Raw genomic sequence first — 57671 nt, forward strand, 5'->3', positions numbered from 1 at the left:
AAGGGGTAAGGATAGAATGGCGAGTGATTTTTTATTTTCTGATGAGTCAGAGCAAGCACCGAAACAAGTAAATAACCACGGTACTTGGAAAGTTATTATTGTTGATGACGAACCGGAAGTGCATGCGGTAACGAAACTCGCATTGAGCGATTTCTCATTTCAAGACAAGCGACTCGAATTTATTAGCGCCTATTCAGGTAAAGAAGCAGAAGAAAAAATTATAGCGCATCCAGATGCAGCCATTGTGTTGCTAGATGTGGTTATGGAAACCGATGACGCGGGTTTAAGAGTTGCTCAGTTTATTCGCGAAACTGCTAAAAATAACCATGTGCGAATTATTTTACGAACTGGCCAACCAGGGCAAGCGCCGGAGCGCCAGGTCATTGTTAACTATGATATTAATGACTACAAATCTAAAACCGAATTAACAGCACAAAAACTATTTACGGTTGTTATGTCGAGTTTACGTTCTTATCGCGATATTTTATCAATAGAGCACTCTCGCCAAGGTCTTGAGAAAATCATCACCGCTTCACGCGATATCTTTTCATCTCATTCTATGGACACTTTTATTCATGGCGTAATGCAACAACTTACCTCGATTTTAGGGTCAGTTGATGAAGCGATGTATGCAACCTCACTTGTTGCAAGTAGCCCTGATGAAAAACAGCAAGAGCTGATTGTGTTTGCAGGACAAGGCGAGTTTGAAAAAAGCGAAGGTAAGCCAGTTAACCAGGTGCTATCTGAAAAGCAATTGTTAGCGTGCAAGAAAGCACTCAGTAACAAAACCATTGTTTATGAAGAAGATTACCTTTTTGCCTATTGTTCAAGCCGTTTTAACCATAACTCAATGCTTTATGTATCGGGTATTCCACGCAGTCTCACTGAAACACATAAAGATTTGATTGAAATTTTCTCGCAAAATGTACAAATTGCCTACGAAAATGTGCAACTGCAATCTGAAATTGAAGATACTCAAAGAGAACTGGTTTATCGCCTAAGTGAAGCGGTTGAACAGCGTTCTTCTGAAACCGGCAATCATGTAAAACGTGTATCACTCATTAGTTATGAACTTGCAAAAGGTTATGGCTTGAGCGACGAAGAGGCCGATGTACTGCGTTATGCTGCACCACTGCATGATGTTGGTAAAGTTGGTATTCCCGACACCATTTTGCATAAACCAAGTAAATTGGATGAGCAAGAATGGAAAGTGATGCAAACTCATGCCATGAAAGGACACAATATTTTAGCGGGGTCTCGTCGGGATATTATTCAAGCAGGAGCGATTTTAGCCCGCGACCATCATGAAAAATGGGATGGCACAGGTTATCCTCGTGGCTTAAAAGGTGAAGAAATTCATGTTTATGGCCGTATTGTCGCGTTAGCAGATGTGTATGATGCACTTCGTCATAAGCGCTGTTATAAAGAAGCGTGGAGCGTAGAGCAGGTTACAACTGAATTACAAAATCAACGTGGGCTGCATTTTGAGCCTAAGTTAGTTGATGTGTTACTTAACAACATCGATAGATTCGAACAAATTCTTAATAATTATCCAGGGTAGTAAAATGGAATATATTGCGTTAAAGCATACACATATGTTGTTAGCTGTACTGAGTGTAGTGCTTTTTTATACGCGTGCATTTGCTCGCATCAAGCAGTTACAACTTGCTAAAAATAAAGTACTGTTTATCGGTAGCCATAGTATTGATACCTTGTTGCTTATCTCAGCCGTAGCGCTGGCAGTGACACTTGGCATGAGTCCTCATAATCAACCTTGGTTACTTGAAAAAATCGTACTTGTGGTAGCGTATATTGTTGTTGGGGTGTTTATGGCGAGGCAAAAACATATAAAAGGGCAGATATCGCTTTTATTACTTGCTACAACCGTTATTTTCGCTATTTTTTATTTAGCGAGATTTAAAACACCATTTCTTTTCTAAAGGCTGATTATTCAGCCTTTTTCTTTTCTATCTGGGCTTTCACGTTCATACAAGTGAACTATATCGATTAAAGGATTATTGATACAGAACATTAAGTTAGTCTCTATTCTTTATCTATTCGCCGATCTTCATTGGTATTCATTTTAAAACACGATAAACTGGCATTAATTTTTAGTTATAGAGAGACCGAAGGATATTGATGTTTGATATCTCTGAGGAAGAATATACAGCGGCAATAGAAGCGCCGGTATTTACATGTCTAAATCATGAATCATCGTGGCTGACTAAGTTCGATTACGCCCTTTGTCGGGATAAATTGTCTGAACTGGTTCTGATGGCGGTAAAAACGCAAAAGTCTGAAAACACTATAGAGCAAAACCTAAATTCGCTACTCGATAGTTTTTACAGCGACTTTGCCTTTAGCGGGACGAGCCAAAAAGTGCCGATGAGTCTGCTTAATAGTGTGGCCTATGCACTTAATTACCGTACTGGCAGCACTATATCGCTTGGCATGATCTTAACTTATGTGATGGAACAACTTGGTTTTGATGTTGAGATGTTGGTATTTGAAAACGACATTCAAGTATTGCTAGAAGTAAGCCAAGGTGAAGGGTATTTAATCGACCCATGCTCGGGTGGGCAACGCTGGTATATCAAACCAGAAAATGACGATGAAAATAGCCTAGATAACGCATTTCAACAATTGTTTGAAGACGATGTTGTGAAGTTATTTTTGGCTCATCAAAAATGGGCATTTATTAGTGAAAAACGCTACGGCGAAGCGTTTAAATGTGTTGAAAAATTGATGGTTCTTACCGATGGTGATCCGTATGAATTGCGCGATCGCGGTTATTTATTACATAATTTTAACTGTGATGAACTCGCCATTAAAGACTTTGAAAAGTTTATCGAAGAGTGCCCAGATGACCCATCAATTGATGTGCTGCAAAGCCAAATTGAAGAAATGGACTCGCACTTTAGAACAATCCACTAAAAATAACTTAATACAGGAAGCAACTTCATGGACTCTCACAGCGTGATGTTCACCAACGATGCCGTCGTTATGGGTATGTTGGCCATAATCTTAGGTTTCGTGTTTTATACCTCAAATCTTAAAACCGGATTTTGGGCAAAATTTTACAAGTACGTTCCCGCATTATTGATGTGTTATTTTTTACCATCGCTCTTAAATACATTTGGTATTGTCGACGGTGAAGGCAATAGCGTATATACGGTTTCAAAATATTACTTATTACCTGCCTGTTTAGTTTTACTAACATTGAGTATTGACTTAAAAGCCGTTGCAGCGCTTGGACCAAAAGCCATTATAATGTTTTTAACTGGCACAGTTGGCGTCGTTATTGGCGGACCAATCGCGTTATTAGTAGCGGCCACCTTTATGCCAGAATTGCTAGGTGTTGATGGTGCCGGGGAGCTTTGGCGGGGCATGGCAGCATTGGCTGGTAGTTGGATCGGCGGCGGTGCAAACATGGTAGCGATGAAAGAAATCTATCAAGCTAACGGCGATATTTTTACCATTATGGTAACCGTAGATATCGTAGTAGCAAATATTTGGATGGCAGGACTTTTATATTTAGCGGCTCGTCATAAAGAGATTGATAAGCACACAGGCGCAGATACTTCATCTATCGATAAACTAATCGATACGGTATCGCAGTTTGAAAAGAAAAATTCACGCAAGCCAGAACTGCGTGATCTAATGATTTTAGTGGCATTTGGTTTTGGTGCGACAGGCTTTGCACATTTAATTGCAGACACTGCAGTGCCTTTTTTCCAAGCAAACTACCCAGCACTTGAGAAGTTCTCGCTGCATTCAAAATTGTTTTGGATTATCTTTGTTGTAACCACAATAGGCTTAAGCTTATCGTTTACAAAAGCACGTCAATTTGAAGCCGTAGGCGCATCAAAAGTAGGCGGCGCATTTTTATATATTTTAGTGGCGACCATTGGCTTACATATGGATATCGGCAAAGTATTTGAAGCACCAAAATACGTTATTATTGGCCTAATTTGGATGGCAATTCACGTTATTCTATTATTTGTTGTTGCCAAGATTATTAAAGCGCCGGTGTTTTATGTTGCCGTGGGCAGTAAAGCGAATATTGGCGGTGCTGCATCAGCGCCTGTGGTTGCATCTGCATTTCACCCGGCATTAGCACCTGTTGGTGTGTTACTGGCTGTACTTGGTTACGCACTTGGAACATATGCTGCGTGGTTCTGTGGCCAAGTGCTGCAGCTGGTCGGTAGTTAATTATTCTGTTAGGAATTTAAATGAATACACAAATTATTAAAGTGGGTAACTGTGAAGTTGCTAACGACAAGCCGTTTGTACTATTTGGTGGTATGAATGTGCTTGAATCACGTGACTTAGCAATGCAAATTGCAGAGCATTATGTTGAAGTGACAACAAAATTAAACATTCCTTACGTGTTTAAAGCGTCATTTGATAAAGCAAACCGATCATCAATTAACTCTTATCGTGGTCCAGGTATGGAAGAAGGGTTAAAGATTTTTGAAGAGATCAAAAATACCTTTAATGTACCAGTGATTACTGATGTACACGAACCTTATCAAGCGGCACCCGTCGCTGAAGTTGTAGATGTAATTCAGTTACCTGCATTTTTAGCACGTCAAACCGACTTAGTAGTAGCGATGGCAAAAACCGGCGCAGTTATTAATGTGAAAAAACCGCAGTTTTTAGCACCTCATGAAATGCGACACATTATTAAAAAGATTAACGAAGCGGGTAACGATCAAGTAATCTTATGTGAGCGAGGCTCAAGCTTTGGCTACAACAACCTAGTAGTTGATATGCTAGGTATGGATGATATGAAGCACCAAGCGCCCGTTATATTTGACGCAACACATGCGCTGCAGCGTCCGGGTGGACGTGCCGATTCAGCCGATGGCCGTCGTGCTCAAGCTGCAGAACTTGCACGAAGCGGTATGGCACTCGGGCTAGCAGGCCTATTTATTGAAGCTCACCCAGATCCGAACCTTGCCAAATGTGATGGTCCATGTGCATTACCACTTGCTAAACTTGAAGGTTACTTAAGCCAGATGAAAGCGGTTGATGACCTTGTAAAAAGCTTTGAGCCACTTGATACATCTGCAAGTTAACGTTTGAAAACTTGGTGCTGATTCTTGTCGGCACCTATCTCCTTAATCAAATAATTTGATTCAACCTTTGCTCCGTTAATCACACTGTAATAGATTGTTATAAAACTTTTTCGATTTTGTACTATAACTAAATTAATCAAGATTTTGATAATGTGATTTAGGAAATGGATTTTTGTACACTCGAATTTCAGTTTGATGTAAAAAAACTTCAGTTAGAAGTAAATGAAATACTGAAATGTGATTGGGTTGCGCATGTCAATCAAAGGGCCTACCAAGGCCAGTGGGATGTGTTCCCTTTAAGATGCGCTGTAGTTCATGAAGACTCACATCCTATTCTGCAAGCGTATTCGATAGAAAATAATAGTAAGTGGGTAAATTTGCCCGCTTTGAGCAACTCTCCGTATCTCTCTAAAGTTATCAATTCGCTTAAATGCCCGATACAATCAGTTCGTCTGATGCGATTAAAAGCAGGCGCGTCTATATTACCACACAATGACGCTGGGCTTGGTTTGGCGCATGGCCAGGCCCGCCTCCATGTACCTATCTTTTCTAATAATAGTGTTACCTTTTATGTGGCGAACCAGTTAGTCCCTATGCCTGCGGGTAAAATTACATATATTAACGCAGATCTAGTTCATGAGGTACGTAATCAAAGTGCAGAAGACCGCATTCACTTGGTAATTGATTGCGTGAGTAATGCTTGGCTTGAAGAAAACATCAGAGAATTAGCCCATGTGTAATATTGGTGTAAGGGTATTAACGGTATTAGTAAGTTATTTTAAGGCATTAAAATGCGTCAAATAAAATGTCTCACTCGTTTTATTTCAAAATTGACTGTGTAATGAAATCAAACAAAATAAACAGAATAAGGAGCTAAAATGGACATCCTGAAACGCGAAGAAATTGACAGTTTGGTTAATGAGAATTTAATACTAATAGACCCCGAAGGTACCCAAGTAGAGCTCAAGGTTGTTGAAGTTGAATCAACCATTCTTAATGGTGATGAGTGGGACTCGTTTCACGTGATTTTAGAAGGGACAGAGGCATTTCATGTGCCGCAAGGAACCTATAAATTTGCACATGAAAAACTCGGTGAGATTGACATGTTTATGTCACCGAACAGTCAAACAGAATATGAGATTGTGGTTAGTCGTAAACGCGACGCTTAACGGTTTACGACATAATATTAGCGCTACAATAAAGTGTTAGGTCGCCACTCCATTAGCAGATAGACGTCATCGCGTTCTGTTTTGAGTTTGAAACCTAACCTTTCGTATAAAAAGCGCGCTGGATTGTTACGCTCAACATGTACAGAGACTGGCAAACTCAACCGTTTACCGTCATCCAATACTTGTTGAAATAAATGTGTACCTAACCCCTGGCCGCGATGCTCTGGCATCAGGGCAATATCGACGATACGGATTTCGTTATCCCAATGGTCGACAAAAATTCTGCCAACGGGTTGGCCTGCGATTTCAACAATAAAGAATTTGTCAGTGCAATAGTGTTTTGTGTAATGAATGTATTGAGCCATAAATTGTTGGCTTATAAATTCATGTCGCTCTTGGGTATTAAAGTTAGTCATGGCTAATTCAGGTTCCCGAATAGAGGCATATAACGTTTGCATAAACGCAATGTCATAAGTGGTGTATTTGCGCAAATGTAGATGATCGCGCCAAGACTGTGTGGTAGTCATAATCGTCCCTAATAAATGGAAGGTTTTGTAGGCATTCTGGGTAAAATATAAAATAAAGTAAAGTTAAAAAGGAATGAGCAATGGCGGATCCTTATGTAAGTGAAATCAGAATGTTTGGTTTCAACTTTGCGCCTCGCGGTTGGTCTTTATGTGACGGCCAAATTTTACCAATCAACCAAAACGAGACACTATTTTCGTTAATAGGTACTGCGTTTGGCGGCGATGGTCGCACCACGTTCGGTTTACCTGATTTGCGTGGCCGAACGCCGATTCATCCTGGAGTTGGCCCGTTCGGTTTTCATTACGATCGAGCGCAGAAGGGCGGGGAAGAAGAAGTCACGCTAACCACTGCGCAAATCCCACAACATACCCACTTAGTGCACGCTTCAACTGAAGAAGCGGATGGTGCTGCGCAGTATAACGATGCATTCTTTTCTGCTAGCTCTGATCAAAAGGGATCTATGGAAGGTAACTCATATCGCGCTGCGACCAACTTAGTGCAGTTGAATGCTGGCACAGTGACTTACACGGGGGGGAGTCAGTCACATAATAATATGCAGCCGAGTTTAGCCGTATCATTTGCAATTTCATTAACGGGTCTATTCCCGTCGCGTAACTAGGGAGAAGTAAAAATGGCAGATCCATTTATTGGTGAAATTCGCATGTTTGCTGGCAATTTTGCTCCTCGTCAATGGGCTATGTGTAACGGGCAGGTGATCGCTATATCACAAAACGATGCGTTATTCTCGTTGATTGGTACTTTTTATGGTGGAGATGGTCGCTCTACTTTTGCCATTCCTGATATGCGTGGTCGTATTCCAATGCAGTGGGGGAATGGTCCGGGCTTAACACCACGTCCTATCGGGCAAAAAACTGGTGAAGAGACAGTTACTTTGCTTCCTACACAAATCCCATCACATACCCATGCATTTCAGGCTAGTCTGGACTCAGTTTCATCGGTTGATCCAACGAACACTGTGTTGGGAACTTTTGCTGCGTCAGATCAAATGTATACAGAAACATTTGAGCAAGCTGATAAAGGTACTATGAATAGTAGTAGTGTTATGAATGCTGGAGGTTCGCAAGCACACACTAACTCAATGCCTTTCCAGTGTTTAACTTACATTATTTGTTTATTGGGCGTTTACCCTTCACGTAACTAAGGAGATTATCATGTCAGAACCGTTTATTGCCGAAGTTCGTATTTGGGCAAATACCTATGCACCACGAGGTTGGAGTATGTGTGACGGCCAAGTAATGCAAATTGTACAAAATACTGCGCTATTTTCATTGGTTGGGACCACGTATGGTGGTGATGGTCGTACTACATTTGGTCTTCCTAACTTAAAAGGTCGAGCCCCCATGCACTGGGGTACAGGATCAGGTCTGACGCCAAGGGTATGGGGTCAAACAGGCGGTATTCCAGCTGTAACCTTGGTTGAGTCGCAAATTCCAGCACATAATCATGAGATTAATGGGCAAAATGTAGCTGGTGATACAAACGCCCCTGCGAATCGTTACTTAGCAACAGACAAGCGTGCAGGCCTGAAGATACGTAACCTTAAAGTAAATGCTACCCCCAATACGAGTATGTCATTAAATACATTGACGTATACTGGGGGGACTCAGGCACATGAGAACCGCCAGCCGTATTTAGCGTTAAATTTTTGTATTGCGACAATAGGTCTATACCCAAGTCGAAACTAGCGAAGTTAAAAGTAGGGGCAAAGTACTGATTTGCCCCTTTTCGTTAATCTATTCATTCTATGAATTTTTATAATTGTTAGCTGAGATTGTGTTTTGAGCTAGTAATAAATTAAGGAACTAAATAGTTGTCACATTTTCATTTTATTTCAGGTTTGCCTCGATCCGGCTCAACGTTGCTTTCCGGCATTTTTCGTCAAAATCCTTCATTGCATGCAGCAATATCGAGTCCTGTCGCAGGGTTAATGAATTCATCTTTGGAGCTAATGGGAGCTGGTGGAGAGTTTTATAGTTTTTTTAGTCAAACTAAGCGCCTTGCCATGTGTCGAGCGGTTTTTAATGCATACTACGATGAACAGAAGAGCAAGCCGGTTATTTTTGATACTAACCGTGTTTGGACGGCGAGAATGCATCAACTCGTTGAGTTATATCCAAGTTTTAAAATGATTTGTTGTATTAGAAATCCCGCTTGGATTGTTGATAGTTTTGAATCTATATATCGAAAAAACCCCTTTGATTACAGCCGTATGTATAACCATCAATCTCGACAAACTGTCTACAGTAGATGTGAAGCTATGATGAGTATGACGGGGATCATAGGGACTGCATGGACAGCGCTAAAAGAGGCATATTATGGCGAGCACTCAGATAAGTTATTGCTGCTTGATTACGACCTGCTAACTCAACACCCACAGCGCTCAATGCAACTCATTTACCAATTTTTAGACTTACCCGAATTCGCACATGATTTTGACAATATCGACTATCAAGAAACAGAGTTTGATGCGCAGCTAGGCGTTAAAGATTTACATACGGTCAAGAAAAAGATCGAATTTACGCCGAGACGCAGCATATTGCCGCCAGATCTGTTTAGGCAATATAGCGAAATGGCGTTTTGGCAAGATACCGCTGGCACAAACGCCAGCATTATTGCGCCAAAGGCAAGTGATTAGTAGAACTAAAGTTGCTAGCAATAGATATTTTATTTAAACGACCAATCAATATTAAGTAAAACGGAAATTTAGGCGGGAAGATAAATGAAAAAGTATCCTTTAAATGCGTTTACTGTGGCACTGTTGCCACTTGGTATACAGAGCTCTATTGTCCAGCCTGCAGGCAGTTATACTTATATTGGTATTAATGCAGGTCGGCAAAGTACTTATGTGCAAGCAGCAGATAAGCGCAATAAGGCAAACAGAGAACAAGCAGTAACTGGCGTCTCTTCAGATTTATCTGCATCTGCTCTGATTCAGCGGCCTAGTGCGCTGGATGATATTGAGCTAATTGAGCCAGCTAAGTTAGCGCTAGAAAGTGCGCTAGGCGGAGCCTCAGTGGAAGGTAGGTTGGGATTAACTCAACCTGAGCTGACCTTGCAAGCTGGTAATCATGTGCAAGAGCTGGTGATCATTGATCAAGGCGTGCCAGACAAGCTCCTTTTTTATAAACAAATACAGCCTAGTGTTGATGTTAAAGAGCTAAATTCGAACCAAGATGGCCTATTCCAGCTTAATCAGATTCTCTCAAATTATAAGAACCTAACAACTCTGCATTTAATCTCACATGCCGATGATGGTGTTTTATATCTAGGTAATAGTAAGGTTACTGAGCAAATATTAAGGGAGGATATAAGCTCCCTTGGCGTACTGAGGGCTGCGATGAGCCGTGGTGCAGATATAAAGCTTTACGGCTGTAACTTAGCTGCTTCTAGCGAGGGAGAGTCGCTAGTTGAGCTAATCGCTACCCAAACCGGCGCTGATGTCGCTGCGTCGAATGACTATACCGGCTCGGGGCTCTTAGGTAGTGACTGGGACTTAGAGGTTAGGGTTGGTGAGATTGATGCCAGTACCCCGTTTAACCAAGCTGTACTGAATCGATTTTCCAGTGTGCTTGCGCCTACGCTGCCAGCAACAATTACTTTCAGCGATAGTTCGGCTGATTGGGATGGGAATAGTGGGTATGCCAGTGGCGCCAATCCCTCGTTACAAGGGGAAGGCATGAAGGCCTATATTACAGGGGGGAGCTCAGGCAATAGTGTAGACGTGACAGGCTTAGTGGGAATTAGTGCTTACAATTATGATGACGCTCTCAGTGGTTCAACAAAGTTCCTGATCGGTTCAGATGACGGTAGTGAATTTGGTATCACCTCGATTCAAGCCCGACAATATAACTCATCATCTCTTACTATTACCGGATATAAAGATGGAAGTTCAGTCGGAACGAAAAGTGTTACTGGGCTCACGACAGGTAGTTATACAACGATAGATTTAACCAGCCCGACCACAGGGTCGTTTGCTGACGTTGATGTTTTGAGGTTCAACCCTGGTGCAGGAACAAACACAGGGGTTAGGTTGGATAATATGGTGCTAATTGCCGCGGCAGTTGTGGATGATGTCGCGCCTACGGTTTCTACTGTTTCTGCCACCACAGCAAATGGTACCTACAACGTAGGTGATGTCATTGCAATTACTGTGCAGTTTGATGAAGTAGTGAATGTAGCTGGCACACCTCAGTTTACCCTAGAAACGGGCATCATAGACCGTACAGTTAATTATTCTTCTGGTGATGGAACAGACACATTAACCTTTAATTACATAGTCCAAGCGGGCGATAGCAGTGCCGATTTAGATTACGTGTCGACTACGGCGTTGGTGTTAAATGGCGGTACGATTCAAGATGACGCTGGGAATGACGCGACGTTAACACTGGCAACGCCAGGGACTGCAAATTCGTTGGGAGCAAATAAGGCGTTGGTGATTGATGGGGTAACACCGACAGTTACCTCAGTATCATCGAGTACGTCAAATGGCACGTACAAAGTGGGCGATGTAATTGCGATTACCGTCCAATTTGATGAGGCTATCACGGTAACAGGAACGCCACAACTTACATTAGAAACGGGCACCACCGATCGCACGGTAAATTATGCTTCAGGCAGTGGCAGCAACACACTAACTTTTAACTACACGGTACAAGCTGGCGATACATCTGCCGATTTAGATTATGTTGCGACCAGTGCGCTGGTATTAAATGGTGGGACGATTAAAGATATCGCAGGGAATGACGCGACGTTAACACTGGCGACACCTGGCGCTGCAAATTCGTTAGGAGCTAATAAAGCATTGGTGATTGATGGGATAACACCGACAGTTTCCTCAGTATCATCGAGTACGGCAAATGGCACCTATAAAGCGGGTGATGTGATTGCGATTACGGTCCAATTTGATGACGCTGTCACGGTAACGGGCACGCCACAAATTACATTAGAGACGGGCACCACCGATCGCACGGTAAATTATACTTCAGGCAGTGGCAGCAATACACTAACTTTTAACTATACGGTACAAGCTGGCGATACATCTGCCGATTTAGATTATGTGACCACCAGTGCGCTGGCATTAAATGGTGGCACGATTAAAGATGCCGCTGGGAACAACGCGACGTTAACACTGGCAACGCCAGGGGCGGCAAATTCGCTTGGGGCGAATAAAGCGATTGTGATTGATGGTGCAGCGCCAGCAGTTTCTTCAGTGTCGTCGAGTACGGCGAATGGCACTTACAAAGCGGGCGATGTGATTGCGATTACGGTTCAGTTTGATGATACAGTCACGGTTACTGGCACACCACAACTTACATTAGAAACGGGCACCACCGATCGCACGGTTAATTATACTTCAGGCAGTGGCAGCAACACACTGACCTTTAATTACACGGTACAAGGTGGCGATACATCTGCCGATTTAGATTATGTTGCGACCAGTGCGCTGGCGTTAAATGGTGGAACGATTAAAGATGCCATAGGTAATGATGCTACGCTAACATTAGCAACCCCAGGAGCGGCGAATTCGCTTGGGGCGAATAAAGCGATTGTGATTGATGGTGCAGCGCCTACAGTATCTTCAGTGTCGTCGAGTACAGCGAATGGCACCTACAAAGCGGGTGATGTGATTGCGGTCACAGTACAGTTTAGTGAATCAGTTTCAGTAACGGGCACACCACAACTTACATTAGAAACGGGTACCACCGATCGCACGGTAAATTATACTTTAGGTAGTGGCAGCAACACACTGACCTTTAACTATACGGTACAAGCAGGCGATACATCGAACGATTTAGATTATGTTGCTACCAGTGCGCTGGTGTTAAATGGTGGAACGATTAAAGATGCCGCGGGTAATGATGCTACGCTAACATTGGCAACCCCAGGAGCGGCGAATTCGCTTGGGGCGAATAAAGCGCTAGTGATTGACACCAATGTACCTATAGTGACCTCAGTGTCGTCGACCACTGCTAATGACACATACAAAACGGGCGATGTGATTGCGATTACGGTCCAGTTTGATGAGGCTATCACGGTAACAGGAACGCCACAACTTACATTAGAAACGGGCACCACCGACCACACGGTTAATTACAGTTCAGGTAGCGGCACTAACACGCTGACCTTTGACTATACGGTACAAACCGGCGATACGACGGCGGATTTAGACTATGTGGCGACCAATTCGTTAGCGCTAAACGGTGGCACTATAAGAGATGCGGCAGGCAATGATGCAACACTAACATTGGCGACACCTGGTGCTGCAAATTCGCTTGGGGCGAATAAAGCGATTGTGATTGATGGTGCAGCGCCTGCCGTTTCTTCAGTGTCGTCGAGTACGGCGAATGGCACCTACAAAGCGGGCGATGTGATTGCGATTACGGTCCAATTTGATGACGCTGTCACGGTAACGGGCACGCCACAAATTACATTAGAGACGGGCACCACCGATCGCACGGTAAATTATACTTCAGGCAGTGGCACCAATACGCTGACCTTCAGCTACACGGTACAAGCGGGTGATACATCGGCCGATTTAGATTATATCTCGACTACTGCACTTGCACTGAATGGTGGCACGATTAAAGATGCTGCGGGTAACGATGCAACATTAACATTGGCGACACCTGGGACTGCAAATTCGTTGGAGCCAATAAAGCGTTAGTGATCGATGGAGCCGCACCAACTATTTCATTTGTTAGTGTACCAGCGAATGCAACTTATTCATTGGGGCAGCAGCTAGACTTTACAATTAATACATCAGAGAGTGTGATAGTAAATACAACAGGAGGTACCCCACAATTAGATATAACTGTTGGGGGAGCTACGCGCCAAGCAGTGTATGTTTCAGGCTCAGCCACAACGGCGTTATTGTTTAGATATACGATACTTGCTGGTGACTACGATAGCGATGGAATTACCGTCAATACATTATCTGCTAATGGCGGTACGTTAAAAGATGCAGTTGGTAACGATTTAGTGACCACTTTGAATTCCGTGGGAACGACTTCAGGTGTACTTGTGGACACTGTTGCTCCTGCGATAACAGTTAGCTCAGGCAATACCAGCCCAACGGATAATGCAGAAGGGATTGCGGTTGCGAGCAACTTAGTGCTTGATTTTGATGAAGACATTTTATTAGTTAACGGCCAAACCATTACCTTGGTGGATGTTACTAACGGTGGTACACGTGAAGTGTTTACAGCAACAAGTACAACAGCAGCTACGGGGTCCACGGGTGGTGCGATTGCAATAGGCAGTGGTGATATCACTATAAATCCAGGCGTTGATTTAAAAACGGGCACTCAATACGCCATCCAGTTTGGTGCAACTAGCGTGACCGATGCTGCGGGCAATGCCCATGTTGCGATTTCAGACACTACCACGTACAACTTTACAACTTTACCAGAAATCACCATAGCGGTGGCCCCAGCGAATATTCAAGAAAACGGCGGTGTCGGGACCTTTACAGTGTCTTTGGTGGATGGCAATGGTAACCCATTTACCGCGACAGAGAATGTCGGTATTACGGTGAACTTAAGCACCGGTAGCGCGACCTTAACCTCTGACTACACCTTGAGTGGGTTTAGTGGCACATCGGATACGGTCACCATTACGACAGGTAATTCAAGCACGACCTTTACGGCAACAGGGGTAAATGATGTAATAGTTGACCCAGCTGAATCCTTAGTGGCGACCCTTTCGGGTAGTGTCTCTGAGGGTACGGCTGTGGTATCAACAACGAACAGCGCGACACTCACCATCAATGAAAACGAATTACCTGTGGTCAATGGCCTACCAGCAACGTTATCGGCCACTGAAGACACCGAAAGTCAACTTGATCTCTCGGCGGTGACCTTTAGCGATGGTAATCACAATGCATTGACCATTACCTTAAGTGTGGATAGCGGGACGTTATCTTCACCACTTGGGAGTTCAGGTGGCGTGACGGTGAGTGGTGATGGTACAACGTCACTGGTGCTGACGGGTGATAAAGCCGACTTAAACACCTTTGTGACCAATGCTAATGCGGTTACGGTGACGCCAGAAGAAAACGCGACAATGGACATTACACTTACTGTGACCGCCAATGACGGTGCAGCAGATGGCAATGCAGCAAACAGCACTATTAATGTGAGTGCCGTGAATGACAACCCTATTTTGATTTCCACCTTCACCGGTGAGTTTGATATGACAGGTTCAGGTGGTGGCACTAGCACCTTCACTGAAACCGACAACGGCATCACCATGACGGTGAGCCTCGATAGCGGTACTTGGACCAATGATGCCAGTGGTGGTGGCAGTTCAATTGGGAATTCAATTTACACTGGCGCAACAGGGCCAACACTCACTACGTTCAACTTTGACCGTGCGATTGACGTCAATTCTTTCTTACACTTTGTGAATGGCGCTGCCGATGGCGGCACATTCACTTATGATGTGACCTCAGGCACAGGCTCTAATGTCACAGAAACGGGCGCAAACGTCGCAAGTGGTGTGACTATTACACCGACTGATTGGACGAATGTAACCGCCTTTACCGTCATCAATGATGGTGGTGCGTTTAACCCAGCCTTTGATACCTTGGCATATACAGGTAATTTAACATTACCAACATCGCTTAGCTTTACCGAAGAAATTCAAGGTAATGTAGATCTCTCTGAATTTTCTTTTGCTGATGTAGACAATACATCAATTACACTTACCCTAAACGTTACAGGTGGTACCTTTGGTACGCCAGCGGATGGTGCAGGCGTGGGCAGTGGTGTGACAGGAAACTTAGTCTCACCGACCAGTATCACCCTTGTTGGTTCACCTGCCGACATTACCACCTACCTTGATACCACAAGCAACATCACCTTTACCGGTGCCCTTGATGTACAAGGCACAGGTGCGGGCAGCTTAACGATTTTGGGTAACGATGGCGAAAGTGGGAACATTCCGCTCACTACTTTAAGTATTGATATTACCAATGTGAATGATGCACCGACCATCACAGGCACACCAAGTACGTCAGTGAATGAGAATCAAGCATATAATTTCTCACCAGTTGGTGAAGATGTAGATGGAGATGCGTTGTCATATAGCGCAACTGGTTTACCAAATTGGGCGAATATCAGCTTGTTGACAGGTGCGGTCACTGGTACTCCGAGTTTTGATGATGCAGGTACGACATCTAATATTGTCGTGTCGGTTAGCGACGGTCTATTGAGCAGTTCGTTAGCGCCATTTAGTATTACAGTGAATAATGTAAACAATGCTCCTGTTGCAAATGACGATAACGTTTCAACGATTGAAGATACAAGTGTTTCTTTTAACATAATTGCAAACGATATTGACGACGAAGGGCTATTGTTAGCTTCATCCGTAAATATTGTTAATCAGCCAAGTAAAGGTGTTGTTACCGTTTTAAACGGAGTGATAAATTATTCACCAAATGAAAATGTTAATGGTTCGGATAGCTTTACTTATACTGTAAAAGATCAGTCTCAAAATACGTCAAACATTGCGAACGTATTCATCCAAATCACATCAGTAAACGATGCACCATCAATTTCCGGTTCGCCTTTCACGACTATAAAAACAGGTCAAATGTATCAGTTTGTGCCTACCAGCGACGATATTGATAGTGAAAATTTGACATTCACAATTCAAAATAAACCAAGTTGGGGGTTATTTGATCAAAATGTAGGAAGCTTATCAGGGAGCCCTAGCGATAACGACATTGGTTCTTACGAAAATATTGTTATCTCGGTAACCGACGGCGAACTTTCTGCGTCACTTTCTGCATTTAATATTTTGGTCAAAGATGGAAATGATGCACCAAACGCTAATGATATGCAGGTTGTTGTAAATGAAGATGAAGCTAAATCGATAATCCCAGATGTTAATGATAACGAAGATGACTTATTGGTAATTTCACTTGAAACACAAGCAGAATTTGGTGTAGTCGATATACAAAATAATGTATTTATCTATACACCTAATCAGGATTACTTTGGTGAAGACACGTTTACCTATAGTGCATCTGATGGCAAGAAGACATCTAACATAGCGAGTGTTGCTATTAATGTTAAGCCCGTTAATGACTTACCAATAGCTGTTAATGACGTTATTTCATTACCCGTGACTGAGTCTGGTGTGTATACCATTAATGTGACCAATAATGATACTGATGTTGAAGATGACGTAGTAACTTTATCGGGTGCTGATGCGAATATTGGTCAGGTAGAATTAGTTGAAAACAACATTCAATTGACATTATTACCTTCCATAAATTCACCAATTACCATTAATTATCGAGTACGTGATTCAGAAAAAGCTGAAGCAAACGCATCAGCAATAGTCACGTTAACTGACGGAAATAACAATGCTCCAATAATTACCGTGCCGGAAGACGTCATTATTGATTCGACTGGGTTGTATACAAAGGTAGATTTAGGCGCCGCAACGGCAGTGGATAGCTCAGGTAATCCTGTGTCGGTATCGCTTGTTGAAGGTCGTACTTTCTTCAGACCTGGACGCCATGAAGTGTTTTGGCAGGCTACTGACAGCCAAGGTAATACCTCGGTTGCATTACAGAATGTTGTTGTTAACCCACAGGTCTCATTAAGTAAACCATCGGTGATGAGTGAAGAGCAAACAGGCAATGTATTTGTTCATTTAAATGGTAAAGCGCCTAGTTACCCCCTTACTGTTAATTTCAGTATAAGTGGCTCTGCTGATAGTAGTGATCATAACTTAGAAAGTGGTCAAGTGATCTTTGATAACGGTACTGTAAAAGCTATTCCTTACACCATTTTTGCAGATGGAGTAAATGAGGGCGACGAACAAATCGTTATTACACTATCTGAGCAATTAAACTTGGGAATTCAGTCCTCTACAACGATAGATATTGTTGAACGAAACGTTGCGCCGCGGATAACGCTTTATGCCTTACAAAATGATGAGTTACGCACGTTAATAAGTAGGCAACAAAGTGAAGTGATTGTTAAAGCGACTGTTTTTGATGCAAATTACCAAGACACTGTAAATTATACATGGTCGTCTAACGACGGGATTGAAAATGTCAGTGATACTGAGAGTGAATTTAGATTCATACCTCAGGCATTAGATGTCGGCGTTTACACCATTGGGCTTATTGCAAGCGATAATGGTGAGCCAAGTTTATCGACATCTGCATCGATTTCGTTAGTGGTCGTTGAAAGTCTTCCCGAACTAACTACAAAAGATACCGATGGGGACGGCGTTGCCGATTTTGCCGAAGGGTACCAAGATAGCGATGGTGATGGCATTGCCGATTACCTTGATGCAATTGATGCATGCAATGTGTTACAAGCTAGCGCTGATGAGTCATCTCAATTCTTGCTAGAAGGCGATGCGAGCTTATGTTTGAAACGTAATTTAGTGATTACGAATGCACAATCAGGAGGCGCTGCGGTAGCGACTAGTGAGCTTACAGGAGACTCTAACGCCAAAAACATCGGAGGAATATATACATTCGAAGCAACAAACCTTGATCAAATGGGTGATGTAGTCAGAATTGTCATTCCTCAGAGTATACCGGTACCAAAAAATGCCGTTTATCGTAAGTTAATAGCGGGGGAATGGGTCAACTTTATATTAAACGCAAATAATGAAGTGCTTTCTGCACCAGGCACGCTAGGATACTGTCCTTCGACTCGTGACGCGCAATGGCAGCCTGGTTTGATTGAAGGAAGCTTCTGTATTCAATTGCGAATTGAAGATGGTGGACCAAATGATGCCGATGGCCTCAAAAATGGACGTGTAACTGATCCAGGTGGGGTTGCAATACCTTTGAGTGATAACAATTTTCCAGTTGCGAACGATGATTTTGTTAGTGTTAAAATGGGCGACTCAATCATCATTGATGTACTTGAAAACGATGAAGACATTGATGGTGATGCTCTTACTATCACATCAGCTGATAGCGACTTCGGAACCGTTACAATTAATGACAATAAGCTTCAATATCAGACATTACCGGAATTTTTCGGTATTGCGAATGTTGGCTATGGTATAAGCGATGGTCGTGACGGTACAGATTATGGAAAACTTCAGCTCATTATCAGAGCTAACAGTGCACCCGTTGTAACTAACTTATCATTAGAGACTAACGATACTACCGATATTGTTATCCACCTGGCTGAAAATATAAGTGACCCTGATGGCGATAGCGTTAGCTTACTTGAGGCTAACGCTGAGTCTGGCTCGATTGTCATTGATAAAGCAGCTAAAACGATAACGTACAAACCTCAAAAAGGATTTGTAGGCGAAGACATCATTACGTATAAAGTGAGTGATGAGCTTGGCGCATTAGCTGAAGGAACAATTACTATTAGTGTAAGCAAAACACCGGACGTTGTTAAGCCTGAAACGCCTAAGAAAAAATCATCAGGTACTTTAAGTTGGTTACTTCTTTTTGTTTCGTTGTTATTTGTAGCACGAAATAAAAAGTAGGTACCTTAAAGCCAGCCATTATGGCTGGCTTTATTATTTACGCAAAGTAAATTCATTCTGTACCACCTATTGCAAATCAAATACGACACTAATTTGTTCATAAGATGCAAGCGTATTACACCTATCTAGTTTGTAAATCTTTAATTATCGGGTAGTGCTACAGCTGAAGACAGAGTTTACCAGTAGTTATTTGTATTAATATTTTGAACGATTTCAAATCTTAACATTCATTTTCTTGAATCTAGATATTCTTTAACGTAGAGTAATTTTTGTCTTATTTTTATACGGAAATTCAATTATGTTAAGAACACTAACCCTTTCACTTGTTGCACTTTCTTCACTTACACTTGTTGGTTGTGGTTCTACACCGCCAATTCAAGCACAAGAAAAAACCATTGCGTACCAAGGTAAGACTTACGTTTTTGGTGGCCAGTACGATACTAAACGAAATGAAGTACAACTTACGGTAAATGGCGATCCGGTAATGAAAGGTCGTTTTCCTCCATACACGCCAACACTTAATTTAAATACGAGCTATCAAGAAGTTAATGTTTCTAGCTATTGTTACTTTAGCTCTGTGCTGAATGAAAAAGGCGGTGTGTTTGGTGCTGTAGCGGGCGCTATTCAGTCATCTAATTCAAAGTCAGGCGACAAGTGTGACGTGAAAATTGCAGGTGAAACGGTTGAAAGCCTATATTTCTAATAGATTTATTATAAGTGTGTAACCCAGTGGCTACACACTTATTTTAATAACTGAATTGAAGTTAATAGTAGCGAAGTTCGTCCACCTTTCCCCAAAACACTCTGTAAGAAAATGCGGTATAAGCCAAAATAGTTGGCACTACAATTAACGCCCCCCACAACATAAAGTTAAGTGCTTCAGGTGCTGCAACAGCTTGCCAAATTGTTAATTTACCCGGCACAATCTCAGGGAAAAAGCTAAATGCTAAGCCAAAAAATGATAGGGTAAAAATCAATAGCGCAAAAAAGAATGGTAGGGCTGCACCAATATTTGGCTGTTTAGCTAAGCGCTTTAGTACAAACCAACATAGTACAAAGAAGCTTGCACAAATAATCGGAATGGGAATTAAGATCAGTGCATACGGAAAGTCGAACCATTTTTGATAGATCTCTGGTGAAATAAGTAAGTTAACCAGTGATACCAGCAATATACCAACAAACGTAATAACAACCGTTGATTTACAATGCGCTATGGCTTTTTGTTGCAAATCGCCTTCGGTTTTCATAACTAACCATGCACTGCCAATAAAGGTATAAGCCGCTGAAACTCCAATTGCACTTAAAAGGGCAAAACCGTGCGCTTCTAAGGTGTTTGAAAACCCCATAACATAAAAACCGAGCATGTAACCTTGCGCCAGCGAGGCGAGCAAAGAGCCAGATTTAAACACCGTATCCCATTTACGTTTATGGGCAACAATGGCCTTAGCTCTAAAATCAAATGCTACACCGCGCATGATTAAGCCAATCAACATAAATGTACACGGGATATAAAGTGCTTGAAAGACGATACTGTGTGCAGTTGGAAACGCAATGAGTAACAGGCCAATTGCTAATACTAACCAAGTTTCATTAGCATCCCAAAATGGTCCTATTGATGCAATCATGGTATCTGCCGAGGTTTCATCGTCTAACGGCAGTAAAATCCCTACACCTAAATCGTAACCGTCTAAAACAGCGTACATTAATGTTGCAAGGCCCATTAGGGATACAAAAATAATTGCCAGAGTTGCTTGATCAAACATATGCATTATCCCCTTTACTCGGTAATTGTTTTATTGGCTTTTCGCTCATATCAAATTCTTCAATTTCAACGGCACGGCGCGCCATTAGAAACACTGTATGAAGATAAGCGACTAACAAAATGGCATAGGTAGTTAAATAGAGCGCTAAGCTAAATCCAACATTTGCAGGCGCAATTTGTGTTGCAGCGTCAGACACTTTTAGCACACCGCTAACAAGGTAAGGTTGTCTGCCTATTTCAGTTACATACCAGCCAGCTAACGTAGCTAACCAACCTGAGAATGTTAAGCCAACAAGAATACGCATTAGCCAAGTGGGTAATTGGTCGCGTTTTTTAAGGGTATAGGTTGCAAACCAAGAGATGGCGATCATCAGTAAACCTAGGCCAACCATTATTCTAAAGCCAAAAAATACAGGTTTAACTGGCGGATGCTCACCTTTAAATTCATCAAGCCCCTTAATTTCACCATCAAGCTCATGGGTAAGAATAAAGCTTGCCATGTTAGGTATGCCAATTTCAAAATGATTCGTTCTGTTTTCTTCATCAGGAATTGCAAATAGCAGTAAAGGTGCGCCTTTTTCGGTTTGCCAAACGCCTTCCATTGCCGCTATTTTCTGTGGTTGATGTTCAAGTGTATTAAGACCATGTAAATCACCAACAAATGCTTGTAACGGTGATAAAATCGCTGCCACAATAACCGCTACTTTTAATGTTAATTTTGGTGCTTGTTTATCGTCCCCTTTAAGTAAACGATAGCAACTCACGCCAATTATCATAAAGCTCGCCGTTAAGCCCGAAGCCAAAAGCATATGCGCTAAGCGGTAAGGAAAACTTGGATTAAAAATTACTGCAAACCAGTCGGTTGGGTAGGCGATTCCATCGCGCATCTCGAAACCGCTTGGTGTTTGCATCCACGAATTTAAACTTAAGATCCAAAACGCTGAAAGCGTGGTGCCAATTGCTACAACAATACAAGCTAAAGTATGTACTTTTGGTGGCACACGTTTAATACCGAACAACATAATGCCTAAAAATGTTGCCTCTAGGAAAAATGCAGTTAACACTTCGTAGCCTAATAGTGGCCCCGCGATGTTTCCGACTTTTTCCATAAAACCGGGCCAGTTAGTACCAAACTGAAATGACATGGTAATACCGCTTACAACGCCAAGGGCAAATGAAAGGGCAAAGATTTTTACCCAGAATCGATATGCGCGCATCCAAACCGGATTGCCTGTCATATCAAACCTGACTTTAAAGAAAACTAAAAACCAACACATCGCGATGGTTATAGTGGGAAATAAAATGTGAAAACTAATGTTGGCAGCAAACTGTATGCGTGAAAGCATTAACGTATCCAACATAAACGACCCCCAAAGAATAGACGTGCTATTTATCTAATGTTTTTTAAACACGGATTTGGTTAGTAAGTGTTAACGTGTACTGGTTGGGCTGTATTTGCCATTGTATACAAACAACAAAGGGGAAATTGAGCCTTGTAGCACCTTGTTTATTACTTGCGATACTTCTTCCGGTATTCAATAAAACAAAAATTAAATAGCAACACGACGACATATGCACTTTTTCAGTGCGCACAAAAAAAGCGGTTAATTACTATTACCGCTTTTCAAAACTTTATCTTTAAAATCGAGTACTTTAACAACACCAGAGCCGAGCTTCATAAGTGTTGTCAGCTTTTCAGGACTCATGCTTTGTAATTCACTTGCCCAAACGGTGATGGTTTCAAGCAAATCATGCAGCTCAGACATTTTGTCCTGTGCATACGCTTCTTCTGCATTAGCGGGTTCATCAATGATTGAAGCGCGCAAAAGAGATAGGGTTGGGTCCATCTCTCTTTTTCTGCGCTCTTCAAATACTCGGTTTGCTAATTCCCAAATATCGCCAGCGGGTGCATAGTAATCTTTTCGGTCGCCAGGCTTATGAATTACCGATACTAGTCGCCACGACTGTAATTCTTTGATTGCCATACTAACGTTACCGCGCGAGATATTTAAGGTTTCTGATAACGAAACAGCGCTTAGAGGTTCTTCACTCATTAGCAATAAACCCATGATTTGACCGATTGTGCGGTTAAATCCCCAACGGCTGCCCATTTCGCCGCAATGCATTACAAAACTTTCGATTTTTGGTGTTAGTAACATTCTAAACGTTCAATAATTTCTGAAACTTTAAAATATACTAATCCCATCATTGATATAGATCAATCTTTTTATGCGTATAAATTGTTCGTATTTGGATTGAAAAGTGAACAATCGAATTGATTTAAGTGGATTTAATTGAATTGTAATAAATGGGTAATGTCTGTCAGGCACTCTTTTGTAAAAAAATGTATTGGCACCTATTATCATTGCTGTTTTATTTTTGTGTGTTTTTAACGCCACTTTTGATTGGTTATTATTCAAAAATGAATGAAAGTTAAAAAAATCGTAAATAACTATTTAATTTAACACAATGATGCTTCTATACTGAGATTGTATTTAAATTTATTGTAGTCATCTCCATGCGGAATAAAGCACAAAATAGTAGTTTTTGGTTGTTGTTTTTATTCAACTTATTTTTAGTTTTATTTAGTTTTACCAGTAATGCCAGCTACACAATTGGTGTTATCGGTAAAACCAAAAATGATAGTTTTTATATCCAATCATTTAAAGGGTGTGAGTCTGTCGCTAAAAATCACCCAGATTTACGATGTATTTATGAAGGCGCTGATGACTTTCAAGATATTCGTGGTCAAACGCTCAAAATTAACCGACTGATCGAAAGCGGAGTAAATGCGTTACTCATTTCGGTTACTGATTCTGATTACTTAGTAAATGGTGCCCTTAAGCGAGCATTTGAGCTTGATATTCCAGTTATTACCTTTGACTCTGACTTGTTACCGCAACATCATGATTACCGTTTAGCGTATGTTGGTACTAATAATTTCGATTTTGGTGTTGCCCTAGGCGAATACGTTAAAAATAACGTTAAACACACAAACACTGTGTGCCTGCAGTCTGGGCATCCATCTACGCCAAACTTAAACCAGCGAATCAAAGGTGTACGCCATGCGTTAAGTGGCCAAAGTTTACAGCGTTTGAATGATGGCTACCAATGGCAAGAGCATGAATTATGCCCAGTTTACAGCTTGGGTAAACGAGGTCTAGCACTTAGTCAGTTAGTAGGTAAGATCAAACTCGATGCGCCGCCGATTTTTATCGCCGTAGCGGGATTTGCTCAGTTTAATCCACGTTACATTGACCAGCTTAATCAGTTTAAGTCTAAGATTAAATCGGGTGATATTGTGATTGTTTCAGCCGATACCGAAGAGTTGCAATTGAGTGCATTATCTAAGGGGCTTTCCACAGTCAATATTGGCCAAAAACCGTTTGATATGGGAAAACAGGGCGCCGAATATTTGTATCAGTATTTAAAACACAATGTGAAACCTAAGCGAGAATTTACTTATTTAGGTTTTCACTATTGCGATAAACAGAATGTTGATACATGTACCGTAAACTATTAAGGGGTTTTGAACGTTAATCGCTATCTTCAAACTTGTTTGCTTGCTTAAGAAATAAACTAGAGCGGTTATCGCTTTAGTTAACAAAGCTAAACGCTAAGAAAACGCTGCCAGAAAGTCCAAATCACCCGTTTGTTCTGTTGTTATTTCTTCATACTTTTGAATGTATTATGCTCAAAAGCGCTAATACACCTCTAGTAACTAGGGGATTAAAGCATAGGTATAACCGATACAACCAATAGTGCCGCCATAAACCAATTAAACAAACGTATTTTAATGGGTGAGGCAATAAGTTGCTTTAAACTTTTACCCAATACTAACCAACAGCCAATGGATGGTAAGTTAATAAGTAAAAACACCACACTTACTAACATCACAGATTGTAGACTTTGATCACTGGCATACACCGCATTAACACTTAACGCCATTGTCCACGCTTTAGGGTTGACCCATTGAAAAAGCGCAGCTTGCATAAAGGTTAATGGTTTCGCATCCGATGCGACTTCATCAATAGTATGGTTATTCGCGATTTTGTATGCAAGGTAACATAAATAGACGATGCTTACCCATTTTAATACGGTGTAACTTGCAGGTAGGGCTTGAAATAACTGACTTACGCCAATTCCCACCAATAGCACCATCACACTAAAACCAATGGCAACACCTAACAAGTGCGAAATCGAACGGCGCAGACCAAAATTTAACCCTGAGCTTAATAACATTAAGTTATTCGGGCCAGGGGTGATAGATGAAACAAAACAAAATGTTATTAATGCAATAAGTAATTCAGTATTCATAGTGGACTCCTTTTTTAATAGAGTAATTTACTTATTGCGCAATTTGCTGTTTTATATTGTCTAATAAAATCAAATGGCACAATAAAATTTAGATATGGATAAATTTAACGAACAAATATTGTTTGAGTTATCGCGCGACAGTAGTTTGACCAATATTCAATTGGCAGAGCGAATTGGATTATCGCCATCGGCATGTTTACGCCGCGTACAAGAGCTTGAGCGGGCAAAGATTATTACAGGTTATAAAGCCACCATTGACACCGAGCAACTAGGGATCGGATTTAAAGCATTTATTACGGTAGGCTTGTCGGTGCACACTAAAACAGCGCAAACACAATTTGAAGAGGCAATTACACTTTCAAAAGAAGTGCTTGAATGCCACAACGTAACCGGTGCGTTTGAGTATATTTTAAGAGTAGAAACCAAAGATTTGAAAAGTTATAAGCAATTTCACACCAATGTGTTAGGTGATATTGAGCAGGTCGCGACCATAACGACCCATGTTGTAATGGATTCCGTTAAAGATAGTTAGTGGATTTAGCGTCTTTTCTTAGTAAAACAGTGTGTTTTCCACGTCAAATTTAATACAAACGATTCGTTTGGCTATATCAAATGGTTATGGATATATAACCCAGCTTTCATATTTATGTAATAACAATCGGCTTAATCATACCAATTGTTAATAAAGTGTAAAAAAATGTTGTAATTGTACCTAAATTGGCTATTTTGTGATCGGAGGTCACTCCTCCGATCACAAACAATAATTAGGAACACACAGTATGAAAATAACGAAAATAATAGCTTATGCGGTGTTGTTGTACGCAAGCACGCCTCTTTGGGCAAGTCATGGACTGGCCTTTATTCATGGGACTGGAAGTCAAACAGATGCATATAATGACTACTGGACAGGTGAATTTGTAAACTCAGTGAGGCAAGGGTTAAGTAACACAAACAATTACACGGTGATCAATTGCGATTTCGATCGGTATATGTGGGATACGCGAGCATCTGGCTGTTTGGCAGAGCAGCTCACTAACTTTATAAATAGTAAAAACATTACGTCCTTAACACTCATTACACACTCGAATGGCGGTAATGTTGTGCGTTGGATTTTATCTAATCCAACCTGGGATAGCCGTTTTGTCACTATTATAAATACGGTCAAAAAGACGATAGCGCTTGCACCGTCGTCTGGTGGTACACCATTAGCCGATGCGGTAACCGCAGGTAATTCATTTGAAACAACCCTTGGCTGGATCTTAGGTTACGACAGTGACGCGGTGAAACAGCAGCAAGTTGGTTGGATGGCACATTACAATCAAAATTGGTTATATGGTACGCCTAATCGACCGGCACTTAGTTCTGCATTTGAGGCAGTTGTAGGTAGTGATGTTGATTCGGCAATTTGGGATGGTGATAGTTACTGTGGAGGCTATCAATATCAAGTGGCGCTTGAGGTTACACAAAACTGGTTAGATGATTGCTCTGACGGATTCTTGGAATGTAGTTCGCAATCGCTTGCGGGCAGTGTGTGGTTTAAAGATAAAAATAAAACACGTGGCAGTGAGCCTTTAAGTCATCATCAAAGTCGTCGTAAATGTTTCAATTTAGATGGCCTACTACGCAATCGAATTACGGAGATCTAATTATGAAAAATTTTACTGTATTAACGCTTTTTGCAAGCTTACTATCGACATTTTCAATCCATGCTGAACCGGTTGTATATCAGTTTAAAAAAGTACAACCAGCTGTTGAGCAGCCGTTACAGCAAGCATTAAAAAGCGATGAATATTGGATGACAATATCTGGCAAAGCGCTTAAACAAGGTGTTGAGTTGCCGTTGTCTGCTCAGAATAGTTTTGTTCGAGTTGCGCCGAAATTTGATGTTGCAAACACACAATTTGTTGAACCGCTTGATGTTAGTGCATTGTCGTTAACACCAAATTCTAAAGTGTTAACAAAGGGCAATCGTGCACAGGTAGAACAAGTGTTTGCGCAAAAAGAAATGAACGATGCAGGTTTTACTGATGGCAGTGTAGCGCTAAAGGTAAAGTCGCAACACGCTTTGCAGCAACTAACGCTAAAAACAAATCAATATCTGATTGATGATGCGAAATATCTAGTGCACGTAAAGGAAAAGCGCAGTGATGTTGTTCTAGCCGTTGCAGCGAATAACCGTTCTATTCAAAGTGCAAATAAACTGGCATATCAATCGCTTTCGTTTACTGATAACGCGACTCAAATCAAAACGATGTCAGCTAAACTGATTAGCCCAACAAATGAAAAAGTAACGGTAGATATAACCAATAACCACTTTAATTTTGATAAAGCACTGGCGTATTTTGGAGCAATCAATGGCCTGTATGAGCTTGAACTTCAAATTGATGCCGAGCGCGCTAATATGCCAGTTAAGCGTTCGCTTAAAATTCCATTTGTTAATTTTAAACAAACGGCAAAGGCGTTACCTAACGTGACATTTAGTGCGTCGCAATCGCATATTGAAGCTAAGGTGCCATTGATGGTAAATGATGCGGGACGCTTTAGTTTACAAGCAACGTTACAAGGTAGTAATGATGGGGTGCGTTTTTACGACATAGCCACGGTTGAAATGGCAAAAGAGTTAAACGGTGACGATTCACTATTGCTACCATTTACCACTAAGGCTCGTTATTCGTCTTATCGTTTAAACAATATGGTACTGAAAGATCAAAGTCGTTTATTAGTGTTACAAACACCTCAGAAGTTATTTCGTCCATCAATTTAATGATGTCAAAATACGCCAACATTAGTTGGCGTATTTTCGTTTCATTTCAAAACAAAATCACTTTATAAATATTACGTTATACTTAAACCGAGTTATTAAAGTAGTAGGGCGTTTTAATGGTTTTTACGGTAAAACAAAAAATCACCTTTGGCTTTGCATCAGTGGGCATTTTGCTTGCGGGTGTTTGCCTGTTTTTTTATATGTCATTGTCGAATATTGAGCGTGCTTACTTAAATATTAAAGAGCAGGCTTTACCAGTACAACGCAGTGCCGATGACATTCAAACGCTTATTCTCAACTACTCAAAAAACGCTAACGCAATTTACGGTACCAACAAATTAAATGTTATAGAAAAATTCAGAGCACAAAATCAATCACTTAAAAATCAACTACAACAAACACTTTCAAGTAGCATTGCAGATTACAGCATTGACCTTGAAAAACTAAATAACCAATCACTTGCATTAATTGAAGCGTCTGAAAGTTTAACTGATAACAAAATTGCCTATTTAAATGCTAAAAAAACAAACAAAACTTTGATTGAAAAGCAGCTTGCGCTTATTTCACAAAGCTCCGAATTATTATATGACCTAGAAACATTAACAGGATTAAGTTCGCGCCTGTTAGATGAAGTGATGGGCACCGCGATCCGCATCGATGACATGTTGTTTAATTTAACTGAAGTAACCAATGCACTTAGTCAAACTTTAGACAGTGAAACGCAAGTTAAACATCAAAACGATACGCGGTTTTTACTGGCAAATATTAAAGACAACTACAATTTTCTCAATCAACAGCTCACAGATATTGAAAGCGGTGATTTTCAAACTCGTTTTGAACAAAACTTGGCTGTATTTAACAGTAACGTAGATAACCCGGCACATTTGTATCAACAACAGACGCTACAGCTTGCTAAGTACAATCAATTTGAACACGACTACAATCGCGTAGAAGCGCTTTCTGAAGAAATTAACAGTTCAATTCACACCATAAAACAAAGCGCCAGTGAACTAGTGAACCGTTATCAACAATTAGCAGATGAAAAAATAGATGAAAATCAGTTGTTACTTATGGTCATTGCTGGTGTTTTTCTATTGGTTGCTGCAATTATCGCTACCTTAACTATACGTGCGATTATAATACCGTTAGGCTATGTAAATCATACGCTTACAAAAGTAGCTGATGGCGATTTCTCGCGTCATGCGCGCAAGATTAACGATGATGAATTTGGTGAAGTAAGCGATAAATTGAATCGGGTTATTGATAATTTAAAAGAGCTGATCACCGATATTTTCGAACAGGTGGCATCACTTGAGTCGCGCCTTGAAAATTCCTTAGCAAGAAGTGCAACGGTTTCGCACAATGCCGAAAAACAAATTGAGCGGGCAAAACACACCACAGCACTTGCTCAAGATGTGCATACCAGCGCTAATACGGTAAACACACAAACCAAAGAAAGCTCCGAAGATATTAATCAAGCAAGTGAACAAAGTGATGCTGTGCTAAATTTGGCAACGCAAAACCGAGAACAAATACAATTGCTTGCTTCAAACTTGAATACATCGGTTGCGTTGATGGCTGAGCTTTCAAACCAATCGAGTAATATTGGCAGTATTCTAGATACTATCGTCGCAATTTCTGAACAAACTAATTTGTTAGCTCTGAATGCAGCCATCGAAGCTGCGCGTGCGGGAGAGCAGGGACGTGGTTTTGCCGTCGTGGCGGATGAAGTCAGGTTGTTAGCATCGCGTACGCAAGAATCAACAAAAGAAATAGCGCAAATGATAACCGCATTACAAAGCGGTACCAACGATGCGCAGCGCGCGATTAACCAAGGGCAAGAGGCTGCGCTGACGTGTACTGAGCGAAGCGCAGCGCTTACAGGTGCAGTCGACTTGATTGAGCAAGGTTTATCGCGTTTGGCAGATAAAAGTAACCAAATAGATCAATCAAGTGCACAGCAAAGTGCCATGGCGCAAGACATCGTTACGCGTATGCAGGAAGTAGAACATAGTGCAGAACAAAATAGTGATGAACTAACGGCACTAAGTGAAAATATTCGTCAGATAAATGAGCTCGGCCATAAAGTGAGTGATGCACTAAACCGCTTTAAGCTATAGCGCTTATTGATTCTTTAAATTTATTATTTTGCTTCTTTCGCGTATTTAGCAAACAGCTGATTAACATTTACTTTTGCGTTTAAACGCTTTGCTATCAAATACAATCCTGCGATTTTTCGATGGATAAACAGGGCATCAACGGGTGGTGTGTGCCATTGGTCTTTACGTTTATTAATTGTAACGCTTTGTGCGCGTAACTGTGTTGCGATAGTGCAGGTTGCAAAGCTGTATTCGCCATCAAATCGTAATGGCATTGACGCGATATCAAAAAGCGCCAGTATTTGCTCAAGGTATATAGAGTCGATATCTTGCTTAAAAAAGCCAATGCTACGGGCTGCATCTTCTACTTGAGCGTTTTTCTGATTACTTAACGCACTGAAAAGCGATAAATATCCATTAGATATAGCCGGTGAAATCTCTCGGGTAGCACCAAAATCCAATAAGCCTATGGTATGTGTTTCATTATTAAACACATAATTGGCAAAGTTGGGGTCGGTTTGCATAAGCTTCAACTCAAATAGTTCAACAAAAAACAGCGAAAACAAGCTCTTTACGATGTGATTTCGAGTTTCTTCTGGCAGTGTCGCTGCTTGTTCAATCGGCATACCTTCAATAAAACTCATTACTAAAATGGTTTGTGTACTTAAAGGGGAAACGTTAGGTAAAGCAAACTGTGTATTGTCGAGTTTATCGTTAAACGTTTCTATGTAGCTTGCCTCAAGTTGATAGTTTGCTTCGTTGATTAACTGCTCGGCTGTTTTTTCAAGTAACGTGTTGAGATCAACTTGTTTTGGGATAAGGCCCGAGAGCTTTAAAATACGCCCTAGATTATCAACATCACTTTTTATGGCGTTACTGACACCCGGATATTGTAACTTTATCGCGAGCTTTTTTCCGCTATCGTCGTTGGCAATATGCACTTGCCCGATAGATGCACAGGCAAAGGGTTGAAGATTAAAATAAGCAAAATTATCAACCCAATTATCACCCCAAGCGTCACGAAGCACAGTGACTAACTGCTTGTGTGGCATAGCGTGCGCATTGTCTCGTAGTTTTGCTAAAATATGGCTTAACTCAGGTGGAATAAGCTCACCTGCATCCATCGAAAGAAGTTGACCTAATTTCATTGCAGCACCACGCATTGCGGCGAGCTCATTGGTTAACTTTTGTAAGTTACTGGGCGTTAAAACGAGATCTGACACGGACGGCTTATTACCACTAAATAGTTGCTTGGTGCCATTGTAGGCAACATTAGTTGCTACTTTTGCTAATAACCCACCAAACTTACTCGCTCGACTCAAACGTGAACTAGGAACTTTAACCTCTTTACGTGTCATTGTGCTCTCCGAATAATACCTAACGTTTATACGCCACAATTAGTTACTAAGTTCAATGCGCTTAACGGTTTTAATTAGCGTTAGCTAAAAGCACCGGTTTTAAATTAAAACTGATAACGCAAAGTTGCACTGGTATTGCGTGGCTCGCCAATAAAATAACGGTGATTCCCAAATGCATAGTCGGCCCTTTCAGCGAAGCGTGTATCAAATACATTAAGTACGGCAAATGCGAGAGAAAAATTGCTGTTGATTTGCCATTTAGCACGTAAATTCGAAACAGTATGCCCGCTGTATGCTTGCGTATTTTTATCGTCTAAGTAATAACCGTCAAGATGCCTTAGTTCAAACTGACTGGTTATGTTTTGCGCTATTTGCCAATCAAGAACGAGGTTTGCAATTAAGCGCGGAGAGGTATCTATCTCATTGCCTTTGAGCTGCTGTCCGTTCGTCGGGTTATTTTCATAGGTGTGCTTTGCATAACTTGAATTTAAGCGCGCTTTTAGTGTGTCGTTAAGGTGCCAGGTTAGATCAAATTCGAGTCCTTGATGCTGAGTCGATAAACCATTGAGGTAATGTCTGTCAGAGTCTTGATAAATCGCGTTTTTCTTAGTTAGATGATAAAACGCAAGCTCAGCAAATACCGTTTCTGTTTGAAAGCGTAGGCCAAGCTCTTGCTGGTTTGCGTCGACACTGGTTATGTCATTTTGTTGCTGATTGTTCTGCAGGCGATAAAGTTCGGCGGTGTGTGGTGCTCTAAAACTGTTATCTAGTTTAGCAAATACAATCGTATTGTCGTTTAGCGTAAAAGAATAGCCAAGGCTGTAGCTTGTATCGTTAAAGCGATTGGTTTGATTAGCGGGACGAGTGTATCGACAACCGCCAAAGCCACACGCAGTCCCGTCATCTTTTAAATTACCTGTGCTTAATGCGTTATCGTAATCGTATTCAGTAATATCATGTCTAAGCGCTAAAAAAACATTCTGATCAGCTGTTATTTGGTAATCAAGCTGACCATAAAGCGCGTAATTTTTTGCATTAACCGTGTAATCGTAGTGTTGGCCTTTAGGCAGTACCGCCCTTAAAAATGCCGAATCTGATATGGTGTCATGTGTTTGATATTGTTGTAACGAACCTTGGGTAAAATCGAGGTCACTACCTAATTTAAGGGACAAGGCATCCGTAACTTGAGCGTAGCGAGATAACTGGAGTCCAATGCTATGGTGATCGTTCTTCTCAATGGGAGTACCAGGTAAAAAGTGCATCAAAAACGTCATATCTGTGTAACGTAGATAGGGCGTTAGTTGCCAAAGCGCATTGTTTATTTCAGCGCTATTTTGCATGCTGTAATGCATAGAGACACTGTCGCGATAGGCTTCTGGAAATTCATTAATTTTCAACAGCGATTTATCTTTATATGCATTTTCGCCTTGTTGTAAATAACCTGCGGTATCTTGCTCGAGATTAGTTACACTAAAATGGTGTGTTGTTTGCCAATTGCCGAGCTGATGTTGTGCTGAGATTGATAGTTTTTGCTGTTGATAACCGGAACTCAACTGATAACCGCCATCGCTCGTTACGGTTACCCCAATACCTAACTGCATATTGTCAAAATCGTTACTTGCCGTTGCATTTAACCGGTAAAAATCATCATTGCCTACATCTAGTGCGAGCTGATTTTTGCTGGCGTAGAGCGTATTATTAATGTTGATTACGCCATGGATTGCGTTTGAACCATAACGTGCAGAATTATTGCCTTTTACTACTTCGATACGGTCGCTTATTTCAAAATGGCTGTCGAATAATTGATTTACGTTGCAAAATCCGGGTGCCCGTAGGCTAATGTTATTTTCTAACATCAAAAATTCAGCGCAAGAACCTGCTCCTGTTAACACAGGCGAACGCAACGAAAGCAATGATTCTTGGCCATTACCACGACTTAACCATACCCCTGACGCTAAGCTTAACACTTGATTTAAGTGCTCTGCGTTAATGGTAGCAATTGCACCTTTGTTGATAATGCTGGTATTGCCAATTAGGTCGAAATGGCGTTTCTTGGTGCGCGACGCGGTTGTCACTATGGTTTCAATATCGGCAAAACTTTGGCTATTTTGCTCGGCCAATGATGTGAAATGAACACTTAATAATGAAACAATTAACGACTTCTTAAACACTTCTCGCACGAAACAAACCTTTAAACGCATCTTGACTGAAAACCGAAACTCGACACATTATACTGTAATTACTGTGCATTCGATCTACCGTGAAATAATAATATGTATCAAAAAATGAATAAGTTATCGATTTTAGGCGCGATGTTAGCAAGCATTACAAGTTTGCCATCACAGGCAAAAGTTGAAGAATTGTTTAAATCTACTTGTGCGTCTTGCCATGGCGAAACATTAATGGGCGCAATGGCGCCTTCGTTAGTTGATAACACATGGCTAACAGATGGCACTGATAAAGCATTAACCAATGCTATCAAAAATGGTATCGCTAACGTTGGCATGCCAGCATTTGGTGAAACGCTAAGCGATGAACAAGTACGAACGCTTGTTGTATTTATTCGCGAAGCGGGCGCTAAAGTAGAAAGGGAAAAAGCGCCTGAATCATCTCTTGGTAAAGTATTCACCACAAAGCATCAAACTGTTACGACACAAGAAATTCTGACCAGTGACGGAATTATCTGGGCGATGGACTTTTTACCGGACGGCAGTTTACTGTATACGCTTCGCCAGGGTGAACTGTGGATGATGTCGAAAAACGGCAAAAAAACGCAAGTAATTGGCATTCCTGAGGTATGGCATAACCGTCAAGGAGGCTTACTTGATGTATATCCCGACCCACAATATAGCCAAAACGGGTGGATTTATTTGTCGTTTAGCCAAGCTGCAGGGAAAAACGATAACGGTGACGAGATTGCCTTTACTAAAATTGTGCGCGGCAAAATAAGCGATGGTAAATGGGTTTCAGAGCAAACCTTATTTGAGGCGAAGCCAGAAAACCGTAAAAATCGCGGTTGGCACTTTGGCTCACGTTTCGCTATCCAAGGCGACTACTTGTTCTTTACTAACGGTGATGAAGGCCATCAAAATGATGCGCAAAGCATTACAACGCAAAACGGTAAAATACACCGTATTTTTAAAGATGGACGTATTCCAAAAGATAACCCGTTTTATAATGAAAAGGGCGCACAACAAACAATCTGGACGTATGGTAATCGTAACCCACAAGGCTTAGCCATAAATCAAACAACAGGGGATTTATGGTCAACAGAGCATGGCCCACGCGGTGGCGATGAGCTTAACTTAATCACCAAAGGTGTGAATTATGGTTGGCCAAAAGTGACGTTTGGTATGAATTATAACGGTACGCCGATCACCGAACACACTGAGTTACCAGGTATGCAGTCGCCAATTCACCATTGGACGCCATCAATTGCGGTTGCTGGTATTAACTTCTATACCGGAAATGTGTTTAAAAATTGGCAGGGCGACTTGTTTGTTGGCAGCCTAGCGAAAAAGCAATTGCATCGTTTACGTATTCAAAATAATCAGGTAATTGAAGATGAGATTATTCTGAAAGGTTTAGGGCGTATTCGTGATGTGGTTACCGCGCCAAATGGCACAATCTACTTAACCATAAATGACCGAAATAAAAACGAAAGTAAAATTATTTCAATCTTGCCAGCGAGTTAAATTAAAGTAACAAAGAGTACGTTCATTTTAAGAACGTACTCTTTTTGTGTGTGATATCTATGAGTGACTAGTCATCAAAGGCAATTCGCCATGCGATATATTGGCCCTTTTTATCTATTGTGCCAGCCACTTCAACACTTAAGCCATTTTCAAGTTGATTACCTTCTAATTCAAACTGGGTATCGCTTGAGTAGTGGATAACAACGTCACTTAATGTAAATTGAGTGTCGGTTAGGTTTTGAATTTCACCTTCAATTTCAAACTCTTCGTTTGCTTTAAACTCGATTTCAGCGGCATACAAACCAATTGCGGTTTCAATCGCATCAACTTCTACGAGTACATCGAGCGCGAGTTTACTTTGATTTCCATTTTCAAATTGCGTATTGGCATCAAAGTAAACAAGGGTGTCGTTAACCTTAAATTGAAAATCGCTTACTATTTCTGTGATTGAACCGTTTAATTCTATGTCGTCTTGTTGTTCAAATTCTATTTCAGTCGCAACAAGCTGACCTTGGCTGTTAATGATAGCGTCAATTTCAACCATCACGCCTTCTCTTAACTGCTCACGTGTGCCATTCTCAAACTGGGTATCGGCAGTTAGCAAAATGGCAGTGTCGTTAACAGTAATTGTATCATTTTGAATCGCGGTAATTTCACCTTCGATTTCGCGTGTATCATTCTCATCTTCAAGTTCAACAGCAAGTGCTAGCAGGGTGTTGCCGTCTTGTTGTACTGCATCGATTTCAACTTCGACACCGTTTTGAAATATATCTAGTGGATGTGAAAATTGCGTGTTTTCATCGGTAATGATTTGAAAACCGTTTACGTTAAAATCTTGAATACTAGTGAACTCTGTAATTGAACCTTCAATGTCAAAGCTATCGTCGTAACTATCTTGGTATTTTGCTTCTAGCACTAAGTAGCCATCTTCCGATGTCTTGAATACCTCTAGTTCCAATTTATCGTTATCGCTAAGTGATGCCATAAAGTCTTGAACAGTTACATCATTGCCAAAACGGTTTTCAAGCTCTGACGATGCATTTACAAATACTGTAATACCCGAAACGTTAAAGGTATTTGTATCAAGGTTAATATTACTAACCTTGCCTGAAATCGAAATGTCATCGTCGTTTTCAGATTGCTCTTCGCGCTCTAACTTAGTCACAAAGGCGTTGCCGTTATCATCGCTGTAAAAATCTATTTCAACAAAATCGCCTATCGCTAAGCTTGAAAGCGTCAGTTGTTTATCGTCGGCGTTTGATTCATCATCAAACAGGGTAAACGGTGTGATTGTGTATTCGCGCTCATTTACAGTAATGGTATTTAATGCCAGATTAATATCGGTGATTACACCTTCAATATCGCTGTCTGCGCTAACATACAGCGCGATTTCTTCAGCAATATGTTGATTATCAATAATGATTGCTTCAACAACGACACGTGTACCATTTACAAGTTGCGCTAATGATATATTTTCAAAATCCGTGTCGTCATTGATCAATACTTGTGTGTTGGCAATTGTAATACTGCTATCTGTAACATTGACTATTGGACCGTCTAAAATAACAGACACACCATCTTGTTCATCATAGTGCTCAATTTCGATGTCAGTAATAACGTTAACATCATTTAGCTGGTTAAACTCAATTTCGACAATATCACCAACAGCAAGCTCTGGGGGTAAAGTTACGTTTGATGTATTAAAAGTTGTGTCGTTGATTGTTAAGGTGTTATTAGCACTATCCAGCGCTGTAACTTTTGCGGTAAGTGAAAGCGTGTCTTTGTCGTCTTTACGCTCTAGCTTGGAGATTAAAAAGCCACCTTGTTCTGAATATACGGCACTGATTTCGACAAAGTCACCTTGTTTTAACGCATCAAAGGTAACTTCTTCTAAGTTAGATTCACCGGTTAAGACAAATATTTGGCCGTGTACTGTGATTGTCTCATTAGCATAATCAATGCGCTGAATGTGACCAGTCGCTGTTGCTTCGTAGTTAACACTATTTGCAATAAAACGGCCTTGGTTATTGGTTAAACCTGAAAGCACAACGCGATCACCTAAACGGATTGCATCTTCTGAGCCTGGTTGGCCATTAATTGTAAAGTCAGCATTGTCGGTATTGTAACGAACACCATTGACATACAAACTACCAAAACCACTTACCGTACCTATGGTTTGCGTTGCATAGCCAAATTCATAAATCGCATTTGAAACCAAACCATTTGAAACGTTCAGCGATATCGATTCGTTTATGCCGAGATAACGTTTATTGTTTATGGATTGGGCAACGCTTGAAAGTGTGTAGATACCAGGGGCCAGTTGTGTAAGTAAGGTACTGGTACTAACGGTATTGGAATAACCGTTGGGGCCTTCAACCAACACATCAGCAGACGCACCGTCAGGAAGTCCTAAAAATCCAATATTAAGTTCGCCAGAATTAGGTACGATTGGCGCTGGTTCGTGTGAAGTTGATGAGCCACCGCAGCCGACAAGGCTGAGGGTTGATGCTGCAAGCAACGAGAGTGTTAACTTACGAGTCATGAAATTTCCTTAAAATATATAAACATGTGTTCACCTTGAACAAGAATAAGATACGAAAGGATTACGTTAACTGCAATAAAACTGTCATAAAGCAAAAGTAAATGCAGCTTAAATATACGTAATATTTAAATAAAACTGTTTAAAATCAATGAGATTTATTCTCGATGTTGATTTTATTATGTACAAAATTAGTATATGAATTTTTTATGACAGCGTTGTTTTTTGAAAGTGTTCGCGTTGCTTGGCGTAGCTAATAAAAAAGGCGCTAATAAATAGCGCCTTTTCAAGAGTGTAATTGGTTAAGCTAACCCGGGTTATTTTGCTTCGTCAGCTGCCTTTTTTGCAAGGTATTCGTCATAAGTACCTTGGAAATCAATTACATTACCGTCTTTTATTTCCCAAATACGGGTTGCAAGCGACGATACAAATTGGCGGTCATGGGATACGAAAAACAAAGTACCTTGGTATTGTTCTAACGCAAGGTTGAGTGATTCGATAGATTCCATATCCATGTGGTTTGTTGGTTCATCCATTAATAAGATATTTGGCTTATGCATCATTAATTTACCAAATAGCATGCGACCTTGCTCACCACCAGAAATTACTTTAACTGATTTTTTGATGTCGTTTTGAGAAAACAGTAAACGGCCTAAATAACCACGTACTACTTGCTCGTCATCACCTTCTTGTTGCCATTGTTCCATCCATTGAAACAGATCCATATCGGTCGCAAAGTCATCTGCATGATCTTGCGCGTAGTAGCCAATGTTTACATTTTCAGACCACTTAAGGCTGCCACTTTTCGCAGGCAGGCGATTCGCTAGGGTGTGTAATAGCGTGGTTTTACCGACGCCGTTTTCACCAATAATCGCTACTTTTTCACCTACCTCAACAAGCGCAGATAAGTCACTGAATAAAGTATCGTCATAACCTTGTGCAAGGCTTTCAAGCTCAAGTGCATTTCTAAATAATTGTTTTGATTGTTCAAAACGAATAAATGGATTTTGACGGCTCGACGCTTTTACTTCTTCTAATTGGATTTTATCAATTTGCTTAGCACGAGATGTTGCTTGCTTTGCTTTTGATGCGTTAGCAGAGAAGCGAGATACGAACTGTTGTAGTTCGGCAATTTGCGCTTTTTTCTTGGCGTTGTCTGATAATAAACGCTCGCGCGCTTGTGTTGCGGCAAACATGTACTCATCGTAATTACCCGGGTAAATACGTAATTCACCATAGTCGATATCAGCCATATGCGTACATACTGAGTTCAAGAAATGGCGGTCGTGGGAAATAATAATCATAGTGCAATCACGTTGATTCAAAATGTCCTCTAACCACTTGATGGTGTAGATATCCAAGTTGTTGGTCGGTTCATCAAGTAACATGATGTCTGGCTCGGCAAACAGTACTTGTGCAAGTAGCACACGTAGTTTCCAACCTGGTGCAACTTCCGACATCAAACCATAATGTTGCTCGGTTGGAATACCAACACCTAGCAGTAATTCACCGGCTTTTGCTTCGGCTGAATAACCGTCCATTTCTGCAAATTGGGTCTCAAGATCAGCAACCAACATACCTTCTTCTTCACTCATTTCAGGCAAAGAATAAATACGGTCACGCTCTTTCTTGATATCCCACAGCTCTTTGTGGCCCATAATTACGGTATCAACAACGGTAAATTGCTCGTAAGCAAACTGGTCCTGATTTAGCTTTGCAATGCGCTCATTTGGGTCGTATGAAATATTACCTGCGCTTGGCTCAAGCTCACCGCTTAAGATTTTCATAAACGTTGATTTACCACAGCCGTTAGCGCCAATTAGACCATAACGGTTACCGTCACCAAATTTAACTGAAATATTTTCGAAAAGTGGCTTTGCACCAAATTGCATGGTGATGTTGTTTGAACTAAGCATTATATATTTTTCATCGAATCAAAATTGGCGGCATTTTAACACTATCTTATGGCACAACATAGCGATAGCGCGCTTTATTTTATAACGAAGGTTTTGCAGAAAAAAGAAAGCTAAATAAGCTGCTCAGCACAGCTTGGCGATACATAATGCGAGAACAAAGCTTCAAGCTCGCCATTGGCTAATACTTTAGTGAGCGCAGTGTCAAAGCGCGCCATAAAAGTAGGTGAAACGCTCTGTTTGTTAAAGATAAAATGAATGCTTGCTTGTGACAGTAGTAACGGGTGAATAACCACCTGAGGATGGTTTTGTCTTGATATTTCGCTGCAAAGTACAACGTCGTCATCAATCACAATATCGACACGGTTTTTAACTAACATCTCCAAGCGTTTAATTGTTGTTTCTGAAAAAACAAAGCCGTTATACGCTTGTTTGGCACGCTCTAGTTCGTCACCGTACCAACCCGCCAAATTAACGCCAATCAGCTTACGCTGTTTAATAATTGATTTAAAACTTTTGCTTTGCTTAACGCTGTGGTCGTTTTGTCGATAGGCAAATCGATTCCGCTCTAGGCGGTAGGTTTTTGAAAAGTAGAAGTCCCGTTCCCGTTCGGGCGTTTTACTGGCGCCAAGACCAATATCAAAATTACCGATAGTGAGTTCAAATAGGGTTCTACGTTCAGGAAAGCGAATCACGGTAAGTTCACAGCCCATTTGCTCGAGCACTTTTTTCAGTAGCTCTACATCGACACCGGTAGTGCTATCAAACTTAGAAAACTTAACATAGGGATACCAGTCGTTAGTGATCGACAGTGAAAGCGGGGTCTTGCATTCGACAGGTGGTGTTTGCGCACTGTAACACTGACAACACACTACCAATAACAACAATGACCACAACGCTTTTTGCATAACAACTTATTATTACTTTTGCTAATCGCTAAAGTATAAACCAATCTCACAAAAACGCCTGAAAATGGAATTGGTCTATTAAAGTGCCCGTTTTACACTTTGCAACGATAGTGACAAATTTGGGTAGTGCACTAATTGGCGATCTCGCACGTGCTTGTTTACCGCAAATTCATGAAGCTCATTTGCAATTATTGCTTGCGCATTAGATGACAGCAAATAGTTAACAAATCGCTGCGCATTTTCTTTATTTGGCGCGTATTGACTAATTGCTGCGGCAGTCGCTGAAACGGGCGTTTTTCCATTATAAGTTGTTAAAAAATGCATGCTTAAGCTTGCCGCAACTTCACGGTCCGATGGCTTTTTGCTGTTACGTAGCATGTGATAGTAATAGTGATTTGCGAGCGCATAATCACACTGTTTTTTAAACACAGCTCGCAACTGGTCGCGATCGCCGCCAGAAGGGCGTTTGTTTAAGAGCGAAACGTAACTTTTCAGCCACTTTACATCTTGCTTATTACCAATCGCATGCAGTGATTTTTCCATTTGTTGATTGTAGCTATGATTAAAATCACGATTGCAAAGCTTGCCATAAAATTGCTCGCTGTCTAATTCGCTATATGACGTGATTGGCTTTTCATTTGTTCGAGAAAACAATGCCCTAATTCGTAACGACAATGCGACCCACTTATATTCATCGTCCACTAATTGAGGGGCGATTGGCGGTTTTCGAATATTTATTGGCTGCAATAAGTGCTTTACCGATTGAAGTTGTCCTAATTCAGACGTTAATAATACATCTACTTGGCTATTGTCTGCATTGGCAGTAAATTTATTGAGCAATGCGTTTGGTTTTCCATAAACCAGATTTACCCGCACGTTATGCTCTTGTTCAAACGCGGTTATTAAAGGGGAAATTATTTCTGCTTTTCGGAATGAGTATACGTTTACTACAGAATTGGCTAATACCTGTGCAGTTAACGCGAAAAACGAGATAAAAAGGAAAATAACACTTCTCATAAATCGCAATAGTAATTATTATCGTTACTGTATTTTTAACTAGTTCTAGCGATAAGTCTATAGATGAAACCTGATTTTTTGCTCATCAATAAATATAAACCTTATTTATTGGTATTTGTTATTTATGTGATTGGGTGCATTGCGCTGGCATATTGGTTTGCATCGCAATTACAGCAAAAGCAGTCTGAGCAGTGGCAGTTTCAACTTTCAAGCTTTAGTAAGGCTATTGTTAGTAAAAGTGATTATGTAGAGAATTTAATTTCAGGTATCGCGAGCCTATATAGCGCTTCATCAAATGCGTCGAAAGAGCACGTAAAACCATTAATTGATGACCAAATTAATGGTTTAGCGTTCGATTCAAGCATTGAGTTCTATTATCGCCTGACACCAAGCAATGTTGAATTTGTTGAAGATTATATGCAACAAGTCGGGGCGTTCGACTTTACTATTAGCGATAGTATTAGTTTCTCTAACCAGTATGAAAATTATGTGTTACTGGCCAATTACCCTGAATCTGACTTTGGTCACTTAGTTGGCAGTACAATATCTATTAACAATGACAGTGCTAACGCTTTTATTGTAAAACAGTGGCCAAACTCTGAGTTTTGGAGCGTTATTCTTAATACCGCTGATGTAAAAACAGTGTCACTCAGGTTTAACATTAAAAGCTTTTTCGACTACATTCATGCATCAGGTGATACGCAAAATCAGCACATTACAATTAGTGTAGGTAATCAAGCCATTTATAATTCAGATTGGCAAAACTCATTAGGTCTGTCCTTTGCTGAGCCACTAGCGCAACAACGCATCCCATTTTTTGATAAAACACTGGATATTGCTTACTTCAACCCAAGTTACGTGCGCCAAAGTCATTACCTTATAAGTGCGGGGCTTTGCACCTTAGCTATTTTATTTGGTTTTGCGCTTTTCATGTATTTAGTCACTATTCGTAATCAATATGCACATATTAACCGCCTTGTGCGTATCAAAACGTATTCATTAAAGAAAACACAGCAAAATTTAGCAGCCACGTCACAACTAAAAGTAAAGGCACTAGAACAGCAATTAGAAACCAAGAAAAAATACAAAACCTTGTTTGTAAATTGTTCCGAAGGACTCTTTTGTTGTAACGATAAAGGCGACATATTAGAGAAGAATCCGGCGTTTATTGATCTGCTTTTACCAGATGACGCAAATAACAATATTTGTGGCCTGATGAGCGAGAAACAACAGGCTTTATTTTTAGCATGTCAAAACAATGAGTTTTCCAATGAGTTGTTTGTGCAAAACAAGTTAGGTAAAACGTATTGTTTATTGTTAAAAGGGCATTGGATAAAAGATGTAGAGCGTACACTGTTTGAAGGGCGCTTGCTCGACATAACCGCCACTAAGCAACATGAAGAGAAACTAAGGTATCAGGCAGAGCACGATGCACTTACCGATTTATTAAACCGACAAGCGTTTTTAGATGGTGTTGGTAATGAACTCACAAGTCACCAGGGCTGCTATCATCTTTTATATGTTGACCTTGATAGATTTAAATTGGTTAACGATGGTTATGGTCACAAGGTAGGTGATGCACTGTTAAAAGCGTTTGCCAGATTACTTCAAAGCGAATTCTCAAGCTATGGTGAAGTGGCGCGTCTTGGCGGCGATGAATTTGCATTGTTCATAGCACAAAATCGGTTAAATGTTTCAATTGAGAATATGCTTGAGCGACTGACTTACGCCATACATCAATTACGAAAACAACAAACCGCATATCAATGTATAACAGCGAGTATTGGCGTGCGCACTATTGCGGCGCCGTGTGAGTTATGCCCAGAACAATTATTACATGAAGCCGATCTTGCTATGTATCGTGCGAAACAAATGGGGCGAGATCAGTATTCTTTTTATAATGATGAACTTGCTATCGCAAACCGTCGTAAACGTGAAATTGAAACTTTTTGCAGCAGCGATAGTTACCTATCGGCAATTAGATTGGTGTACCAGCCAATTTACTGTTTAATGTCAAATCGCCTTTTAGGCTTTGAAGCATTACTTAGAGTACATGACGATAAACTTGGCACTATTTCACCGCTTGAGTTTGTGCCTATTATTGAAGATATGGCCAAAATATCTGATGTAGGACTACACGTTGCGAAATTAGCCGCACACTTTTGTGCTAGTGTTAATCTTGATACATCAAATCAGCTTTTTGTGAACGTGAATGTTTCTCCTAAACAACTAAAAAATAACGAGCTACTCAACTGGCTCGAGTCACAAAACGTCGTTTCTAGGTCACTGTTACAACTTGAAATTACCGAGTCTGCAATGATGGAAAATCAGGCTGATATTATACCCATACTAGAATGTATATCAGATGCAGGCTATCACTTACTCATTGATGATTTTGGTACAGGATACAGTTCATTGGCTAGATTAAAGGCTCTGCCACTAAATGGCTTGAAGATTGACCGCTCGTTTGTTAATGATTTATCAAGTGAAGCTGGCTTACAAATTGTAAAAGCAATATGTGCCATTGCAAAAGCGTTAAACTTAACCATTGTTGCAGAAGGTGTTGAGAACAACGATCAGCAAAGTACGCTAATCGATTTACACGTAGATAAAGTACAGGGTTATTTGTTCAGTAAACCGCTAGAGTGTAAAGACGCAACTGAGCTGGTTAACACACAACAATACCGCCAAATAGCATAAGGAAATTCGATGTCGCATTCACATCATCACCACCATCATCATAGCGGCGATAACAAATTGTCGCTTGCCGTTGTGATTAATGTATTACTGACTGTGGCGCAGATTATTGGTGGCATTTTGTCAGGCAGTATGGCGCTTGTTGCTGATGCACTTCACAATTTAAGTGACGCAGGTGCCATTGTTATTGCAATTATTGCGCGGCGAATCGCAAGAAAACCAGCCACCAGCGTAATGTCATTTGGCTATAAACGCGCTGAGATCCTTGGTGCTTTGATCAATAGCACTATTTTAATATTAGTTGGCTGTTACCTAATTTTTGAAGCGTTTAGTCAATTTTTAAATCCATCGCCCGTTGATGGCTGGATTGTTGTTTACATTGCGGCGATTGCGTTGGTGATTGACGTTGCTACAGCGTGGCTTACATACCAAGCTGGAGCAAAGGACAATTTAAATTTAAAAGCGGCGTTTATTCACAATTTATCAGACGCTTTAGCGTCACTTGTTGTAATCATTTCAGGCACATTAATTATTTTATATCAATGGTATATTATCGATTTAATCGCCACTATCTTGATTTCTGTGTATGTACTTTACCATGGCGCTGATTATGCGAAGCAAAGTGTTATTATCTTGATGCAAGGTACCCAAGCTGATGTCGATGTTGATAGTGTGTATTCAGCAATCTTAGAACAAGATAATGTGTCAGCAGTTGACCATTTGCACGTGTGGCAGTTGGACGACACAACCCTTCATCTTGAAGCCAGCATTACACTGAGTAATGACGATTTGCAGTCAATCAAAGATATGTTAGCTAAACAGTTTTCTATCACACACTCGACAATCGAAACCTTGCCTTGTACACAATCCTTTAAAGGCTGTTATTTAACACAGTAGCGGCACGTTTTCGCTATATCTTTACTTGTTAAACTTTCTTAGTCTAGAAAGTTTAACAGCCTAAAATTTCATAACTGCCTAATATCACGTTAAAAATATTGAAAATCTATATTGCATGAGTGATAATGCAAATCACTCTCATTACATGGATTTGATAATGTTTCGTTTTGGTGTTTATTTATATTTTCTATTGTCAGCCGGGGTGTGTTTCGCCAGCACCGTTGGTATGTCTCACGAATTTTTTCATTCAATTAAACTTAAAAAAGACCAATATATAACCGGAGAGTTTTCGTTTTCACAGCCTTTTATTAAAGCAGAGTTAATTGACGAAAATGAACGCCTAGTGCGAGTGTTAGCTAAGCAGCAGAACACCTTTAAACTGTATTTATTAGCACAAAGGGACCAGCACTTTAAAGTACGCGTAACCAGTGCTAATGAAAATCTAGCAACGATTAATCTCTCTGAGCCTATTTCACAACCCGCAGTGTCAGATAATGAAACGTTACTTAGTCCCATCATGCAATCGTTAGTAACAAGGTTAAAAGGTAATAACAAGGTCAAGGTGGTAGATGATTTTTGGCGAAATGTTGAAAAAGAGGGCACACCTTTAGTCGAATACGTGCAAACTGATGCGCTTGTAACATTTTTGTGGCGCGGCGCGCGTTATAATGTACGACTATTTGGCGCGCCTTTTGGCAGTCATCAAGATTTGGAAAAAATAGAAGGCACTGATATTTGGTTTAAAACGTATCGTTTACCAACAGACAGTTTGATTTCATATCAATTGGCACCAGATGTGCCGCATGTACCTAATCAACCTCGCGCTTCGCGAATTGCCATTATGGCTACCAAACAACAAGACCCGCTTAACCCGAAAACATGGCAATTTGAAGGTACCGATAAATACGCAACACATTCAATTTTAACACTAAAAGATACAAAACAATCGCCGTATTTAGCGATGTTTCAGAAAATTTTTACAGCTTGACGCAGCACACTATCGCGAGTATTCGCCTTAACAACACACGTGATATCGCCATATACAAACATAAAGATGCAACATCACAATCACCAACAATTTTGTTTTTAGACGGAAAAAATTATCAGTCAAAACTAAAAGTACCCAATACGCTAAGCAACTTAGTAAACGACAAAAAAATTCCTCCTGTTAATGCGGTATTTGTAAGCAATGTATCTAGAAAAACCAGAGGCCAAGAGTTGCCACCAAATCCGGGTTTTGCATGGTTTATGGCAAATGAACTTATGCCTTGGCTGACAAAAAAAGGATTATCACCAAGTGCACAAAACACGGTTTTATCGGGCTCTAGTTTCGGTGGCCTCGCGTCAATGTATGTTGCAATGCAATACCCTGATGTATTTGGCAATGTGTTAAGTCAATCTGGTTCATTTTGGTGGTCGCCACGTGAAGGGAGTAAAGAGCAAACAGAACCGCAGTGGCTAACGCGTAAAATCGCTCGCGATAACTACAAAAAACTGTCGATTTACATGAATGCAGGAGTATTTGAAACAGGTTATTTCACAATTGATATTCTGGAAAGTAATCGCCATTTGCGTGATGTACTCAACGCAAAAGGATATACGGTAAAGTACCACGAGTTCTCAGGGGGGCACGATTCTTATGTTTGGCGTAATGAATTGGCTGATGGACTGATTTATTTATTAACAAACAGGAAGATAATAAACGATGAGGTTAAATAAGCTTGCAGCATTTGTCAGTACATTACTCGTTAGTAATTACGTGTATGCGGACGACGCTCAAATTAATGATGTAATTGTAGTGACAGCAACGCAAGGTGAACAAACATTACTTAATGCACCAGCCTCGGTGAGTGTTATTGATTTTGAAGAAATCATCAAGATCCCAGCAACGGATATTACAACCAGCCTACAAGACGTAGTCGGGGTTAATGTACGCCGTTCTGGAAATGGTGAAGCATCCGTTAGTCTACGAGGGTTAGACCCGAGCTACACATTGTTACTGGTTAACGGCAAGCGAGTGAATTCACGCGAGGCATTAATTAGAGGCTCGTTTGATTTGTCGAGCATACCAATGACCGCAATCGAACGTGTTGAAATTGTTCGCGGCCCAATGTCAGCTATTTATGGTAGTGAAGCCATTGGTGGTGTAATTAACGTCATTCTAAAAGAAGCAAACAATGAATGGCAAACCAATGGTAATATTGACTACAGTACGCCAATCGATGGCGGCGGCGAGCTAGCACGAGTTGGTGTTTTTTCAAGTGGTGCTTTGATAGATGATAGGGTTTTAGCGACGTTCGGCGTGAACTGGAGCGATCGCAACCCTTGGCAACCAGATGATTCTGACTATGGAATTACCTCTAAGACAGAAAAACAACAACGTGCAGGCGTAAATACGAGTGTGTTATGGCATGTCACATCGCAAGATACGTTAAGCGCGAACCTTGAATACCTAGAAGAAGATAAAAGTTATAATTTATGGCAAGCGCCTGATGGTTCGTATGTCGCTAACTTTTATGAGAGTGAACGCGTTAATTTTGGTGTTAATTATGCGCGAGAATGGCAGTGGGGAAACAGTGAGTTTAACTACTATTTTGAGCAAACAGATATTCAAGAAGATAACGCTCGCTTAGCGTTAACAACGGGAACGCAAACAAATCACAATGTAGATGGTCGAGCAGTATTTGGAAGCGAAAATCATTTGATCACAACGGGTTTTGATGTTTCTGATAATACACTAAGTCACCCTAGAGACTACGCAAAAGAAACCTCAAATACTCAGTTTGCAGCCTACATACAAGATGAATGGGCGCTTTCTGATGAAATGACTGCGACGTTTAGCGGGCGTGTTACCGATCACAGTGAGTTTGGGTCACATTTTAGTCCACGTGCGTATTTAGTGTATAACGCTAACAGTGATTTAACGTTTAAAGGCGGTGTCGGTACAGGGTTTAAAGCACCCGCAATGTGGCGCAGTAGTGCTGATTTTGCAACGATAAGTTGTGGTGGACGCTGTGTATTAGTTGGTAATCCCGATTTAGAACCTGAAAAGTCGGTGAGTTATGAGTTATCAGCAAGTTATCAAACTGATTTTGGCTTTGTTAGAGCGACTGTATTCAATAATGAAATTGAAGATATGATTGCACGTGACACCAGTACATTTGTCGGTGTAACGCCAGATAATCAGCCAATGATCCAACATATCAATATCAATGAAGTGACGACAAAAGGCATTGAGTTCGATGTGCTTTGGCAGGTACTTGATACGTTAGATCTTAGTTTTAACTATAGCTATATTGATAGTGAAAACAAAAGTGACAAGCTCCCGTTAATTAAAACGCCAAAACACCAATCAAATGCAAAATTAAATTGGCAAGTTATTGAGTCACTCAGTACCTATGTCAATCTGAACTATATTGGTGAACAGTATATTGAAATGGCACCAACATGGCAGAAAACACCAGCAGATGGTTATGTCATGGTTGACTTAGGAAGCCGTTTTTCACTATCGCAAACAATTGCTTTTAGGGTGGGCATTACGAATTTATTCGATAAACGTATTGACCAAGACGCATTCGATTATGGATATGCCGAGGTGGGAAGAAGCATTTTCGCAGGTGTAGATTTTAGCTTTTAAACTAAACGTGGTGCGTTAAAGCGCACCACATTCGTTGTTGTTTAGGGTATTAACTTGTTGCTGAGTTTCCCATGCGCCAATTGTAATAAAACAGTAGCACAGTAGCTCTAAACCTTCTTGAATAATGGTTTTTACAACAAAGGCGTCTTGGCTTACAACATCGCGCCAAAAGCTACCAGTACCAAAAATACGGCTAAAAATAATCAATACAATAACGCCTACTATTACCTTGTTCATGGCTGGTACTCGCAGTAAGTTAACAAACTCGGTAAAGCCGCTTTTTCCGCGTTTTGAAAACAAAACTAACGTAATAAGCGTTGTAAACATGGCAGGGTAAAACCAAAAACCATGGGTAATTTTATCAAACCAAAAGTCACACTCTCGTATTAACAGGGCGGTAAAAAAGCCAAATACAAGTAAGCTACCGGCACCAACGTTTGGTGCCTTTATCATTTTGTAAAAGCACAGATTGATACAAACAAGTGCTAAGCCTTGCAAGGTTTCGGTAAACGAAAGTTCAGGAATACCTTGTAAGAAATAATAATCTAAGCGAATGCTGACATTAACAATAAGACAGACAGCGATGATTGCGATTATGTAGTATAAATTCCATTTTATTACTGCATTATTTGTTTTTTGTGATGTCACAGAGACTAAAGTATTCACAATTAGCGTTCCTGCTATTAGTACGTAGCAGGAGTGTAGGCCTAGAATTTAACGTGGTAAATATTACTTCTGTAAGTCTTCGTCTAAAAGTGTAAGGGTCTGTAAGAAAAGGTTAAAGTAAGGTTAATAATGTAGCAATGTAAACCTGATTACTACATTAATCTAACCTTGTTAATAATTACACTAATTTACGCTGAAATAGTGCGACGGCTTGTTGATACATTTTTATAGCAAGTGCCGCATCGTAACGTTCACCTTCGTCGCGCATAAACGCGTGTTGCGCGTTAACTTCTTGCCATTGAAAATTGATGCCAGTTTGTTGGCAGGCTTGATAAATTTTTATACGTCCATCCACTGGAACATGTGGGTCTTGCTTGCCAAAGATAAAGTGAATTTCACCTTTAATATCTGACATCCGTTCTAGTGAGTTATTACCTTCTTTCGCTGGCAATGTATCACTGTGAATATCCGTCGCATACAAACAAAATGCCGCTTTAATATTAGGGTTTAACGCTGCGCGATAGGCAAGGTGGCCGCCAATACACACGCCCATTGCGCCAACATTTCCAGTGCAATTGGGTAATGCTTTAGCAAACTCAATCAAAGCAACTGTATCACTATCATGCGACTCAAGTGGCTTATTCCATTTATCTTGATTACCTTTATCTTTACCTGCATCATCGTATGCAAGTACGGTACCGATTGGGTTTAGCTCGTGAAATACCTCAGGCACTAAAACATGAAACCCATGGCTTGCTAAAATGGCAGCAGAACGCGCTATTGGCGCAGTTTGTTGAAAAATCTCTGAATAAAAAATAATGCAAGGGTAGCTGCCAGAATCAACAGGAGAATAGCAATAAGTGCGCATAATACCTGTTGCAGTTTTTATATCGTGCTGGTGGTTTGAAATGATCATAGTAAGTTTAACAATTGAATTTGAATAGAATTGTAATTTTTTCTCGCAACAATTGCATATGAATTTAATTAACGAATAGGCTTTTCAAGTTCGCTAAAACCATCATTTAGGGTATCAATTTTACTTTGCAATAAGGCTTGTGCGTCGTAAATACCTTGGTTGTAAAAGGCGGCACCTAGTTCCTTTGCAATAAAGTCCAATAGAAAATCGGCATCAAATTGGCCTAGTTCAACGTCAAGTTCTTTATCAAAGTAATCTTGCAGTTTGCTAATGCACTGTTGTTTATCGTGTTGGTTTAGTTTTATGGTCATAGTTGGCTATGTTTGTAACTGTATGGCTGTTAATACTAAAGCGTGTTGCTCGTTACTGTCTATTGTTGCATTAGATTTTTGCCATTTAACTAAAGGTAAGTCATTGTAGTGTTTGTATTCTTTTTAAATACTTAATTAAAACGTATAAATTCTGCACAATTATCATACATTCAGACGTAAAATTGTGTATTTAGTCGCAAACGGGTGTGTTTTCATGCGTAGATGTTTAGAATAAATAGAAATAATTATCATTAATATAAAGTGAGATAGCTATGTGTGTCGTGCGCGTAAGGTTGGCCTTAGCCTTTATCGTTTTATCTTTTAACACTTCGTTGCTAACAGCAAAGGAAATTGCCGTTGATTTAATTTACCCCCAAGTAAATCAATTCTCAGAGCAACTGTCGCTGTCGGGCACGATTAAATCAAAGCAAGATGCCAAAGTCACGGTATTACAACAAGGTGTTGTGGCAAAGCTATTTGTAGAGGCGGGCGACCATGTTAGCGCTGGTGATACATTACTTGAATTAAACAGCAGTATAGCAAAAGCCCAGTATCAGCAAGCGTTAGCAAGCTTAGAGGCAAGCGAAATAGCCTATCAAGAAGCAGAGCGTCTTTACCAAGAAGTAATTAAACTGTCAAAGCAACAAGTGGTTACTAAAACATTAATTGCTGAGCGCAAAGCAACACGTGCAAAAGCCTTAGCTTCTATGTCTCAAGCTAAGGCGTTACTTGTAGAGCGAAAAGAAATTGTAAATCGACATACGCTTCGTGCGCCATTTTCAGGTGTTATTGTTAATCGTTTTGCGGAGGTGGGTGAATGGGTAACGCCACAAGCCACTGTTTTTTCGTTAGTTGCAAATGACAAATTACGACTTGAGCTTGAAATTCCACAAGAATATTACGCTAATTTTAAGCAAACGAATTTAGTTGCTAACATCACACCAGATTTACAACACGCAAGCCAATTTAAAGCGAGTATCTCTAATGTCGTTGGCGCAACAAGCGAATTATCACGTACCTTTAAAGTATTTATTGATATTGATAAATCAATCGCACTGATTCCGGGTATTTCAGCAACGGCAACAATAGCACTCCAGCAATCAGCACAAGAAAAACTATGGCTGCCAAAAACGGCATTAAAGCACCACCCAGATGGTGGATACAGTGTGTTTTCTGTAACCAACAATGTAGCTAAGCGGCATATCGTTAATGTGATTGCAGAGCAAGCAGAACGCATTGCCGTAACGAACGCACCGAGTAATCATGCATTTGTAATGAGTGGTGTTGAAGCCCTTAGCGATGGTTTAAAAGTAACGGTCAGCTCAGTTAAGGGAAGTGCGCAATGATCACAGCGGCAGTAAAACGCGGCACGTTAGTTGCGGTTTGTGTATTGATCACCAGCATATTGGGATTAGTAACCGCGCTTAACATTCCGGTGCAAATGATCCCCGATCTTGAAGTCAGAACTATAACTGTACAAACCGGTTGGCCTGGTGCGACACCACAGGATGTAGAAAAAGAAATCATTATTGAACAAGAACGCTATTTACGCGGCCTTGCGAACCTGTCACGGATGGTGTCTTACAGCGAAATGGGCTCTGCCAGCATTGAATTAGAGTTTCCATTTGGTGTTGATGCCAACGATGCACTTATTCGAGTTAACAACGCGCTAAGTCAAGTTCCTGCATACCCTGAGAATGTTGACCAACCGCGACTGTTTTCAAGCTCATTTTCTGGCAATGCGTTTATGTACTTTACGCTCAAACCATTGGCGGGTAACCCACTTGAGTTAGATGTCGATTTGTTACGCGACTTTGCTGAAGACTATGTGCGACCGCGCATGGAAAGTGTCTCGGGTGTTTCAGAAGTGCGAGTGGGCGGCGGTGCGCAAAGGCAAATTCAAATTAAAGTGAACGCACACCGATTAGCACAACGCGGAATTAGTTTACCAGAATTAAGAACAGCAATTCGTAGCCGTAACAAAGATGCCTCAGCGGGTGATATTGAGTCAGGAACAAGCCGTTATTTGCTGCGTGTAGTCTCGCGCTTTGAAAGCTTAAATGAGTTAGAAAACCTGATTATTGCACGTAAAAATGGTGCAAATATTTTGCTTAAAGAAGTGGCTACCGTAACGCTTGACCATTTTGAAACACGTGGCATGTCTTTTTCCGATGGCGAACGTACATTAAGTTTATCGGTGCGCCGTGAAAGTGGCTCAAACGTATTAGCAATTAAAGATGCGATGTTACCGATTGTCGCTGAGCTCAATCAACAACTGTTGAGTCAAAATGGCCTAGAGTTAAAATTGATGAGTGATGACGTGAAATATGTCCGCAGCTCATTAAAAAATGTTTGGGTAAATTTGGCGCTAGGTGGCTTGCTTGCAACCTTAGTCATGTATTTTTTCTTGCGTTCAGGTCGCGCCACGTTGGTGGGTATTATTGGTATTCCACTTTGTACCATCGCTGCGTTTTTAGCGCTGAGTTTATTTGGCCGCACCATTAACGTTATTTCCCTTGCTGGTGTGGCATTTGCAATTGGCATGACGGTGGATAATACCATTGTTGTGCTAGAGGCGATTGTGCAAGCAAAGGTTAATGGCACCAGTAAACGCGACGCCGCAATTAACGGGGTAAAAGAAGTATGGCCAGCGGTACTAGCGTCAACAGCAACAACCGTCATGGTATTTGCACCGATTTTATTTGTGCAACAAGAAGCCGGTCAGCTTTATTCTGATATCGCTATCGCGATTTCAGGTGCCATTATCGCGTCTATGTTGGTTGCGATATTTATTGTCCCTACGGCTATTGCCAATATAGGTAAAAAACAAGAACTCAGTGAAGGTAAGCAGCTGCAACTGTCAAACAAGTGGCTAAAACCAGCAGCATGGCTCAGCAAATCAACAAAACGCGCGCGTATTGCCGTTGCAATATTCGCGGTAGGAATTTTGGGTAGTGCACTTTGGTTTATCCCTGCGGCAGAATATTTGCCTGAAGGAGAAGAACCAAAAGCGTTTTCTATGATGATTGCGCCGCCAAGTTACAACTTGTCTGAAATGCAAAAAATCGGTAAAGAATTACGGGAATATTTTGATGGGTATATTCACGCCGATAGCGCCGATTTTATTGCCGGTAAAGAGGCGATGCCACCGCTCGATTATTACTCGATGTCGGTATCGGTGGGGCGTATTTGGTTTTTAAGCGCACCGGTTAATCCAGACCATATCAATCAAATGATGGAAGCAGTCACCGATAAATTCCGCGCTTATCCGAATATGCGCGCATTTAGTTCGCGAGGTTCAATTATATCAAGTAATGATGGCGGCACGCGTGCAGTTGCAGTAGATATTGCGGGCAGTAATATTATTGATTTATACGGCGCGGCAGAAGCCGTTTATGAGCAAGCTAAAGTGGTGTTTGATAAGCCGCAAATAAACTCAGATCCCAGCTCGTTAACGCTTGATCAACCGTTAGTTGAAATTAAACCGCGTTGGCAGCGCTTAGCCGAATTAGGCATTAATAATAGTGACTTTGGTTATGCGATTGCGGCTATGAGCGATGGTGCTTATGTAGATGAGTTTATTCTAAACGATGACAAAATTGACATGTTTTTGTTTAGCGGTGCTGGTAATCGCCAAAATATGGCGGAGCTTGCTAGCTCTCCAATCGTAACGCCTTCGGGTAATATTTTACCGCTTCACGCTTTGGCTGATTTAACTATTTCAAATAACAGTAACTCAATTCGTCGTGTTGATGGTAATCGTACTGTGACTGTGTACATTATTCCGCCGCGTGATGTTGCGCTAGAAACAGCGGAACAATTAGTGCGCAATGAGTTGTTACCAGCGCTCTGGCAGCAAGGTAAAATCGCGCAAGGCATAAAAGTGAATATTAGTGGTGCAGCTGACCAATTGGAAGCAACGAAAGAGGCACTTTCAAGTAACTTTATTATTGCCTTGGCACTGAGTTACTTGTTATTGGTAGCCATATTTACACATTGGCGCTATCCGTTATTTATTTTAGCAACGGTACCATTAGGCATGGCTGGCGGCTTATTAGGCCTTGTGCTTGTTAATGGGGTAAATAGCGTGTTAGGCAGTATTGGTTTAACTAGTTATCACCAACCGTTTGATATGATCACCATGTTAGGTTTTTTAATTTTGCTTGGTACTGTGGTTAACAATCCAATTCTTATTGTTGATCAAACCCGCCGTTTTGTTATTGAACAGGGGTTAAGTGTAAAGCAAGCGGTTGAACAAGCACTTGAAAAACGCTTAATGCCCATTCTTATGTCTACTGCTACTACCTTATTTGGTTTAGCGCCGCTTGTGTTAATCCCTGGGGATGGCACAGAGCTTTACCGCGGGGTAGGTGTGATTGTAATGAGCGGTATTTTGGTATCTACAATACTTACGCTGACATTCTTACCTGCATTACTTGTTGCTGTGGTAAGAGAAAAACAATAACGCATTTGCGTAATTGTGCTGTATTTATAAAAGGCCCGAGTTTTCAGGGCCTTTTTTGTGTTTTGGTAATTGGTTTAATGTTCGTTAACAGGTAAAGTTTAAAATATACCAAGCTAGCTAACTAAAACCATGTCATTAGAGCGTTATATACCGTTTCGTAAGTCTGATGTTGTGAGCATATGTCAAACACTGCTACCAAATGATAAACACGCATCATTTAAGGAGTTTGCAGAACTCTTTTCTAGCATTATTCATTTTGAATACCATAAACGTTTGGAATTATTGAAAGATAATTATGCGCCGTTTGACCCGAACGCAGATACGCGTTCTTTAGCGCCGTTATCTGAAAACGATAAGCACACGTGCCAAAAACGTTTCGCGCAGGCCTTTAGCGATATTCTAAACGCGGCTAATTTTGAGCGAATCACCGACCAAGATTTAAAAGACGCGTTAAGCGAAGAATCACTGTTTAAAGTAAGGCTTGAGGTAGCGTTTGATGATTTTGCTGAAGTGGTGTTTTACCGCCGCGGCGCCTCTCAAAAAGACGAAACATTACGCACTTGGTGGGGGCTTAAGAAACAAGCTATTCGCTTTACCAATTATGAGCGAGTAGCGGTGTTTATCCGTTTTAAAGACGAGGCGTACTTTCAACACGCTAAAAAAACGCCGCTAGGTTTTGAGCCCGGTTCAACCATTATTAAGCTGTTTCAAAACGTACCAAAGGCTGATTTAGAAATGCTATTTCCTAATAGCGAAGTACGCATGAGGCCCATAGATAAAGTGATTATAAGTGCATCAGCCGCTGTAGGCGGCGCCGTTGTCTTAGTAACCAAATTGGGCGCATCGATTATTTTGCTGGTTGCGCTGTTATCGTATTGGTTAGGATTACGAAGTGAAGGCGTGGAGTTTAGTCAGCAACATTTAATCAGCCTTGGACTTGGTTTAGGAGTATTTGGCAGCTTTATTTTTAAAGAATGGACTAAATTTAAAAATCGAAAAATTAAGTTTATGAAAGCGTTATCAGATAACCTTTATTTTAAAAACTTAGACAACAATGCAGGCGTGTTTCATACACTAGTCGACGCGGCAGAAGAAGAGGACTGTAAAGAAGCGATTATCGCATATAGCTTTTTACTTAACGCTGGCAAACCGCAAAGCGCAGACGAATTAGACAACGCAATTGAATGCTGGTTTGAACATAATTACCAATGTACCTTAGATTTTGAAATTAGCGATGCGTTAGCTAAGTTAGAACGCTTTAAACTCGTTTCAAAACAAAAAGACGGGTATACCGCATTGCCTCTCAAAAATGCCAAAAAGCAATTAGATAATTTATGGGATAACTTTTTTCAATATTAAGTGTCAAAACACATAATGTGTTTCAGTGTTTGTAATATCGTTTTATAAAACAGGTTTAGGAGTATGTACAGTGATAGCCCATTTAAAATCTTTACTATCTAAATTTAACGACACCTCGGTAGAGCGCGCTGCAATTGACTTTGAAACGGGCTTGGCGGCTTTACTTGTAGAGGTGATGCGTGCAGATGGCAAAGTGCTTACTGAAGAGTTAGAAAATATTCAAAATACATTGATTCACTATTGTGAGTTAGAACTGGATGCTGCAAGCCGCTTATTAACAAAAGCAAAGCAATTGGTTGAACAAGCCATTGATCTATATTCGTTTGTTAACGTAGTGAACGAACATACTAGCGATATTGAACGCATTGAGATTATAGAGCTGCTATGGCAAGTGGCATTTGCTGATGGTCAAATTGATGGGCAAGAAGATCATGTTATTCGTAAAATCGCCGGTCTAATGTATGTTACCCACGCTGACTTTATTCAGGCGAAAATTAATGTTGTTGAGAGCAGAAAACAGTAAATTTGCGCGAACCATAAACTTATACAAAGCGGTTTTATGCATTTTCGCCTTTAGTGCATACAGCGCAGAAACTGTCACGCTCCATAACTCAGATACAGAGGTGACGTATAAAAATTTGTCATCACTCTCTGTGTCTCATCAAACAAAGGTAAAAACGTGGTTAAACTTTGGCATTAATGCCAATAAGCGTATGTTAGGTTTACCGAGGCAAGCGCATTACTATTTTGATTTAAATCCCCGTTACTTTGCCACCGAACCCGTACCCTGGGCGCGTATTAATCGAGGTGTTTTTGATACCGTTGAATTGCACTTTTATCGTTATGCGTCGCTTACAAGCTTAAAACGTGATTGGACCTTGTATCATGAACTCTCTCATCTTTATCATCCGCTATTTGATTATAAAGACTTTTGGCTTGCCGAGGGATTGGCGACTTACTTACAAAATCGCGTTATGTTGCACAATCAACTGATCAGTCGTGATGAATTTATCCACCGCATCAGTGCGGGATTACAGCGCGGTAAACTTAATACTAAACAAAATAAAGGCCA

At 40.8% G+C, this 57671-nt stretch carries 44 protein-coding genes (1 of these 44 cut by a window edge); 30 read left to right on the top strand and 14 right to left on the bottom strand.

The genetic code is table 11. From position 1 onward, the window contains the following. Positions 1 to 16: 16 nt before the first annotated feature. The 7 genes from C2M30_RS18440 to C2M30_RS18470 all read left to right on the top strand — a co-directional run bounded on the left by C2M30_RS18440 (position 17) and on the right by C2M30_RS18470 (position 6250). Positions 17 to 1561: a DUF3369 domain-containing protein gene (locus C2M30_RS18440; RefSeq protein ID WP_010559039.1), complete on the top strand. Its 1545-nt coding sequence runs from the start codon at positions 17 to 19 to the stop codon at positions 1559 to 1561. 4 nt (positions 1562 to 1565) lie between these two features. Then, a complete protein-coding gene (locus C2M30_RS18445; RefSeq protein ID WP_105172799.1) occupies positions 1566 to 1940 on the top strand; it encodes a SirB2 family protein in 375 nt (124 codons plus the stop codon). Between the two features lie 199 nt (positions 1941 to 2139). Beyond that, the gene (locus C2M30_RS18450; RefSeq protein ID WP_105172800.1) at positions 2140 to 2934 is read left to right on the top strand and encodes a tetratricopeptide repeat protein; all 795 of its coding nucleotides are present in this window, start codon (positions 2140 to 2142) and stop codon (positions 2932 to 2934) included. A gap of 27 nt (positions 2935 to 2961) precedes the next feature. Beyond that, a complete protein-coding gene (locus tag C2M30_RS18455) occupies positions 2962 to 4212 on the top strand; it encodes a DUF819 family protein (RefSeq protein WP_105172801.1) in 1251 nt (416 codons plus the stop codon). 20 nt (positions 4213 to 4232) lie between these two features. Next, positions 4233 to 5081 (top strand): 3-deoxy-8-phosphooctulonate synthase, encoded by an 849-nt coding sequence (gene kdsA, locus C2M30_RS18460; RefSeq protein WP_105172802.1) that lies wholly within the window; start codon positions 4233 to 4235, stop codon positions 5079 to 5081. A 164-nt stretch (positions 5082 to 5245) separates the two neighbouring features. Beyond that, positions 5246 to 5821 carry an aspartyl/asparaginyl beta-hydroxylase domain-containing protein gene (locus tag C2M30_RS18465; RefSeq protein WP_105172803.1) on the top strand — a complete coding sequence of 192 codons (576 nt, stop codon included), beginning with the start codon at positions 5246 to 5248 and terminating at the stop codon, positions 5819 to 5821. A 138-nt stretch (positions 5822 to 5959) separates the two neighbouring features. Further along, positions 5960 to 6250, top strand: a complete 291-nt coding sequence (locus tag C2M30_RS18470) for a DUF6916 family protein (RefSeq protein WP_010559045.1) — start codon at positions 5960 to 5962, stop codon at positions 6248 to 6250. Positions 6251 to 6273: 23 nt separating this feature from the next. Here C2M30_RS18470 and C2M30_RS18475 read toward each other — a convergent pair whose 3' ends face one another. Then, positions 6274 to 6777, bottom strand: coding sequence for a GNAT family N-acetyltransferase (locus C2M30_RS18475; protein WP_105172804.1), 504 nt, complete (start codon positions 6775 to 6777; stop codon positions 6274 to 6276). 80 nt (positions 6778 to 6857) lie between these two features. Here C2M30_RS18475 and C2M30_RS18480 point away from each other — a divergent pair, with 80 nt between their 5' ends. From C2M30_RS18480 to C2M30_RS18510, 7 genes are all read left to right on the top strand, one after another. Further along, positions 6858 to 7397 (top strand): phage tail protein, encoded by a 540-nt coding sequence (locus C2M30_RS18480; protein ID WP_105172805.1) that lies wholly within the window; start codon positions 6858 to 6860, stop codon positions 7395 to 7397. 12 nt (positions 7398 to 7409) lie between these two features. Continuing rightward, on the top strand, positions 7410 to 7940 hold the full coding sequence (locus C2M30_RS18485; protein WP_105172806.1) for a phage tail protein: 531 nt from the start codon (positions 7410 to 7412) through the stop codon (positions 7938 to 7940). Positions 7941 to 7950: 10 nt separating this feature from the next. Continuing rightward, the gene (locus C2M30_RS18490; protein WP_105172807.1) at positions 7951 to 8484 is read left to right on the top strand and encodes a phage tail protein; all 534 of its coding nucleotides are present in this window, start codon (positions 7951 to 7953) and stop codon (positions 8482 to 8484) included. A gap of 152 nt (positions 8485 to 8636) precedes the next feature. Further along, complete coding sequence (locus C2M30_RS18495) at positions 8637 to 9434, top strand: sulfotransferase (RefSeq protein ID WP_267894224.1); 798 nt, start codon at positions 8637 to 8639, stop codon at positions 9432 to 9434. A gap of 84 nt (positions 9435 to 9518) precedes the next feature. Next, on the top strand, positions 9519 to 13463 hold the full coding sequence (locus tag C2M30_RS18500) for a DUF4347 domain-containing protein (RefSeq protein WP_105172809.1): 3945 nt from the start codon (positions 9519 to 9521) through the stop codon (positions 13461 to 13463). Then, positions 13463 to 19279: a tandem-95 repeat protein gene (locus tag C2M30_RS18505; RefSeq protein ID WP_105172810.1), complete on the top strand. Its 5817-nt coding sequence runs from the start codon at positions 13463 to 13465 to the stop codon at positions 19277 to 19279. Before C2M30_RS18500 ends, C2M30_RS18505 begins: the two co-directional genes overlap by 1 nt. Positions 19280 to 19577: 298 nt before the next feature. Further along, positions 19578 to 19982: a hypothetical protein gene (locus C2M30_RS18510; RefSeq protein WP_105172811.1), complete on the top strand. Its 405-nt coding sequence runs from the start codon at positions 19578 to 19580 to the stop codon at positions 19980 to 19982. Positions 19983 to 20043: 61 nt separating this feature from the next. Here the strand turns inward: C2M30_RS18510 and cydB are convergent, their stop codons facing one another. From cydB to C2M30_RS18525, 3 genes are all read right to left on the bottom strand, one after another. Further along, positions 20044 to 21042: a cytochrome d ubiquinol oxidase subunit II gene (gene cydB, locus C2M30_RS18515; protein WP_105172812.1), complete on the bottom strand. Its 999-nt coding sequence runs from the start codon at positions 21040 to 21042 to the stop codon at positions 20044 to 20046. Beyond that, positions 21035 to 22402 (bottom strand): cytochrome ubiquinol oxidase subunit I, encoded by a 1368-nt coding sequence (locus C2M30_RS18520; protein ID WP_105172813.1) that lies wholly within the window; start codon positions 22400 to 22402, stop codon positions 21035 to 21037. Before C2M30_RS18520 ends, cydB begins: the two co-directional genes overlap by 8 nt. A gap of 243 nt (positions 22403 to 22645) precedes the next feature. Continuing rightward, positions 22646 to 23200, bottom strand: a complete 555-nt coding sequence (locus tag C2M30_RS18525; RefSeq protein WP_100915291.1) for a GbsR/MarR family transcriptional regulator — start codon at positions 23198 to 23200, stop codon at positions 22646 to 22648. 359 nt (positions 23201 to 23559) lie between these two features. Here C2M30_RS18525 and C2M30_RS18530 point away from each other — a divergent pair, with 359 nt between their 5' ends. Beyond that, a complete protein-coding gene (locus C2M30_RS18530) occupies positions 23560 to 24564 on the top strand; it encodes a substrate-binding domain-containing protein (RefSeq protein WP_105172814.1) in 1005 nt (334 codons plus the stop codon). 206 nt (positions 24565 to 24770) lie between these two features. Here the strand turns inward: C2M30_RS18530 and C2M30_RS18535 are convergent, their stop codons facing one another. Continuing rightward, positions 24771 to 25358, bottom strand: a complete 588-nt coding sequence (locus C2M30_RS18535) for a LysE family translocator (RefSeq protein ID WP_105172815.1) — start codon at positions 25356 to 25358, stop codon at positions 24771 to 24773. A 94-nt stretch (positions 25359 to 25452) separates the two neighbouring features. Between C2M30_RS18535 and C2M30_RS18540 the strand changes: the two genes are divergently transcribed. The 4 genes from C2M30_RS18540 (at position 25453) to C2M30_RS18555 (ending at position 30242) form a co-directional block, all read left to right on the top strand. Continuing rightward, positions 25453 to 25890, top strand: coding sequence for an Lrp/AsnC family transcriptional regulator (locus C2M30_RS18540; RefSeq protein ID WP_010559059.1), 438 nt, complete (start codon positions 25453 to 25455; stop codon positions 25888 to 25890). A gap of 247 nt (positions 25891 to 26137) precedes the next feature. Beyond that, positions 26138 to 27004 (top strand): hypothetical protein, encoded by an 867-nt coding sequence (locus tag C2M30_RS18545; protein WP_100915288.1) that lies wholly within the window; start codon positions 26138 to 26140, stop codon positions 27002 to 27004. 2 nt (positions 27005 to 27006) lie between these two features. After that, positions 27007 to 28122: a DUF4785 domain-containing protein gene (locus tag C2M30_RS18550; RefSeq protein ID WP_105172816.1), complete on the top strand. Its 1116-nt coding sequence runs from the start codon at positions 27007 to 27009 to the stop codon at positions 28120 to 28122. A gap of 116 nt (positions 28123 to 28238) precedes the next feature. After that, a complete protein-coding gene (locus C2M30_RS18555; protein ID WP_105172817.1) occupies positions 28239 to 30242 on the top strand; it encodes a methyl-accepting chemotaxis protein in 2004 nt (667 codons plus the stop codon). 23 nt (positions 30243 to 30265) lie between these two features. Here the strand turns inward: C2M30_RS18555 and C2M30_RS18560 are convergent, their stop codons facing one another. Together C2M30_RS18560 and C2M30_RS18565 are read right to left on the bottom strand one after the other, a co-directional pair. Beyond that, on the bottom strand, positions 30266 to 31579 hold the full coding sequence (locus C2M30_RS18560; RefSeq protein WP_105172818.1) for an ABC1 kinase family protein: 1314 nt from the start codon (positions 31577 to 31579) through the stop codon (positions 30266 to 30268). Between the two features lie 104 nt (positions 31580 to 31683). Then, positions 31684 to 33759 (bottom strand): TonB-dependent receptor, encoded by a 2076-nt coding sequence (locus tag C2M30_RS18565; protein ID WP_105173005.1) that lies wholly within the window; start codon positions 33757 to 33759, stop codon positions 31684 to 31686. A gap of 105 nt (positions 33760 to 33864) precedes the next feature. Between C2M30_RS18565 and C2M30_RS18570 the strand changes: the two genes are divergently transcribed. Next, positions 33865 to 35274: a PQQ-dependent sugar dehydrogenase gene (locus C2M30_RS18570; protein ID WP_234004780.1), complete on the top strand. Its 1410-nt coding sequence runs from the start codon at positions 33865 to 33867 to the stop codon at positions 35272 to 35274. A gap of 67 nt (positions 35275 to 35341) precedes the next feature. Here C2M30_RS18570 and C2M30_RS18575 read toward each other — a convergent pair whose 3' ends face one another. From C2M30_RS18575 to C2M30_RS18590, 4 genes are all read right to left on the bottom strand, one after another. Next, the gene (locus C2M30_RS18575; protein ID WP_105172820.1) at positions 35342 to 37816 is read right to left on the bottom strand and encodes a DUF5666 domain-containing protein; all 2475 of its coding nucleotides are present in this window, start codon (positions 37814 to 37816) and stop codon (positions 35342 to 35344) included. Between the two features lie 314 nt (positions 37817 to 38130). Continuing rightward, a complete protein-coding gene (locus C2M30_RS18580) occupies positions 38131 to 39729 on the bottom strand; it encodes an ABC-F family ATPase (RefSeq protein WP_105172821.1) in 1599 nt (532 codons plus the stop codon). A 110-nt stretch (positions 39730 to 39839) separates the two neighbouring features. Next, positions 39840 to 40634 carry a substrate-binding periplasmic protein gene (locus C2M30_RS18585; protein WP_105172822.1) on the bottom strand — a complete coding sequence of 265 codons (795 nt, stop codon included), beginning with the start codon at positions 40632 to 40634 and terminating at the stop codon, positions 39840 to 39842. A 78-nt stretch (positions 40635 to 40712) separates the two neighbouring features. Then, positions 40713 to 41651 (bottom strand): substrate-binding domain-containing protein, encoded by a 939-nt coding sequence (locus C2M30_RS18590; protein ID WP_105172823.1) that lies wholly within the window; start codon positions 41649 to 41651, stop codon positions 40713 to 40715. Between the two features lie 63 nt (positions 41652 to 41714). On the opposite strand from C2M30_RS18590, the gene C2M30_RS18595 reads away from it, so the two are divergent. The 5 genes from C2M30_RS18595 to C2M30_RS18615 all read left to right on the top strand — a co-directional run bounded on the left by C2M30_RS18595 (position 41715) and on the right by C2M30_RS18615 (position 48882). Continuing rightward, the gene (locus C2M30_RS18595; protein WP_105172824.1) at positions 41715 to 44351 is read left to right on the top strand and encodes a sensor domain-containing protein; all 2637 of its coding nucleotides are present in this window, start codon (positions 41715 to 41717) and stop codon (positions 44349 to 44351) included. A gap of 9 nt (positions 44352 to 44360) precedes the next feature. Then, the gene (locus tag C2M30_RS18600) at positions 44361 to 45245 is read left to right on the top strand and encodes a cation diffusion facilitator family transporter (RefSeq protein ID WP_105172825.1); all 885 of its coding nucleotides are present in this window, start codon (positions 44361 to 44363) and stop codon (positions 45243 to 45245) included. A gap of 226 nt (positions 45246 to 45471) precedes the next feature. Beyond that, a complete protein-coding gene (locus C2M30_RS18605) occupies positions 45472 to 46233 on the top strand; it encodes an enterochelin esterase domain-containing protein (protein ID WP_234004781.1) in 762 nt (253 codons plus the stop codon). After that, positions 46230 to 46964, top strand: a complete 735-nt coding sequence (locus tag C2M30_RS18610; RefSeq protein WP_158683571.1) for an alpha/beta hydrolase — start codon at positions 46230 to 46232, stop codon at positions 46962 to 46964. The genes C2M30_RS18605 and C2M30_RS18610 overlap by 4 nt, the downstream gene beginning before the upstream one ends. Beyond that, on the top strand, positions 46951 to 48882 hold the full coding sequence (locus C2M30_RS18615) for a TonB-dependent receptor domain-containing protein (protein ID WP_105172828.1): 1932 nt from the start codon (positions 46951 to 46953) through the stop codon (positions 48880 to 48882). Before C2M30_RS18610 ends, C2M30_RS18615 begins: the two co-directional genes overlap by 14 nt. Positions 48883 to 48897: 15 nt before the next feature. Here the strand turns inward: C2M30_RS18615 and C2M30_RS18620 are convergent, their stop codons facing one another. The 3 genes from C2M30_RS18620 to C2M30_RS18630 all read right to left on the bottom strand — a co-directional run bounded on the left by C2M30_RS18620 (position 48898) and on the right by C2M30_RS18630 (position 50775). Further along, complete coding sequence (locus C2M30_RS18620) at positions 48898 to 49548, bottom strand: hypothetical protein (RefSeq protein WP_158683573.1); 651 nt, start codon at positions 49546 to 49548, stop codon at positions 48898 to 48900. Between the two features lie 178 nt (positions 49549 to 49726). Next, complete coding sequence (locus tag C2M30_RS18625; RefSeq protein ID WP_105172830.1) at positions 49727 to 50464, bottom strand: dienelactone hydrolase family protein; 738 nt, start codon at positions 50462 to 50464, stop codon at positions 49727 to 49729. A 68-nt stretch (positions 50465 to 50532) separates the two neighbouring features. Continuing rightward, positions 50533 to 50775, bottom strand: a complete 243-nt coding sequence (locus C2M30_RS18630; RefSeq protein WP_040642641.1) for a DUF2164 domain-containing protein — start codon at positions 50773 to 50775, stop codon at positions 50533 to 50535. A gap of 332 nt (positions 50776 to 51107) precedes the next feature. Between C2M30_RS18630 and C2M30_RS18635 the strand changes: the two genes are divergently transcribed. The 5 genes from C2M30_RS18635 to C2M30_RS18655 form a co-directional block, all read left to right on the top strand. Beyond that, complete coding sequence (locus C2M30_RS18635; RefSeq protein ID WP_234004782.1) at positions 51108 to 52121, top strand: efflux RND transporter periplasmic adaptor subunit; 1014 nt, start codon at positions 51108 to 51110, stop codon at positions 52119 to 52121. Further along, the gene (locus C2M30_RS18640) at positions 52118 to 55240 is read left to right on the top strand and encodes an efflux RND transporter permease subunit (protein WP_105172832.1); all 3123 of its coding nucleotides are present in this window, start codon (positions 52118 to 52120) and stop codon (positions 55238 to 55240) included. Before C2M30_RS18635 ends, C2M30_RS18640 begins: the two co-directional genes overlap by 4 nt. Before the next feature lie 129 nt (positions 55241 to 55369). Then, on the top strand, positions 55370 to 56599 hold the full coding sequence (locus C2M30_RS18645; protein ID WP_105172833.1) for a TMEM143 family protein: 1230 nt from the start codon (positions 55370 to 55372) through the stop codon (positions 56597 to 56599). A 70-nt stretch (positions 56600 to 56669) separates the two neighbouring features. Then, complete coding sequence (locus tag C2M30_RS18650) at positions 56670 to 57122, top strand: tellurite resistance TerB family protein (protein WP_105172834.1); 453 nt, start codon at positions 56670 to 56672, stop codon at positions 57120 to 57122. Beyond that, on the top strand, positions 57097 to 57671 hold the 5' portion of the coding sequence (locus C2M30_RS18655; RefSeq protein WP_105172835.1) for a M61 family metallopeptidase. Its footprint extends 346 nt past the window's final position; only the first 575 of its 921 coding nucleotides appear in the window; the start codon lies at positions 57097 to 57099; the stop codon falls past the right edge of the window. The genes C2M30_RS18650 and C2M30_RS18655 overlap by 26 nt, the downstream gene beginning before the upstream one ends.

This window comes from Pseudoalteromonas sp. T1lg24 (genome assembly GCF_002964745.1).
GTDB lineage: Bacteria > Pseudomonadota > Gammaproteobacteria > Enterobacterales > Alteromonadaceae > Pseudoalteromonas > Pseudoalteromonas spongiae.

What these genes read in the sequence shown, in the direction of transcription:
- C2M30_RS18440 (WP_010559039.1), top strand. Translation starts at nt 17, where the DNA reads ATGGCGAGTGATTTTTTATTTTCTGATGAGTCAGAGCAAGCACCGAAA.
- C2M30_RS18445 (WP_105172799.1), top strand. Translation starts at nt 1,566, where the DNA reads ATGGAATATATTGCGTTAAAGCATACACATATGTTGTTAGCTGTACTG.
- C2M30_RS18450 (WP_105172800.1), top strand. Translation starts at nt 2,140, where the DNA reads ATGTTTGATATCTCTGAGGAAGAATATACAGCGGCAATAGAAGCGCCG.
- C2M30_RS18455 (WP_105172801.1), top strand. Translation starts at nt 2,962, where the DNA reads ATGGACTCTCACAGCGTGATGTTCACCAACGATGCCGTCGTTATGGGT.
- kdsA (WP_105172802.1), top strand. Translation starts at nt 4,233, where the DNA reads ATGAATACACAAATTATTAAAGTGGGTAACTGTGAAGTTGCTAACGAC.
- C2M30_RS18465 (WP_105172803.1), top strand. Translation starts at nt 5,246, where the DNA reads ATGGATTTTTGTACACTCGAATTTCAGTTTGATGTAAAAAAACTTCAG.
- C2M30_RS18470 (WP_010559045.1), top strand. Translation starts at nt 5,960, where the DNA reads ATGGACATCCTGAAACGCGAAGAAATTGACAGTTTGGTTAATGAGAAT.
- C2M30_RS18475 (WP_105172804.1), bottom strand. Translation starts at nt 6,777, where the DNA reads ATGACTACCACACAGTCTTGGCGCGATCATCTACATTTGCGCAAATAC.
- C2M30_RS18480 (WP_105172805.1), top strand. Translation starts at nt 6,858, where the DNA reads ATGGCGGATCCTTATGTAAGTGAAATCAGAATGTTTGGTTTCAACTTT.
- C2M30_RS18485 (WP_105172806.1), top strand. Translation starts at nt 7,410, where the DNA reads ATGGCAGATCCATTTATTGGTGAAATTCGCATGTTTGCTGGCAATTTT.
- C2M30_RS18490 (WP_105172807.1), top strand. Translation starts at nt 7,951, where the DNA reads ATGTCAGAACCGTTTATTGCCGAAGTTCGTATTTGGGCAAATACCTAT.
- C2M30_RS18500 (WP_105172809.1), top strand. Translation starts at nt 9,519, where the DNA reads ATGAAAAAGTATCCTTTAAATGCGTTTACTGTGGCACTGTTGCCACTT.
- C2M30_RS18510 (WP_105172811.1), top strand. Translation starts at nt 19,578, where the DNA reads ATGTTAAGAACACTAACCCTTTCACTTGTTGCACTTTCTTCACTTACA.
- cydB (WP_105172812.1), bottom strand. Translation starts at nt 21,042, where the DNA reads ATGTTTGATCAAGCAACTCTGGCAATTATTTTTGTATCCCTAATGGGC.
- C2M30_RS18520 (WP_105172813.1), bottom strand. Translation starts at nt 22,402, where the DNA reads ATGTTGGATACGTTAATGCTTTCACGCATACAGTTTGCTGCCAACATT.
- C2M30_RS18525 (WP_100915291.1), bottom strand. Translation starts at nt 23,200, where the DNA reads ATGTTACTAACACCAAAAATCGAAAGTTTTGTAATGCATTGCGGCGAA.
- C2M30_RS18530 (WP_105172814.1), top strand. Translation starts at nt 23,560, where the DNA reads ATGCGGAATAAAGCACAAAATAGTAGTTTTTGGTTGTTGTTTTTATTC.
- C2M30_RS18535 (WP_105172815.1), bottom strand. Translation starts at nt 25,358, where the DNA reads ATGAATACTGAATTACTTATTGCATTAATAACATTTTGTTTTGTTTCA.
- C2M30_RS18540 (WP_010559059.1), top strand. Translation starts at nt 25,453, where the DNA reads ATGGATAAATTTAACGAACAAATATTGTTTGAGTTATCGCGCGACAGT.
- C2M30_RS18545 (WP_100915288.1), top strand. Translation starts at nt 26,138, where the DNA reads ATGAAAATAACGAAAATAATAGCTTATGCGGTGTTGTTGTACGCAAGC.
- C2M30_RS18550 (WP_105172816.1), top strand. Translation starts at nt 27,007, where the DNA reads ATGAAAAATTTTACTGTATTAACGCTTTTTGCAAGCTTACTATCGACA.
- C2M30_RS18555 (WP_105172817.1), top strand. Translation starts at nt 28,239, where the DNA reads ATGGTTTTTACGGTAAAACAAAAAATCACCTTTGGCTTTGCATCAGTG.
- C2M30_RS18560 (WP_105172818.1), bottom strand. Translation starts at nt 31,579, where the DNA reads ATGACACGTAAAGAGGTTAAAGTTCCTAGTTCACGTTTGAGTCGAGCG.
- C2M30_RS18570 (WP_234004780.1), top strand. Translation starts at nt 33,865, where the DNA reads ATGAATAAGTTATCGATTTTAGGCGCGATGTTAGCAAGCATTACAAGT.
- C2M30_RS18575 (WP_105172820.1), bottom strand. Translation starts at nt 37,816, where the DNA reads ATGACTCGTAAGTTAACACTCTCGTTGCTTGCAGCATCAACCCTCAGC.
- C2M30_RS18580 (WP_105172821.1), bottom strand. Translation starts at nt 39,729, where the DNA reads ATGCTTAGTTCAAACAACATCACCATGCAATTTGGTGCAAAGCCACTT.
- C2M30_RS18585 (WP_105172822.1), bottom strand. Translation starts at nt 40,634, where the DNA reads ATGCAAAAAGCGTTGTGGTCATTGTTGTTATTGGTAGTGTGTTGTCAG.
- C2M30_RS18590 (WP_105172823.1), bottom strand. Translation starts at nt 41,651, where the DNA reads ATGAGAAGTGTTATTTTCCTTTTTATCTCGTTTTTCGCGTTAACTGCA.
- C2M30_RS18595 (WP_105172824.1), top strand. Translation starts at nt 41,715, where the DNA reads ATGAAACCTGATTTTTTGCTCATCAATAAATATAAACCTTATTTATTG.
- C2M30_RS18600 (WP_105172825.1), top strand. Translation starts at nt 44,361, where the DNA reads ATGTCGCATTCACATCATCACCACCATCATCATAGCGGCGATAACAAA.
- C2M30_RS18605 (WP_234004781.1), top strand. Translation starts at nt 45,472, where the DNA reads ATGTCTCACGAATTTTTTCATTCAATTAAACTTAAAAAAGACCAATAT.
- C2M30_RS18615 (WP_105172828.1), top strand. Translation starts at nt 46,951, where the DNA reads ATGAGGTTAAATAAGCTTGCAGCATTTGTCAGTACATTACTCGTTAGT.
- C2M30_RS18625 (WP_105172830.1), bottom strand. Translation starts at nt 50,464, where the DNA reads ATGATCATTTCAAACCACCAGCACGATATAAAAACTGCAACAGGTATT.
- C2M30_RS18630 (WP_040642641.1), bottom strand. Translation starts at nt 50,775, where the DNA reads ATGACCATAAAACTAAACCAACACGATAAACAACAGTGCATTAGCAAA.
- C2M30_RS18640 (WP_105172832.1), top strand. Translation starts at nt 52,118, where the DNA reads ATGATCACAGCGGCAGTAAAACGCGGCACGTTAGTTGCGGTTTGTGTA.
- C2M30_RS18645 (WP_105172833.1), top strand. Translation starts at nt 55,370, where the DNA reads ATGTCATTAGAGCGTTATATACCGTTTCGTAAGTCTGATGTTGTGAGC.